The organism is Diaphorobacter sp. LR2014-1 (assembly GCF_002916785.1).
In the GTDB taxonomy this organism is placed as follows: domain Bacteria; phylum Pseudomonadota; class Gammaproteobacteria; order Burkholderiales; family Burkholderiaceae_C; genus Diaphorobacter; species Diaphorobacter nitroreducens.
This window is the reverse complement of the sequence record NZ_MTBE01000008.1, coordinates 57,033-114,703: the sequence shown is the minus strand read 5'-3', so window position 1 is coordinate 114,703 and position 57,671 is coordinate 57,033. Positions and strand designations below refer to the sequence as shown.

The window sequence follows — 57,671 nt, the reverse complement described above, 5'->3', positions numbered from 1 at the left end:
TCTACACACACGAACAACTCTCCTTCTACGTACCAAAACACGTTGTAGACATTCCCAATGAATGCCAACTGTCCTGGTTTACGGGTCTCTCACTGAAGTGCGATCTATCAGCAACCGATATCGTTATCTTTGAAACAAGTCAGATAAAGAAACCGGACACGGAGCACCTTCACCTCTACATCAACAACGGCAACATATCGCCGGGCTGGTTTATCCGCGAGAAAAGCAACGCTTTGAAATTTGTACACGAGAATGACAACCAAATCTCGTTTCCAATGGACAAACTCAAGCGGCCTGATTCACCCCGCGCCTCCTTTCATCGAGTGCTACTCACCCTCAATGGGAACCCATTTCATAGTGTCCCGCCAACGTAAAGTTGGCGGGAACTATGAATCTACATCAGAATGGAACTGAGGCAACATTGTTCAGGTGATCATTAAAATCCCCAACTTTTGCTGTCATCATTATCCGAACACGGTAGCCTTGCATCCGCAGGCGCTTGGCAAGCGCATTGGCAGCAAGTAGCCCGGTGTTTCGAACACCATCTCTTATTTTTGATCTGTCGTTATCAGCAAAAATAATGATCTGACGTATCTCAGTCTTCATATCGTCAGGGACTTCAAAGTTCTGAAGAACAGATGACGAGTGGCATGGCCAAACGGTCATGTCATACAAGACACTTGCGGCAAGGGCAGTTTCAATCCCTTCGCTAAGGCCGAGAACACCATCTCGCGGCATGCCAATACGAAATGCATAGCTGCCGAAACCACAGCCTGGACGGGTTTTCTTCACGTTCTCAACCGGCGCCTTCTGGCCATCTTCCGTCAGGTAGGTTGTGTGCATCTGCACCAACTGTCCTTGCGGCGAATAGCCTCGGAGCACCATTGCGTCGTAGTCGGCAAGGTGCTGCGGCCGATCAGACGAATCAGTTTCCCAGTATTGGGCCTTCGTGTAGTGGATATCCGAAGGAATCTGAGTCAGTCCAGGAACGCGACGATTCAGGTACTTCCATACCGGATCGTTCTCGCGTACTTGTCTGCTCTTACCCCAAAGGAAGGCAGTGGCCCGAAGTGATTTTTCAATCCTCTCGGCGCTGTTTTCTTCCACTCGCTTAGGCGCGGCGAGCGCCTTTTTGACCGCAACCTCGTTGGAAAGAGTTTGCTGGTAGATGTGTTTGAAGAGCTGAGTTGCCGATGTGAATCCGTAGTGTTTGCACATGAATTCATAAGCACTTTCGTACTTCGAAGATGTGCATCCCTTGCAGACCCAACGCCAGCTATCGTTTCCAATGTAGCCAGCTCGGAACCCTTTTACTGCCCCACAGATGGGGCAGTCCTGGTGCTTCTTATTGAACAAACTGGAATCAAATCCATCTGCAATAAGAAGCTTTCCCCAGTCTTTGATGATTAGACGATTAGTCTTTTCATCGTACTCGTAGAACATGGCCTCTCCTATAAAAGATGAGGCCATGCCCATGGGGCATTGCCCCTGTGGGTGATAAAGGTTGGCAGTATGCCAAGACATTAGCTGTGAGCTAATGTGCTAACTCTAACACCTTAGGGCCTCATCTTCAACTGTTTTCGGTTTCTAAAACAACAACATGCTTTAGAAACCGCACTCACCCCGTAGGGTGAATGCAGCTGTTTTGTTATGCAGCCTTCAAGATCTTCTCTTCAAAGATCTTTTCGATTGCATTAGGTAGTTGGGACAAACTTTGAGCGTACGTGGAGTGCTCAATCCAGTTATGGATGTTGTGGGCATCACCAAACCCAATACCCACGACTTCAATCCCTTCTTTCTTTGCCCATCGGATAGCAGCAAGAACCTGGTGGCCATCGTCGGGCTTTCCATCCGTCAGCACAGTAATTACCTTGCGGCGCTCCTTACGCTGTAGGAGAACTTGTGCCTCAGCAATGATTGCCTGTGCCAATGGCGTAGAGCCGCCAGCGCTAATCCTCTCAAGACGCTGCCGGGCGTGTTTATGGTTTTCACCGTACTCCAGCACCATCGTTGTTGCACCCAGACCCGCTGCAGGGAAAGCGGCAACTCTCGTTTTGGTATTGGTTATTCGGCTCAAGCCTATGGCAAAGGACAAGGCTGTTTTGCAGACTTCTTGCAAGCACTTCTTCATGCTTCCCGAGCGATCCACCAGCACCGTCATTGCCATTTCCATCCCTTGGGTTACTTGCCTGGTCTTGAAAACCTTCGTTTCACCCTGAGGGATACGCATTGCGCGGCGCACATCCAGCCTTCCCCCACTTGAGCGATACCCCGTATCACGAACTCGTGTGTTCTGGAAGGTTTTCACGATTGCCGTTACAAGTCGCCCATTGATGTAGGTATCAAGGTCATTTTGAGGTTTGCCCTCAAACTGCCCGTCGTTGACCCCACCAGCCCCATTACCGAAAACAAAAGCCACAGGGTCATCAGACTGACTTGCATCGCCTTCCGGTTGAGCTTCGCCGTCACAAGCTTGTTGAGAATCGGCTTTCATCTCCTCCGCCGCATGTTGCGATGAACGATCTGTCTGCTCTTGACCCTCTTCAGGCTTGTCATCAGGATCAGATCCGCCTGCAGATTGAGACTTTTCTTGCGAAGAGCCGCCTGTCTGCTGCGTCTGGCTACCTTGCTGAGCTTCGGCAGAGCTTTCGTTACCCTGGTCCTGTTGGTTGGCTGTCTTATCGACTGCTCCATCATTCCCTTGGGGGTCTGCTTGCTGTTGCCCCAGGCCTTCCTGTTCATCTGCGCCTTCCGCCTGTCCCGCCTCGCCAGCTTGGGAGGAAGAAACAGATTCGTCAGATCCGTCCATGCTGTCTTCAGCCGGGCCGTTTTGTGGCTTGGTTTCTGGTTTCCCTTTGCCCTGGTCAGAATCGCTACCCTGCTGTTGGTCGTGCTCGTCATCGTCTTCAGGCTCAAAGTTTTTTCCTTGAGCTTCAAACAACGACTCTGCGATCCTCGCAAAGTCTTCTGTGGTGCGTGCAATGCACTCACCACTTACAGCCATTGCCATGATCTGATTGACCTTGGCTTGATGGGCAGGCTCCTGGATGTAGCCATCGAGAATTTCGGCCGCGAGCTTGAACAAGTCACTTTCGCGATGCTCGTTCGCTTGGAGATTTGCAGCGAGAACCGCCGACATGCACAGAGATTGAATGCTGCGCAACTGAGCGTTGCTCACTTCCGCGTCTCGCACCCTCTCCATGTAGGAGGTGAGGTACTGAGCAGTGTGAGGTAGATACTCCTGAAGGGCTGCGACTTCGTAACCCATCTGCATCGCAATGGTTGCGACACGTTGAAGCTCAGAGGTCGGCCAGCAGGATTTACGGCTTCTGTCGAAGGTGTTCCCGACGATGAACGCCAGGCCAATTTCTTCGCTCAGACGAGTTGGCTCGCCAGACAAATGCGGAAGTACCGCCTTGCCTTCTGCCATATGACCAATGATGGTCTTGGGATCGTTGGCTTCGGCCCCCCAAACGAACTCAGGCTTACGCCTGAGTCCGGGGGAAACCATAGCCTCGATCAACGTGTAGTTGATCATGGCCATCACTCCTTAGAACAGGAGCCCCATTGCGGTGGATGCGAGGGGCGAGGGTTGAATAACCGATGCCTTAGGGGCCTCGGATTGATGAACATAGACTTCATCCGGCTTTTGCTTGACCACGATCTCCACAGGGGAAGTCGCGATGTCCTGCAGCTGCTGGGCTTGGTCAGTGTTCGTCGGTTGCACGGTCTCCACGAAGGCCTGGTTGAGCGAGTCAACGCGGTCAGCGAATTCCATGAGACTGGTAGTTGCTGTTTCGGGCTTGACCTCCACAACCTCTGCCTGGACCTCTGCTTGCGCCTGGGTAGACGCTTCGAAGATGCTCCAGGCACTATCAGCACCACTTTGCGAGGCAATTTGGCCCAGGCGTGCTGCTTCTTCCGGGTTGGAAAGAAGACGCGCCATGTTCCAGACGGCCATCAGTGCAGGGCCATCCACGCGGCCCTCGGGGGGCACTTGTTTCATGGTCCAGTCGATGACATCTGCCAGGGAGCCTGCCGCCATGTCCACGAAGGTGAACTGACGAAGACGATCTGCGATCCGCTTTACCGGGCGCAGAGTCTTCTGGGTGATGTAGTCACGCGCATTGCCGTTTTCGTTGACGAGGTATTGGCTCATCAAGATAGACGCTTCACGTGCAGCTTCGCGGTACAACTCACCACGCAGGCCTTGCAGCTTGGTGCGGTAGTCGTTTCCGGCTTCATCCTGCGCTTCGTCCGATGACGGAGGGGCGATTCTGAAGCTGTGAAAGTCGAAGCTCATCTTCCCAAAAACCGCCTGTGCTGTCGGCAGGTTCTGAAGGAGATGCTGATTGCCTGGGTTGCTGCTCACCCAGTCAGTCACCCATTTCTGGATGCTGGCATCGAGTGTGATCAGGAGATCCGCTTTCAGAGTATCGAAGTGCGCTTGAATGCCTTGCAGCTTCTTGAACACATCGTTGAACTCGTCAACGTGAATGGCATAGCCGCCGAAAAGCTTGATGCCATTCGAAGCAAGAAGACGATGTGTTTCGTCTTTGAGCTTATCGAAGGGCTTCAGCTTGTCGGGATCGACTAGCTTGACAGAGCCAAGGGAGGCCAGGCCAGCAGGAGGAAGGTTGATACCCTGAGGATTCAGGGCAGAGAGCTTGTCGGCCTTGATAGCGCGACGACCACTCCAAAGGTGAAACTCGGGAGCGACGACAACGATTTGGCCGTCGATAGTGGTGGAAGCATTTTGGGTCATGGTGACACTCCTAGGAGAAGGGGCACCAAGACCCATCGGGCTTGAATGCCCGTGTGGGTTGAAGGATGGCTATAAAAGCCACAGACTGCGTGTTACGCGATCTGCGAAACATTTTGCCACAGTGACTTGCGAAGTCAATCTCGCAGGCGAAAAAAAAACCCAGGCGCTGGGGCCTGGGGTCTTGTTTAGAAGTCAGTAAATGACTCCGAAGCGTGATTGCTGGGATTGCCCAGTCGCTTCTGGTTTACCTGCCTGGTCAGGAGCACGCGACCGTTGCTGGCGCGGCTCTTGACGAGGAGGTTGCCGAACTAGGGGTTCGGGGTTGCCGTCATCGTAACCATCGTCGTAATGCCCTTCAGGTTGCCTCGACTGGGGGTTGTCGCGGTGCTGATAGTTGCGGTTTTGATTACGCGGAGCAGCTCGGCCGGGGTCTTGCTTATCTTGCCCCTGTTGAGCAGGGGCGCGACGCTTGATCTCCAGGTGGATCAGCTTAAAGACTTTGCGGCTTCGCTTTTGTTGAGTAGCGGAATCGATCCAGCGACTGGTTTCTTGAATGCCAATCGCCGAGACTTCACGTCCAGGCACCAGAGTGTCGGAAAGCTTTTCAGCCTCCTCGCCCCAGGCAATGAACGTTGCATATTCCTGAACCTCTTCAAAAGCTCCCGTTTGCCGGTTCTTGACACTTCGTTTGGCGCACACGTCAAATTCACATTTGACAGTTAGCCCTACTTGGATCAATGGCGGCTGTTCAGGAATGAAGCCTTCAGCAATGACCTTGATGCTCATCTCAGGCTCCTTTCTTCAACACTTCGATGCGGTACAAGTTCTTGTGGCCATTCAGTGTTTTCTCTGTACCCATGAACACGAGTTTAATCGTGTCACCGGCTCGCACGTTGCGCTCTCGCGCTTCGCGTTCCAGTTCAACACCATAGGATGGCTTGATCGTACCGTTGCTATCGATCTTGAGGCAAAAGGACCGATATGTCCCGCTCCTTCCAGAGCGGTCAACCATGCCCATCTCTGCCACAACACCGATTTGGGTTTCCCCTTTCGCTTGGCGGGCGACAGCATCACGCAATTCCGATGCCGCTACTACCGTCTCCACCTTCTTGATCACGGTTTCTTTGGGCGTCTTTTCCAACGTCTCCGCAGTCGCAGCTTGGACCTTTTCAGGCTTAGGCTTTACAGAGCAGAGAGTCAGTAGACGTTCGAGGTCTTCACAGCTCTTGCGCTTTGCAGCAACAAGGTTTGTGTCGTCCTTATCCCATGTCAAGTTGGTCATGTAGTAGCGCGGCTTCTTCGCCCGGAGCAACTCTTTCACCTGGTTGTCGCGGATCTTGAAAACCCGCTTCACGACACCCTCCCGCTTGTACAGGTAGAGAATCATGGTGCCAAGTTCGACATCTTTTGCCGCCATGATTTTCATGGTTGCAACGAAGTCTGAGGGCGTGATTTCCTTCACAGGAGAAGCTACCGTATAAACAGCTTGGCCTGGCTTGAGCTTGGCCGAAAGGTATTCCTCACGGTTCACCTCGGTTGCTCCAACGCCTGCTTTTGCCATCCCTTTGGCTCGCTCGTACTGTGCGACCTTATTTTCGGCGTATCCACCGAACAGTCCGAGAATTGCTTTCAGAATCATTTTTATCCTAAAAAGAAGAATGATGCAGGGTCATGAACCGACGCATCAGCATTCAAGGTGCCTCCCGATTTCATGGCCAAAGCCGATTTCAGAGTAAGCATCTTTTCCTGCGGGATTGATAACCATCGGAACCAACTTTGGATGTCGGCTGATGGAACTACGGCGGGAATGCCGTCACTGGACGAGTGAAGTGCCCACCCATTACGAGTAGCCACCTCTGCCAGAAGAATTGCGAAAACTGGTTCCGCTTTATCCGCAACAACAAACTCTGAGTTCATATCCTGGGTTCGAAGCCAGTCCATGAGAGCCTTTCGTTGCGGTTGTTGAAACGACATGGCCGAGGCCAGTGTTTCGATCTCCTTGACCGCTTGCGCGATATCAGAGGGTTTGCAGTAGACGGTGTATTTCCCGTCGCAAGCATCAAAGTCGGGGTGCCTTGTTTGGAACCCTGACTTCTCAGAAAGAAACGCCACATCGAGTACCGGCTTATAGCCCTGACGAAGAAGGTCACCGATGTGGGTTCCAAGAGCTTCGAGTGCAATGTCTTTGGCGCTCTCCACCCTCCCATCCAACGTGTGGACGATATGGCGGATTGCTCCAAAAACACTCACGCCGCAAGCCCTTTTTCCGTTTTGGTAAACGGTATAGAGCTTGAGCATGTTCAGCCTGCGATCTTGCTGTACTCAGCCTTGACCTCTGCCCACATCTCCGGTGTAAGACCACCGAAGGCGCGTTGCAGGGAAAAGAGCATCGGATCTTCATTGCGTTTCGAGACGCCACGAAACCCCCATGCGAGGACGGCCCAGCGTTTCAGCACACGCGTTGACATCGGTTTGATGACCGTACTGCCATCAACGTGGTAAAGGCTGCGAATGCGGTTGGCCATTTTGACCATCACGTCCGCAACCATTTCCTGCTGATCTGCCGGCATCCCCACCTTGGTCAGGTGCCGCTTCACAACCTGGATCTCCACTTCCGGCTTGAGGTAGTCAACATTCATCTCCATGAAACGGTCATCCGTAGATGCGTCGTGAAGATGCCTGCCGGCCACAGCCAACTTACTTGCCAGACAGTTTTCGGTGAAGAAAACCCGGAAGTTCGGTTGCGGATAGATGGTTTCGCCTGTCTGGGGGACGTACACAGGGTAGCCCTCCATGAGCATGTGCAATGCGAGCATTGCATTGGGCTCAAGCGCATTACCCTCATCGAGCAACACACTCACGCCTTCCATGGCCGCACGCGCCACTACACCATAGAAGAACTTGAAGGTGCCATCGCCTTGCGGGATGAACTGACCAATCAAGTCATCTGCCGTAGTCCGGTCGTTGCAAGACAAGCTATACAACGGCCAGTTGAGGCGGGCGTGCCACTGGCTGACAAGCGACGTTTTCCCGGCTGCAGGATCGCCCTTCAACTTCAGCGCCTTCAGGCCCGAGAGCCAGAAAACGAAGAACTCGCCGAGACGATCTTTGTCGAAGGAATACTCCTCGACCGGGGGAACATTAGCGCCGCCAGATTCGCCAATCATGATCTCAACCTGGTTGAGAGCGGGGATGCCGAAAGACTCCCCCATGCTGATTTTCTTGCTAGGAACAAAAGTCGCCATTTCAGACCTCTTGAATTTCATCGAAACGTTCAATCAAATCCGCGATGCCAGCTTTGCGCATGGCATGCTCAATTCCATACTGGAGTGCTTCTCCGTTGTAGCCAGTTCGAATGCAACAGGCTTGGAATGTGAATGGGATTTGACTCGCGTAAATGCGCTTGACATGAAGCTTCCCGTTGGAAAGACGGGAGACCTTCACTTCGTACACATCAGGTTGGTAAATCCACTGCAATGCCTCAAGTTTCCCTTTGACATTGTGGTGGCCAGTCAACTGTGAGAGGTGCCAGTTAAGCAGCGCCTCGTGGAGAATGTCGTGATCGTGATCATTCCAGTTCTCCGTACCATTCGACTCGGTTTCAGCAGCGCAATCATCTGCGGCAGTCCCTGGAATCTCTTCCAAGTCGCCTTCAACAATCGTTGCCACATCGTTAGCTGATTGGATCAGCGGTTGCTCCAAGACCGCCAAGGCGCTCTGAATACCGTGACCCTCAACAAGACCAGTGATTTCGACCTCCTCCCTTTCGGGTCGAGGCTTAGTTTCGATTGGCGCTTCATCACTCCAAATGGAACTGAATAGATCCATTTGAAGAATCGAGCTTTTACGCTCGAACATGGCTTTTTCCATGATTTGCTCCAAAAAAAAGCCATGCCTCTTGCGAGACATGGCATTGATGGATGAGCAAGAAAGACCTGCCCATATAAAGGTGTGGATAAACCACTTTTTCCGCACAAGGCGAAAACCAAAATTTATCTCAATCTAAACTTTGGTTATCACCCTAGAAAATTAACCAAGCATCCACCCCGAAGGGTGGATGCAGGCTAATTATTGAGCCGCATTGACTGCGGCATCAATCGCAGCTTGGCGCGACTGGACTTTTTGGACAGCGGGGGAAGCGCTGTCATTGGCCATTGCAGAGAAGCCAGTGATAGCAACGAGAACGGCAAACACAATACCCATCAGTTTCATGATGAACTCCAAGTGGAATAGACGAAATTAATTCGCCAAGATTGAGGGAAATGCCCAGAAGAATGGGCCGATGATCCGACTAGGGTCGGAAGTGAGCGCGCAATTGAGCGCAAACTTTTGAAGCGAAGCGCAAGCGGATGCTTGGCATATAAGGGCGTGGACAGGCCACGGATTTCGCGCTGGGCGAAAATTCAAAAGCTCAAAGTGACTTTGAGAGCGCTTGAATTTTGACCCGGAGGGCAGAAGATGGCAAGGGATAGCAAGTCCATGTGCTGCTACCCCTTGCATCTGTTTGTGCAAGGTTGTTTGCGCTTTTGGCGCGGCCCGATGCCGTCACATCGGGTTTTGGCTGTAGGGGCTGAGATATTTAAGCCTGTCTCTGCCGCAGGACCGCAGAGTTTTAACCGTGCGATGCGACCATCATAGCATAGCTTTCCCGCGCCACAAGGGCTATCTCTTGCCAAAAAGAGGCTGTGAGTTGGCAATCAGAATAGACAGAGGTATGAGCGCAATACAGACCCAAACCGGGACTATGGCGGGATTGATGTTCAAAGGTGCGGAGAGATAGAACAACGGGGCAAACAACATCGGCATAACGAACCACAGCATCAACGAGAAGGTTGCTGGCCGAATGCTCCCGAAGTTGTAGGACTTGATGACTCGCTGCGTGTAGCCGTCATAGACAGCAGCAGCGATTACTGGCACCAGCAAGGCGAACCAGCTCAGGACAATCAGCAATCGAATGCAAACCACATAGAACGATTGAATGAAACCCGTGAAAACGCTGTTCATCGCCTTGAAGAGCAAACCACCTGATCCGGACTGCGGGCCGAAGAGGTCAAACTTCTCCTGTTCCTTTTTTGAGTAGACCCCCTTCTCGGCCACGCGAACTGCAAGGTTGACGGGGGTATCCTTGAAGAGCACATCAGCCTGGCCAAGCAACATAGTTGTCCACCTTGGTCCAAGAGCGTTCTCTGTAATCCGCAGCTCTTCTTGGATGAACTCATTCATTGTGTCGCCACGTCTCAAGAACGGATTCACGCAAAGACTCACGAGGAAGAGGATCAGCCAAAAACGTATGTGTGTCTGAATAGACATAGCTTCCTCTCAGATCCTTCTTTGAAGCGCCATGCCCAAGGCAACGTCATCAAGCGCCACCGCCATCAACCGAATCTTGAAACCCAGCCGGCGAGATACTCCACGATATTCACTCGCGGTGCGGACGAAGCAGTGACGCTGTAGCTTGCGGGCCCAATCATCGAAGGTCTGGTAACGGAGATCCCACCGGGTCAACTCGCCCGACGAATCCAAGCCAATGAGGTCGAATTCAGCAATTTTTGAGACACGCTCACAAAGTTCATTGGCAAGCAGTGATTGGATCTGACTTGTGCTGCCCCCAACTTCACGTTGGTAAGCAATGGCAGCGCTGACAGCCGAGTCCATGGCCTCAACGAGAATTGGGCTATTACCACTTATTCCTAACGTCGATCCAATGGCATTGTTCACGGCAATGCATGCACCTTGAAATATCGGGTATGCGTTCAGGTGATTGTTTAGATCACCTGCCGACTTACTGCGTGAAAGAAGGGACTCAATTCGAACCGATGGTCGGTAAGTGCATTCTTCAATAAGTTGGAGATCACCAATTTTTGCACGCAGCACTTGATGGCCTCCAAATTCAATAATGTTACTCGTCACTACAGTCACCTCAACCCATTGTCACCACTGGGATTCTCCCCTTATAAGCCATAGTGCGATTCACAAGTGCCAGGTATTGCAGATCCGGCAACCCTTGAAGAATCTCCACTGAAACCTTGGGAACTTCTTTATCACTGATAGAGCGCGTGCCCGATGCTGAATACTCAAGACCAGTATCCTCAGTCTTGCTGCCGGTGCCCTTGTTTTCAGCCATTACCGATATTGATGTTTTACCGAATTTCTCGGCAATCATCTCTGCCGTTTCTAGATCTTGGATGGCACCAACAATCAGATTATTCATGTTCCCCATAAATCGTTTGGCAGATGCCTGATCATTACCGAAGGCCACAACCAAGTCGGAGAATGTTTGACCCAGCGCCCAGATGAATATGTTTGCGCCACGTCCTTTATTCGCCTGCTGCACCAGTGGCTCGCACATCACGTCGCCCCACTCATCTACCAGCAGGTGCACTCGGCGGCGTTCGCCGCCGTCCTCTCCCTCCATGCCGTAGTTGAAGATCTCAGCCGCAACAGATGCCATATCGGCAATAGTCATTGCGGCAAGTGCCTTCCCCACAGATGGGTCAGCCAAAGCGTCGGTTCCGATGTAGAGGACATGTCCGCCGCTGATGATGCGCTTCATGTCCATGATCGGGCGCTTGTCCTCAGCATCCTCATAGTCAGGCGAGAGCAGGCCCTTCAAATCATCCGTCGTCAGCTTTGTGAGCATCGGCAAGATGCTTGTGATCATCTTTCCGAACCATTCCTGGGATGTCATGACGATAGAAAGGAGACCATTGATGTCATCGCTCTTCATCGGCAAGCCGGCCTTTACCGCCTCAGCCTTGGTTTCTGGAACCTCGGCGTAATAGACCTTGATCATTGCCGTCAGCTCAGGAATGCTGGTTTCGATGTCACCTTTCTTTGGTCTCCCGCCCGCAGCCCCTCCAGAATTCATGGCCTGCTCCACCCTGTCTATCAACTGGGGGGCCTCTTCTGTGAAAAACTTCTTCAAGACTTTGTAGGCGATTCGCTCTGTAGCGGATCGGCTTTCCATGGAGTTTTTCAAGGTGACCAGGTTCACGCGCATGCCGATGTACTTCATGGCACTTGTGATCCGGTGGACCGCATTCCAGCAGAAGCCAGTGAAAGAATCGTCATTGGTGCTGCCAAGAACAAGTGAAATTCGGGATGCAACCTGTGAAACCCGATCCCAGTTTTTGAGCAGATCCAGGCGAATGGATTCCGAAGCAAAAGCGGGGTGCAGCATCATGAACTTCTCAGGCTGGCCGATGTGTTCACAAGCCAGACGGCAGATCTCGCGCAGTTCCGCGTCCCCTTTGGGGTCGATAACGATCACCGTGTCACCCTTGGCGATCAGCTGGGTCAAGATAAGTGCTGCCAACCTTGTCTTGATTGCACCAGTGGTCGCGATGATTGCGCAGTGCCCTTTGAGGGCATCCATGGGAGAAAGAACATCCTTCTCATTGGCCTTGGGTTCCAGGCCATGCACCCATTGCAGGCCCCGCATATCGGCGGGTTTGTGCTTCATGCCAAGCAACTTAGTGACCCAAGGCTCCGGGTAAATCTTCTCGGTATCGTGCTTGCTCAGCTCGTACGCGATAGCCGTGTGGCGAGGCTCCCATCTCCAGCCCCGGCCAAGCCAAAGATTGTTGCCAATGGCGGGCATAGACGCGAGCAGATTCCGCACAGGAAGGATCTCAACGCTTGACCCAACAAGAGCAAGTTTCCGCTCTACAAGCTCGCGGCCCTTGTACCCCCGCCACAAGCCCATACCGAGGCACAAGACAACCAGTGACACGCCGGCTGTGTACCCAATATTGAAGATTGCACCAATAGCCAGACACCAAAACGAGGAAATGATCCACGCTGCCGCTGCTTTCGCTTCGTATATTGGGCGGAGGTAAGTTCTATATTCGATGCTCATTTATCTGTCAGGCCCAGTTTGTCCGTTAGGATTCGCGCGAGTAAATAGTATTTGTCTTTGACCGTGCTATTCGGCGATACTGGTAGTTCATGCATCTTTTTCCCTCTTGCCTTAGGGTCCGCATGCAAATAACCTGCATCGCCAAGTTTTGAAAGAAAACTTGCCGGATTGAGCGTAATCCCATCAAAGGAGTCCCAAGGGACTGCAATATATTTTTCGGAATAAAGAAGCCTATCTTTATAGGCGTCTGTTTTGAGCTTATCAATTAGTTTTACGAGCTGGCCGGATACAAGACCATCGTTAATCGACTTGATTACTGCATGCGGGAGAATATCCTTGTAGGTCTGCTGGGGTGGATTCGCCTTCTTGGATGCCTCTTCTTGAGTAGCAGCCTTGGTCACTACCAGCTGAGATTCACCTGGCTCGCTATTGGACGGCTGTGCAGCTTCTTCTTGATCAATCGAAGGTGCATCCACAGACATTCCAATAGTCGCCGCCAGCGGATCGGCTGCTGGCGGTGGGGGGGCCAGGACTTCATCACTACTTGCCTTGGGCGCGGAGGCCGTGACCTCGGACTGAGTTGGCGCAGACTGTTCAGCATGGACTGGTGCGCCCTTGGTTTCAGTGCTCCCCTGCTTTGCGGCCTTGGAATCTGTTTGAACCTTTGATGTCTCGGCAGGACTTGCCTTTGCGTACTCTCGCGGGTCGTAATCAGGGATAACGATATTGGGCTTCAGAAGTTTTAGGGCGCTTGTAATGACACCATCAGCATCTGTAATGTCATTGAATGCTCCACCCAATTGATCGATCTTGATGAGATCTTCATCGGCCATCATCGTCATCAGGGCTTCAGGGCTCTCTGGTGTTTGCGCAATGCCTTTTGATGCGAGCTGGCGCAGGATGTCCTGGGCGGCTGTCGGCCATTGCAGGTAGATTCCGGTTGAATCGACGTGCAAAGGTGACCGATTGATCGACCAGGCGCCCTCCCTCAAAAGACTGCGAAGTGCGTCAATGATGTAAGGCGCAAGATGTTGGCCGTACTTCACCCGGCCATAGTTACTTGGCATGCGCGCTTGTTCTAGCGTCAGTGCCTTCTTCCACATGGAAGCGATCACATCGTAAGCAATCGAGTTGAACTCTTTTCGAATGCCGGCTGAAACTTCGATGAGAGCGGTCATCATCTGCGGGGAGCCTTGCTCCAGCCACTCAATGGCCTTATCCCCAAGTATGTTCACCGCGAGAGCGCTCCCATTGACGCTCGGACCAGGCTCCAGAGTTCCACGGGGCCATGTGAGAAACACCTGGGAAACCTGGGCTTCCTTGCTCCAAAACCCCAAGCCCTGCTTGCGCGCTGGCCAAATTGAGCCATTGCCCTGAACGCGAATAGATTCGATGGTTTTGCCTACTGGCCAGAGAAGTCCAGCTGCAAAGCAGATGTAGCGCCAACGGGTTTCAAGCTTGTGCCGGTCCTCAACGCCCAACATGCCGGTGAAGATGCGGCCATCTGCAGCTTGGAAGCTCAGAAACGCCAGATCCAGCGCGGCTCGAAACAGCCCACCAGGCCCGCCATATTCTCGATCCTGTGTTGCAGGAAGGTTGAGGATGTAGCTGGCAAGGTTTTGAATGGGAACGATGTATCGGTCCTCGAAGGCTTTGTGTGGAATGGCAGCATTGATGCGCACTCTTGCAATGAGATCCGCTTGGCCTTCCATCAGTTCTTCCACCGATGCCAACGGCAAGCCGCCATCGACAGGGGGATATTGGACTTGACTCACCACCCTTGGTGACTCAATCACCGCCCCAGAGTTGGGCTGAGTCGATCCGGCTGCTGCGGATGCCTTAGACGAGAAGAGCCTACGGAAGAATGACATACGCCATTCTTGCTTCCCTTCTATTTTTTTCATTGCCGCATAACTGCCGCTAACGGTCGTATGCGCAATTTTTCTGTGCAATTAATAGCTCTGACTGGTAAACTTTGCACACAAGCAGATGCTTGCCCTCGCTCTTGCGAGCCTTTCTCACCCAGTTGGGGCCACCCCAATTGGAGTGGCTCCTTTTTTTTTGGAGCCACAATGATCCCTCTTGAATCCAATGACCTTCTTGGTCTTGTCGAGAAGTTCGCTGCTCGCGGCGTCCTCGAAGCCATCAGTCAAAATCGGATTTCCTTGGAGCTTGCGCAGCTACTGGCTGTGCTTTCCAAAGAAAAGCAGACTGAGGCCATCCACGCAATCCAGACGCTTGACTACGCCGTCGGTATAGACGAGCTGCGCGCCAGCATTGAGTCCAAAGCACTGCGACTTGAAGACCTTCCGGCATCTCAGAAAAGGGAAGCGGCCTGCAAAAGCTGCATCCACAACTCTTTGCTGTCATCGAAGGTTTTTCCGATTCACATTGCCCCAGGGCTTTGCACAAACGGCGATTGCAACCTCATCAAGCATTGCGAAAGTGGCGCCGTCAACGGCAACAGGAAAATTGAAAAGAACCTGTCTCCCGCGAGGACCAAATCCTTTGACGACACTCGCGAGAAGCTGTGGCGCAACGGCCTGAAGCGGTTCGTACTGGAGGCAGATCGTGGCCTTAACCGCGTCCTACTCCTGTGCATGCTTGCTGGCGGCTGGAAGACAACAAGTGACTTTGGCGAGTCAGTCTTCAAGTGCAAAGTCAGCCCTGCAAAAGCGCTGGAGATGGCAAACGCGATGGAAGACCCCGCAGTGCTTACAGAAGGCCTGCAGGAGATTGCGGTCAATCTAGTTGACGAGGCACCACTTGAACAGGTGCGTGAACTGCTGAAGGCTCTGCAAGTCCCTTTGGGACGGTATTTCCCCATGCAGAAGACGTTTCTCGAACAACTTGATCAGGCCGGCATAAGCCGCATCGCGAAGGAGCTGGGAGTCGTGGAGGGCGAAGAAATCAAACAGGCTGGGGAAACCGGGCTCAAAGAGTATGCATTGGCCGTGGCCAATTCGATACCCGATGAGTGCTTGATTGATTATTTCCCTCCTGAGTTTCGGCCTTAATGATCATGAGGATGTGCCTAGGCGCATCCTCATGTATCATGGATAGAACTTCGTCCTAGTGGCGAGATTGTGACCGTGTGTCACCCCTTAATCGCGTAGGCTCTGTCTGCGCTCGTTCCTGAGAATGTTGTCCCTGACAGCATTCGCATGAGCTTCATTTTTTGATTTGATATCACGTGTCATGGGCGACCTGGCACGTGTTTCAAATTAGTACGCTGCAAAGCGTGCTCTCTACTGTGGCGCCCGCAGGCTAAAGGATTCCGAGATGGTGTTCTTTAGCCTGCGGGTGCCACTGGCATCTTGGTGTCATGTGTGCACTCTGCGGGAGATCTTCACTTCCAAGGAGCGGCATCATGGAATTTCTTATTTTTTCTCTGTGTGTTTTCGCCGGCACACTGATCAGCACTCCGATTCTGCGCGTAATACGCAAATGAGGAAGCTGTCACACCGGCAACGCACGAATTCAAAAAAAAGGGGAGCAGGTAATACTGCTCCCCTTTTTCTTTGGGCCGATGGCCAGGCTCTGATCTCAGCTAGACGGATGGATTTACAGATCGTGCAGGCGTTATTCGAAAAAATCATCGTTGGCCTCTGCTTGGGCCATGAGCGGCGACGGCACGATGGGTGGTTCGATTTGAACGTCTTCAAACCTGAACCCCGCCTCCTTCATGAAGATCGGCATCTTGCCCGAGAAGGCTATATTCAACTGGGCACGTGCACGGGTCATGCCCACGAACATCACTCGTCTTTCAGCTGGTCCTGTGGTTAGAGTGCTGTCATCGTCACGTTCGTCAGCTCCAATGATGTAGACGTTATCCCACTCCAGGCCTTTACTACCATGCATCGTTAGCAGCCGGATCTGTCCCTCCTCGAACTCCTCCTTTTTCTTCGTCCTGAGGAGCCTAATCCTGCTTTTCAGGTGCCCAGAAATGCGCAACAAGGCACTCTCCACATGCTCCAGCCCCGACTTCAGCCGAGTGACTTTGGGGTGGTCGTCACCATTCCTTTTTGCGTTGGCACCAAGCGTTGAGTACCAGGTCGGGAAAATGGCAACCGACTCTCGAATGATCAACTCGTAAGCATCATGGCTCGCGCCGGGCCTGTAGATCGATGATGCCTCCTTTGCCTCCTGGCGCCACTTTCCAAAAGCACGCGACATTTCCTCAAGGACAAAAACTTCAGCATTCGAAGCTCCGGGAATATCTGGCACATGTCCACGCCTAAATGCCAGTTGGGTCGTTTGTAGCTGTGACAGCAGACCGTTCACAGTTCCCCGGTCAAACCCGAGTAGCCCCATCGTTTGGGACAACATGTCAGCCCCCCCAGACATCCAGAAGGTCATCATTGCCGTGTAGGCAGATATGTCCTCTCGGTCCCATAGCGATGATCCCTGGCGGTGGTAGGGAAGACCGTACTCTTTGCACGCAGCCTCGGCCGCATCAAGATTTATGTTGGTTCTGGAAAGGATGGCGCATGAGTATGGCGGAGCAAGGTTTTCCGCAATGTGACCACAAGCCCATTTGGCCTGCTCCACGATGGTCCCAAAAGATGAGACCTTGACATACCCCCCTGCCCCCTTTACTGCCACCTGATTTTTTTCTATTCGATCCGGGTTGTTGAACCTGATCAACTGAGTTGCGTGGCGGACGATTTCTTCATGGCTCCGGAAGTTCTCAGCGAGGCGGACAACCTCTGCAGATGTCTCATCCCGGAACTTGATCATCCCCTTGTATCCGGCAGCTGAGCGCCAGTCATAGATGGTCTGGTCATCATCCCCAACCAGCGTTGTTGTGCAGCCGTTTTGAGCCTGTGTGATGGCTATTTGAATCTGGAGTTCATCGCAGTCTTGGCCCTCATCGACAAGCATGTGAGTGAAAGGCAGAAGCTCCATGTTCCCATCGCGCATTTGGATGGCCACTGTCCGCTTGATCGTTGCAAGGTCCATCATTCCACCCGAGCGCAACCAGTCGTAGTAGGCTTCAATCAGCTCAAGGGTGGTAGGTGATTTTTCTTTGATCTCCTTAATCAGCGCTTCACGATCAATCACTGCCTGGTATGCATCAAACCACGGAGCGTGGTTTTCGAACTTCCCGATACCAAGCTCTGCGCAGAGCTGCCAGATTCTCGGTGCCTGTGCCTGAGGACTGAGGAGCTTCATGCGCCCGTTGGTCATGAGCTTCATGTGCCAAAGGGTGAGTGAATCGAAGGTGCTGATTCTCAGGCGGTCCTCAGATGGTGGTGGCAGGCCTCCCGCCTGGAACCTTTTGTCCAACCGCTGACGCATCTCCGCGCTGGCTTCGCGAGTGAATGTGGTCATCAGCATTTTGCTGGCGGGATTCTGGAGTATCGACATCACCTTCTCGATGCTCGTGCTCGTCTTTCCAGAACCAGGCCCCGCGAACATCACAAGATTACCTTGCCAGTCAACCGCTGCTTGTTGTGAACGCGTGAGTGCCATAGAAATTAGCAAAAGACCCGACTCGCCGAGCCGGGTCTTTAAGTAGTTGAGTAAAAGTCAGCTGAGGTTGCGCTGAACTAAGCGGCAGCAACTTCAGGCTCAGGCGCGGTGGAGCTGGTAGCCTGTTCCTTCGACGCAGAGAGCCCGGCCATGACTTTCACGGGGTCAGCGTTGTCCGGGATCTCGATCCCCCGGCGATCCGCCTCAAGCTGGGCTTCTGCGTGAGCCTCGGCGTCCTTTTGGGCTTGAATTGTCTGCTGCAGCTCGACATCATCCGATTGCTCTGCATGGATGCGTTGGGCCTCCTTACGCATCTTGATCGACTCGTTGCGAATGGTGCCGCTGAAGGAGCGCACAGCGGCCTTGGTCTGAACCTCCTCCTTTTTGCGCTCCTCGGCCGACATGAGGCCATTCAGCGAACACGTACCCGTCAGCTGCAGCACCTCGTCCTGCAATTGCAGGATCTTGAGGAACTGCATCATGTGACTGTGGATGATGGGCACCAGGTACTTGCGGCTGTGCAGATAGCCGGCATCGACATCGTGGCCGTTGTTGGAGACCACTTCGCGCAGGCGATCACGCTTGCCCGTGAGCAGCTTCTGAATGGCATCCAGCTTGGTCGCGGAGACCTGGCTGTAGTTGGTCAGGATTTCCTCGTTGAAACCGCGCCGGCGACGGTAGACGGTTTCAGCGAACAGGTTGCGCGAGAGCACCTTGTAGTTTTGGCGGTACTCCTGCCAAACAGGGGGTGAGTAGAACTCAACTTCGCGAAAGGCCACCGGATCGGTAAAGCGATCCATGTAGTCGTTGCCGAAAACTTCGCTGAAGGCTTTACGGTGGCGATCCTCAAAGAGGATAGAACTCTCTGCGCTCATGTGACACTCCTAGGTCGTACTTTGGGAAATTTGTTTATCCCATCCATGCCCACTTCTGGACACAGCACCAAACGACCTATACGGGGAGCGTTCCCAGCTTGATACGCAGTTATTTTTTTGTTGGACGATTTTCGGCGCGCACGACCTTGCGGCCGAAGAGCTTTGCCATGCCTTCTGTATGCGTGGCTTGAACCCCGGCAAGTGTCATGTCGTCCGTTGGCCATGCGTTCGACATGGCCAGCACCAGATCGTGCCCCCCCCGCCATTCATCACGAAGAAAGATAAATGGCAAGAACTCCTCATAGCAGATGAGGACACGTGCGACGGTTCCGCCATCGAGGTAGAGCCTGTTATCTCTTGCCCAATCAATGGTGAATCGATCTTTTTTCCAGGGCGCCCACATTGACAGAAGCGCCGGGTTGCTCTGGTTGACGATCTGCTCCTCCCCCTTCGGGTTCAGATACAGCGCCTGATTGAGCCGAGTGCCATCGTCCAGTGTGACTTCACGCCCGATCACCACCCCAATCTTGGAAACCTCAACGGAGGCCATGAGCATCCGATTGTTGAACCTGAAACTGCTGTCATAGGCTCCAAGCGTGGTTTCGGGGAAGAGCAATATCAGCCCATCTTCATCTAGTCCACGCCCTACACCCTTGATGATCTCCCCTACCTTCAGGTATCGGTCAACGGTCTCTCTGTCGCTAGAAGGTGGTGCGCCAAGATGTGTAGCAACCGCATGGACCGGCCCAGCGCCTCGCATCTCCGCGCGTTGTTGGGTGAAGGAAACCACCAGAAGGGCAGGAATAAGGACAGCGAGAACCCTCATGCGCTCAACCTTCGGCATCCAAGCGAAATGGCCCGTAATGGCCAGCGCGATGATGATGCCAACCCAACCCATACCTTCGAGCGCGTAACCCCAGCCGTAAAGCGGATGGCCACCCTGCAGCACGGCGAAGAAGGGGAGCAGCGACACCAGAAAACCCGCAAGAACACTCGCAACACGTGTCCATGGCCTGTCGGCTTGAGCCCACCATGAAAGCGCCCAAGGCAGCGCACCAACAATGCCCAGGACAGTCCAACCTAGCAGCCCCATCCATATGGTGTCAAACCAGCCGCCAATGAAGACAACCGCTCCACGCAATACGGCGAGGTGGTAGCCAGCAGCAAAGAAATAGACAGCAAGGCGACCGCTCAACAAAGTGAGACACATAGGCATTGCCAGCGCGAGTAAGGCTGTGCGTCCTTCACCCCAGGCCAACCAACCCAGGCAAGCGCCTAGGGCGAATACAAGGCCTAAGCGCGCAGCCCTGTGTTCACGTTGGCGACTTTGCAGGAACATGCGCCACCACGAGTGAGCGCCGGCAAAATTCAAGGATGGTGTGTTGATCAAGATGTGGATCGTTATCTGAAAGGGCTTTCATGCACAAAGAGAGCACCTGGTAGGTATCCGCAAGATGCATGCGCAATGCATTGTTGCGCTGGCCCTGTCTGAGGCTTATGAGCAATGATGCGCCCTGATCCATTACGCGCAAGTTTTTGTTTTTCTCAGGCCCGTGTGCCAAGAACTCAACAAGGGTGTTTGGCCCGCCGTATCCCGCCATCATGGCGGTGAAAACAGGCAACTCGCGGCGGGTCAACTGGAAGGTCAGCTTGTCGGCCCAGTCGTAGGTTTGGGGGCCTGTGCAAGTTGCAGCCTCAACGGCGACAGTGGCCAGTGAGGACTTCAGGCAATCCGTTTCGAATGTGAAAGCCGACTTAGAGCCAAACAGCTTTGCCTGAAGCTGTGCGGCCCTCCGGTCCTGTTGCGTTGGTCGATCTTGGCTCACTATTTTCAGTTCTAGTCTCGGCGCCCAAAAGAGCCACGCAAGATGCCACCTGCGTGAACTTTGTATGCATCAGCCTTGAGTGAGCCGTACATCTTGCCGGTTGCTCCAAGCTGCACTACCCCCTCAACAACTCCGCTCTCGCACTCCACAACACCGAGGACGTACAAATCGCCGCGCACGTTCAAGCGCCCACTGATGCGACCAGACTCCATCACGATCAGAGGTCCATTGGTGACGGTGTAAGAGCCACCCTTCAGCTCCCCCTCGACCAATAGGCCCGTTGAGCACTTGTAGTCCCCATTGATGGAGCTTCCTTCAGGGATTCGACTTTTGATGTTCTCGTTTCGGAAGTTGATTTCGATGTTGTTTTCCATCTTTAGTCCATTCTCAGCTGACCAGCCGATGTGTTCGCCGTCCCGCCTGCAGGATTGACGCTTGTAAGCACGGCGCCATTTGGTAGTCGATCTCCCACCCCAACCATGACTGGGAGTTTCGTGCGGGGATTTGTCACGATGACAGCGTTTCGTGTGATGTCCAGAACCTCGACTCGCTGAGTTTGCGCAGGCACTTCCTGTCGCGCGATACCTCCTACTTGGCGCTCGCGAATAGGCTTAGCAAACCCCTCATCGTTGGCCTCGCTGAGTTTTCTCTGTCTCGTCTGTTCAGGCTGCTCAAGGGGGCGATCAAGAGGGGCTTCAGCCTTTGGTTCCTGTTCTTTACGGCTGGCAGGCTTGGGTTTGGCAGGTTTGACGGGCTTGGCGGGTTCTGGTTTAGCCTTCGGCACGTCACTCATCTTCGGCAGTTGGACCGAGGGAGGTGCAACCGGCTGCTCTTGGGCCGCTGGACCCGCTTCAACAAGTGACTTGCCTTGAGTTTGTGGTTCAGCAATGGCGGCCACCGGCTTCACCGGAGAAGCCAGAGGAGCATTAGGTTTTGCAGCTGGCTCCTTCTTCTCCTCGCCGGCAGAGACATCGAGAACGGTGATTGGAGATGCTGCATTCACTTCGGGCTTCAGCACTTTTTGCTGTGCCGGCCGAGTGTTGTTGTTGGCCAAGTCGGCCTGCACAGGTGGTGGAACTATTACTGCGTGTGCGGGCACAGCATATGGCGACGGCATTGCAGGGATAGCAGGAGCCGATGGAGCAGCCACAGAGGCCGAAGTGTCACCAATGGCGCCAGAGGCGGGGGTTGCAGCAGCCAAGACCGCAGCTGGAACCAATGTGGCGTCTTCGGGTGGTGGGTTTTCTCGAATGGGCGCAGCAGTGCTTTGTACGAGGGGTGCGCCACCAGGCGGCTCTGGAGCAACTTGACCTGTTGGTGCCGCCCGCCCATTCAACAAGTTCGCATTGCTCATGGCCAAGGGTATCGAAAAACCCAACCTATCGGAACTGAAGTAACCGAGGCTCAATGCGGCGACAAGAAGGGCCACACTTCCAATGGCCTTGTTCCGCGAGAAGGCGTCCACTGTACGAATCAGCGGATGAAGTAGCTTGCCTTTGCGTGTTGAGAGTGGGTATCCCATGCTAAGGATGGCCCCCTCCCCAACTATCAACCTATTCAGATCCATGCTCGCTAGGAGGTCGCCTCAGCTCTTGAGGCCGCCTGTTTGTAGATCAACCTTGCGATGTGGTTGTCGCCATCAGTGCCAAACGGGAAAAGGACCGCTTCACTGCGCTTCACATCACTGGTTTTGGATTGCTCTTTCACCCTGCTAATTTCGAAGGGTGGCTCACATGAATCGGGCAGCGCATCAGCAAGAGATACCTCAAATGCTTGTGCCCAGTTCTCAGCAATCTCATCGCCAAGCTCATCCATGCGCTCTGCAGTCTCGCCGTCATTGCCCGCATCATCAACAGCATTGGTGCGTAAGAGCGTCAAGGTGGTAAAGGCCTCGAACTTCGAACCACGTGTTGATTTTTGCCAAGCCTGCAGATTGAAGATCTGGCGCGTGAGGTTGCCGTACCGGGCCTTTGCGTACCGCAAGGCCGCGAGGATCGCGGAGTAGGCGTTTTCTGAGTTGGTGCGCACCTCAAGCGCCTGGCCATTCACAAGCACATCCGCTCGCGCTTGGAAAGAACACTTAACGCCATGCAGCTGGACCAGCTTGCACAGTTTGGGGCCCTTGCAAACCCGTGCCTGGCGCTCGCCGCTGGCCGCATTCAAGAGCACCGCTTTCTGGCCATTGCCTGTACAAACCGGCATCCCCTCAACGCCATCCGCCCAGCCTTCATACCGTGCGCGAATGTTGTGTTCAGGACGCTCGAAGTGGAATTGAACGGGCACCCACTCCAAAGTCCCCTGCCCCGTTTCATTCTTGATCGTCTCATGCAAAGGATGTCGCTCAAAGCCATGCGAATCATCGAGGCAATCTGGGGCTACCGGGGAGTGAACGTGGGAGACGATTTCAATCTCTCCCTTGGACGAATCATCCACCTTAATGAAACCAACAGGAGGTGCTGCATTTACGGGCTTGAGATGTTGCATAGCGATTCCTTTGCCTCTATGAGACCACAGAATATGTTCCTGTCAAATTCCAACAGCCGACGCCTACCGATTAATGCAGCATCATTTTTTTGCGCCTTTTCATTTCCAATGGGATCGCACATTCACCATCCAGCCACTGGCAGATTTCAGCAATACGAGCTTCCGCAATCTGAGTTGTTTTCATACTCCATTCGATTGACTCAATAGGGCTGTCTTCATTCGCTTGGATGTACAGTTTGAATCCGTAGCATCCCGCCTTCTCCAAGGCAAGTCCTACAGCAACAAATACGTGGGTTTCATGAATCACAGTGAGCCATCGCTTGATGCCCATGTACAGGCCCTCACTCAACTCCATGGGTGTCATGCACTGGACGTTATCAGCTTGCACAGCTTTTGCTCCAATATTGAACTGCAACGCACTCTGAAAAAGCTGGCAAAACTTGAATGCATTGTTGGACGCCGCTGTATTAACAACAGGTTTTGAGTTAAACCCGCTTGCCGTGCCAATGGCGAAGCACAGCTCTGGAAGTCCCGGCCCGGTTTCATTCTTTTGATATTTGAACTTCAATGACGGGTTTTTTGATTTACCTGCAAATACCTTGCAGGCTTCATAAACCTCGCAAGGGTTCATACCCGTGATGGCTGAATGGGACACAAGCCCCGAGAGATGTCGGATTTCGGCGCCAATCGAAAACAAAGACGAAAGTGCGGGGAGGAAACTAGGACAAGCAAAGGGCACAATGGCGCCGTTTGTGCCTGGTAGAACTTCTGAAGCGCCTACTTTGATGATGATGGGAGCGACCCAGAATAATGAGTGCTTAAATGAATTGACTGCTTCATTTGCGCTCACGAAGTTGGTCGAGTTTGCGCGAATCACCTCACTCGCGCGCTCAGGTGAGAATGCTGATTCAAATAGTTTGGAAACGCTCTCTTCGTCGTTGTTCTTTATTGCATTGACAAGTTGAATTGAATTCCAAGTGGTTTCATTGATTTCGTACTCGTGCATAGGCTCACATTTCTTCAATCTGTCAAACCATACATGAGTTTCGACTTGGCGCAAGTATGTAGTTCAAGGTTGCACGATTGAAATTGCGGCGTAATCTACACGCATGACGAACGCAACAAATCCCCACTTCGAATGTTCGCGAAAGGCGAACAGCAACAGTGAGTACCATTCGGACAAGGACATTCTGAGTAGCACTATGCTCAAAGACGCCTTGGTCAGTCCCCTTGCGTTTATTCATACACTCACCTCACATACCTCGCCCACGCAGGACATGTGCTTCGGCAGTCTCATGCACGCGCTCATCATGGAGCCGCACACGGTCAACGATCTTGTTGCGGTAAGCCCCTCACCTCTCAGCAATAACAGCGAGTCACGCTCCTTTCGGGCAGCTAATCGTGATCGGTTCTGTCTCTGGATTGGCGACCTGGCGAAGGCCCAGCTGCTGGCCGATAAAACCTTGAACGAGAAGTTCAAGGGGCGCCCCTTCTTCAAGTACGTTGAAGAGTCATTATGCGAGCAGAGCATCTATTACACCGATCCGACGACCGGCCTCAAGTGCCGCGTTCGCCCTGATATGGAGCATCCGGATTTCACCTTTGACCTGAAGACGACCCGTTTCTATGGCCCACGTGAATTCCAACTCGACGCGATTCGCAAGCATTACGACTTGTCGGCCTACATGTACTCGTATGCCCGCGTACTCGCTGAAACGCAGGCATGCGGCGAAGTGGTCCAGCCCAAACCCTTTGTGATTGTCCCCATTTTCAAGACCGAGCCCTATGGCGTCTTCTTTCGCACCTGCAGTGATGAATTCATCATCAACGGGGGCAAGAAGTACCAGTCGGCGTTGCAGACGATTGCAGCATGCCGCTCTGCCGACTTCTGGCCATCAACATCTGGCGAAATCGAACTCGGTATTGATCACTGGCAGCAGTTCGACTCGAAGAATGCCCCGTGGCTTACCGCCCTGCAATGAGCATTCCGTTTCCCCTTGTTTGCAGCCGTCCGTTGCCTACGATGAACCTGCTTGATGACCTCCACCAGACGGGGTTCGATACTGCTTGAGATTTCACACATCTCAATTGGGGGAAGCACCTCAAACCGTCGCTCAATATCCGTGTTATCAAATATCGCCTCGGTTTGGTCACGGTAAAGTGCATTCAATGCCTCAATGTGCATAGGCAACCCTACCGATTCCATACATCCAGCAATCTCGCGATGATCTTTTGCATCCCAAGAATGAATGGGAGTCGCATTCAGATCCGTTCCTGGAAATACATCAGCAAAAAAACTCTGGCAATGACAGTTAAAGCCTGTCATCACAGTAACCGTGCGAGCACCACTCACCTCATAGACGTAATGAGACATACCGACTCCTGAACTCAAGATTTGTTGATGGCGCGCGAGTACTTTTTGAACCCAAAGCTAGTGCAAGACCTAACACTTGTTTGTGGTCGGCGCCGAGGAAATTAACGAACTGGTCTTGGTTGGAGGGCGATATGCCCTGTGCCGTAATGGCGGTGTGATGCAAGCAAAAAAGAATGCCTTTTTAGAGGGTGGTCCCTCTAAGAAGGCCCCTCCCGACCGAGGTCGGGGGGGAGAGCCAGCTTTTTTGCTTTGCGTGCCTGGAGGGCGTGACGTTCTCGGACTAACTAGATCCCATTAGGGAATAAGAAGTCGGAAAGATTTTTTGGTGCGTCTGCAGCGGGTGTGGCAGTGGACTTGGCTTCCACATGCTTTTGCTGACGGCGCTTGCGTTTGACCTGCTCTTGGCGGGCCTTGATGGTATTGATCGGCGCTTCGATGCGCACGACCTCATCGTATTGAGCTGTCATGTGACTCCTGTTTAAAAAAAGGAGCCACTGCGCGAGGCAAGGGCCCCGCTGGGTTGAGTAAGGGTTGGACTAGCCAACGAATAACGCTGAACGTTATTTGTGAATTATAGACAGACGAAATCTGTAACGTCAACGACCGAAAAGGTCTGGCTGCAAGGCTTGTTTTTTGCCCTTGGCACTTTCTACATCTGCAGCAGAGGTGGTGCTTTCTGCCCCGCCCTCCCCTTCTTGGCCACCAAGTTGTTGATCAGTGAAATTGCCGATGCTGGCAACTACAACGATAACGCCCCGCTGCCTTAGATCATTGCAGAGCTGGTCGTGAGTTTTCTTGTCCTTGTCGTCAAAGACGATTACATGGTCAACGGACTGCGCGAACAAGCCCAAGTCTTCGCCGATCAACCGCTTGCCGGGCGAACCCACATAGGTGATGGGCATTCGCTCTGCAAGAGCCCAATCATGAGCGGTCCAGGCGCTGTGCCGGCCGAGCCAGTGGACTAAGTGCCACTTCTTGCCGTACCTGCGTTGGACATGACGGAGCCGCTTGCTCACCTCTGCATCAAGTGCATTCGCGTGACCGAGGAACGCTATGCGGGGCGCCGCCAGCATAGACATTGCAGACTGATGCAACGGCGCGGCAACCATCTTCGAGAAATGGCACATCTCCAGTTGCTCGACAATGTACTGCGCAACCTCTTTATGACCAAACATTGGCTCATTCGCTAGGTAGTAGAAGCAGATTCCCTGCTCAACTACAGAGCTGCGCACCATCCCCCAATCGTCACGCCAATGATCTTTGTTCGCCCTTGATCTACGCATTGCACTCTGTGCTGATGGTGTCAGGAGAATTTCATCTTGTCGGGAAGGCTCAAGCTTTGCTGCCTCAACCCAGTGAACGAGGCTTGCGTAGTGCTGCCTCATTCTTTGGCCATCTTTCATCACCATGGGCCCAATGAAACTCTGATCAATGTGAAAGTGACTTGTTGCGCTGGTTGACATGCTGATGTTTCTTGCCTATGGTACTGTCGGGCCTTTGTTTAGCAAATAATGCGGTCGCCTGCTGAACGTCAGACCGGGCTACCGCCACCACTAACCTCGCCAGTACCTGATGTTTCCCACATCGGTATGGATGAAGTTTTTCGCCCTGTAGTAACCAACCCCGCCACCACCAAGCCATTTAGCGAATTCATTCTGCACTTCAATGTTGATTCCTTCGATGTACCCATCGTGGGCGTTCCCAAGAAGGTGCTGACTGTTTTTTGCAGCACCTTCGAGCTTCGAGTTCGTCTCGGGGAAGCGCGCCCCACTTGTGCTGATGTAAGGGCGTTCAATGCCGTTGAATTTCAACCATCCACATTGGGCGTAGATGACATCAAGAAGCACGGGGTTCATGTACATGGCCTTGCCTGCAGCTCTATCACGCAGGAACCAGCAAATCTTCTCGTACTCTGACACGATCAGTTGGCCATCTGCCCAGTAGACGGCACGAATCTCATCGTCCGTTTTGGCCCTTTTTAGCCAAACCCACCGTGGTTGATTCCAGAAATTTGGTGTCATCACGGTGCCTGCCGTGCTAGACCTTGCAAATGCCTCTGGCGCGAAGGCTGCTGCAATCAGCAGTGCTCTGCGACTTAGTTTCATTTCAGGTGCCACTTGAAGCATGATGGCCGACAAGGCAAGGCCTTGGCGAACCATTCACACAAACTACCCTCGATATAGCCTTAGACCCTAGCGATAACGCCAAGCGGCACAGCATCGCTGGATGCTGGAGCATCGTCCTTGGCAACCGGGGCGACTGCAGTGGGACGAATGACCGGGAGCGAACGCTCAGCTGCTGGCACAAAGGGCGATGCAAGGACTTTGGAGGCACCTGCAGTGGTGGAAATGACAGACCCAGAGGGAGCCTCATCCTCAGCAATCGGCTCAAGAGTGAACAGTTCAGCCTTGACCTTTGCGCCACGATGCATATCCAGGTCCGCATAGTGGATCTGCCCTTCGATGGAGGCGCAGGGCAGAACCTCCAGCAGGCGGCGAGCGTGCACAGTACCCGTGAACGAACCCTCAATCAGCACCACATCGGCCTCAAGAGTTGTTTCGTTAACCACCGCATCACGGGCAATACGCACCACACCGCCCGCTGGAAAGGTAATGCTGCCCTGATACTGGCCCTCGATGCAGATTCCGCCATTGGCCTTCTTGCCAACGTACTTGCCATGCATCTCCATATCGGCGCCGATAACGCTGGTGATGTTTTTGATTTGCTCCTCGGTAACGGAGCGGGGCGACGCGAGTTCATTGGCGGGGGAGGTAATGATGTTGCGTGCTGTCTGGTTCATTTTCGATTCCTCAAGATTAAAAGTTAGACACGGAAGGGAAGAGTTGTGAAGGGAAGGGGGGAGGGGAGGGGGATGCGTTTAAATTCGCAATGAATCTCCTTTGCTAGTGCGTCCTCGGTAGTATTCAACCGGCTTGAATACCACCTCATCTAGTTCTCCGTCGCAAGCGAGCGTTTCGTACTCAACTTCGCCTCGTACTTTTGCGCTTCGACCGACAGTCACAGATTGGGCCTCAATTGACCCGGTGAACTTGCCATCCATCGCCAAGTTTGTTGTGACCAGTACACCATTCAAAGCAGCCGATTCATTGACATGAAGAGTTGCGCCACGCCTCGTTTGACGGAATTCACCGTTGCACTCGCCGGAAATCACAAGTTTCTGGCCCCTGTGAACCACAACCCCTTGAAATGCTGCGTCGTCTGCAATATGGCTGTCACCAGCAGCCGCTTTGTGCGGCTCTACAGATCTAGCCGTTATCGACTCGAAACCTGGCCGCGCCACCGAAAGAAGGGTTGATCTTCTGGGCCTAATCCAACGAAAAAGTCGCGCAAGAAAGCTCAAACGCCGCACCTCAGCACCCCTAGCTCGCTGCTCGCGCATTTGCAGCTGGTAGCACACCAAGCGGCTCGGGCTTGTGCCAGAACCAAACATTGCAACCTCGGGCCGATGCGATTTGTGTTCGTTCTTTTACCCAAGCGTCAATGCGATGCACGGGGAATCCGCCGCCAGTCAAATGCAGTTCTGTCTTTCGAGTTGGGGTGTCAGTGAGGACAAAGTTCGCGCATTGCTTATGGGATTGTGCGAAGGAGAGGGGTCTTTCAAACGAACGACCCTCTTCAAGCAACTTTGACAAGAGGAGATCTTCAGCCTCGAAGTTCGACGGGATGAAACGAGCACCTACCCGCATGAGAACGCAATCCCTTGCAGTCAGCCGCCCCTCCTCATCCGGGGAAATTTCAAGCAAGGCAATCACGGACGACTTACTCTGTTGCTGGATCTGCAGTTGATTCCAGCCACGACGAGAAAGCCTGGACAACCGTTCAAACAACTCTGTTGTCACGAAAATTTTTGAGTAGTGGTGCTGAAGACGCATCAGAACACCACGACTGCAGGGCTCAATCGAAGCAACCACCCCCAACAGGTAGCCAGACGAATGCGAGTCACGCTTAGCAACTACGGCATCCTTTGCAACCATCAAAAACTCAGTGAATGCCGCCCAATCATCATTGATAGCTTGCTTCTTCTCTTGCGAGAAAACAGGGGGTATGTATAGCCGCGATGCGATGCGAGCACCACCACATTCGTACGCTGCAGCAGCACGCAAAAGCAGAGACCTAGCAAGACCCCAATCACGACGCCACCCAGATTGCCATTTATTCAGGCCGGCGCATGCCCAAAGGGAATGCATTACATCCCAGAGGTCAACAGACTTACCAGCCGGTTCTTCAGCAGGAACCCCTACGGCCTGCCCCCGACCATCAACAACCGACCCCGGATACACACCACGATTACCAGGCATCGAACCCGAATAGAACGGGCAGTCCGTAGCGTGCACCCCGCCTTGATCCGGCCATGCAGCAAGGTGCAATGACTTGCCTCTTTTTTTGATCGACAGCCGCAGGCCAACATCCGAGCAAAGACATACAGCATCACCAGACTCGCGCGCACCAGCCAGCAACGACTGATAGTTGCCAGGCCGAAAGCGAGCATCAACAGCGCTGACTTCAACGCCATTAATTCGTATGTACCCGTCGCGCTTCGTGTGAGGTTGCATGCATAACTCCCGTTCTTCTGATTCCAGCGAACAGGGATATAGTGCGACAAAAGACTGTTTGCGCAACCAGGGGCATGCGACCCATACGGTCCTTCGGTAACCATTTTTGACTCGATTGCGCCCGCCGCCCCCACGAACCAGTCTCCACACCACCCGATGGCGGCGAACAACCACACCCAAAACCACCCCAGAAGAGCGAAATCTTAGGGCCTAAGATTCTCCAAGCCAACGGTGTTTTATTGCGTGATGTACGTGTTTTCTGATCGTTTCTTCTGCTGTTGCGCGGTCTGAGCTTCTTTTGTTCTGTTTGTGCCTATTGATTAGGCAGAAAGCGACGAAATTAAAGACCCACAAGAACCGACCAGAAAAGAAGGCGACACGACTTATAAGCAACAGTGCTTTATATAACGTGTTTCGCGGCTTATACTGCGCGGACAGTCATATTTGATCCACTGAAAGGCGCGGCATGGTTTCGTTCAATGATCTGAAGCAGCTATCCACAAGGTCCAAGGCGGTAGTTGCAACTGCCAGGCGAACGATGCTCGCCCCTGATACCTCAAAGATTCAGCCGTTCTTCTCTATTACGGACGTGGAATTGCACTCCGGAATTCCTGCAAGCAGGATTCGGACAGTTCTTCGACACCAGAAAGTTGACGGCCAACCGCTCCCCTCTGGCAGGACAAAAGAAGCAATCGGCCCGCAAGCAGACAGCCTAGTTGGGCGCGGCTCGAAGCTTTTCTATACCGCAGACGAGTACAGCACGATCATGCGGGCGCTCAATCCCGAGCGTTATCGCCCTAAAGGTGTTAACGCGGTGGTCATCTCTGTTTGCAACTACAAGGGTGGCGTCACCAAATCGACCTCTGCCGTGAGCCTTGCTCAGGCGCTATCCAGTCTCGGCCATGGGCGCATCCTCGCCATCGACTTGGACCCGCAAGGTAGCCTGACCAACCTTTTTGGCTACTCCCAGACCCTGGACATTGAGTCCAACATGACCACTTTGCCAATCTTGATGGGCCATGAAACGTCCCTGAAGAGCAAAGTCCTGAAGACCTACTGGCCGGGCGCGGATCTGATCCCTTCTGATCCTGCCCTTCAGTCAGTGGAAAGCAATTTCATGCGAGACATTCAGGAAAATGGTCTCCAAGCAATGCTGCGTCTTCGCAAGTCACTTGTTGAGTTGAAGACTGAGTACGACTTCATCATCATCGACACACCTCCGAGTCTCAACAACCTGACGACACATGCCCTGCTCAACACAGACGGGGTGATCATGCCGCTGCCTCCATCCAATCTAGACCTTTGCAGCGCATCGATGTTCTGGGATTTGTTTATCGAGACGTGCGCCCGTTTTGGTGCCGAGGATCATCCTGACGACGCCATTTTTTCTTTCATCAAGGTCTTCTCGCCGAAGGTTGAGCGAACCCGCTCATGCCAGCAGGTTCTGCATTGGATAAAAGAGACATACGCTCGATATCTGTCCGGCGTCCAGGTGCCCAAATCGGCTGCAGTTGCGAGTGCGGCCGATTCTTTCAGCACAGTTTTCGACACCCCTCCCAAAGGTGCCACCTACAAGCGCTCTATCAGTCACGACCTTGTACGAGATGCCTACATTGATCTCGCCAAAGAAGTTGAAGTTGAGGCGATGTCCATCTGGTATCCAAGCAACCAAGTTAAAGCTGCATAACTATTGAATCCGTAGGAAGGAAGAACCATGTCTTTTTTGGACAAGATCGAGAAGAAACAGTACGGCAAACTCGATTCCAGCGATGTGCAGCAGCAAATGGAAGCCATTGAAGCAATGCCTTCTAAGGGCCCGAGAACATCGGTTGGCCGCATCCTCGCTGAATCCGAGAAGTACCACGTAGGAGCGCCCCAAAAGCTCTCCCCTCTACAGGTACGCCGTGGTGTCATGGCAAACCGTTTGCCAGACTTCTTCTCTAGTCCTGAATTTTTGGATCTGAAGCGTCGTATCCAAGAAAGCGGCGGCAACAATCAACCGGCGATGGTTGTTGATACCGGAGAGGTAGACGAAAAGGGTGAGCACATCTACGAGATCATCTATGGCCACTGCCGCCATGAAGCTTGCCTGCAGCTGAGCCACGAGATGATCAACGGGCAGCAGAAGATGTACCCGTTCCTTGCTCAGATCATGCACAAAGACACGCCATTGACTGTGCGGGCAGCATTGACGCACTCAGAGAACGCTGGCCGTACGAGCACGACTGGTTGGGAAAATGCGAAATGGTATGCGCAGTTGATCCAGACGAAGGTCTATTCAACATGCCGTGCACTGGCCTACAGCATCGGCGAGAACGAGAATGCAGTGAGCCGGTATGTCCGGATCGTTGATAGCGTCGATCCTCGCATCATGGAACTGGTCAATGACGAACGCAACCTCTCCCTCACCTCGCTGGAGAAATTGTCGAAGCTCAAGCAGAAGGATGAGGCACTGTATGAAAGCCGGATTCAAGAGCTGCTCAAACCAGGCACCAAGTTGAATTGCGACGTTCTTTTCAAAGCACTCCTCGCACCAGTTGCCGTGATTCCCGAGGCCGGCGCTGATGAGTCGATTGTCGGAAAGGACGGCTCTACGCTTGGGACGCTGAGGCGCAAGCAGCGGGGGGCAGGTTTCACGCTCGTCTCTACCGTCAACCTCAAACCCGAAGGCTGGGCAAAACTCCGCGAGTTGATCGACCGCTACAGCATGAAAGGGGAGAGCGGTCAGGCTTAATTTCTCATCGGCATAACGACCAAGCAAAACTGTCGTACATCGAATAAGCAGCCATTCATCCTGCATATCCAAAGTACAGGATTCTCGAAAAGACGCACCAAGGCACCTAATCGGGCCATGGTGCGTTTCTTTTTCCGGGGTATGCCTTGGTATTGGCGGACTGTTTTTAGGGCCTCCTAGGCGATTCTGAGGCCTCGTTTTTGAGCGACTGCTGATGCATACGAGCGCAATGGTGCGGAATGAATCGATCCAGGACGATGTGCACTTTGATCATGAAAACAGCACCTGAATGAAATCCGAGATCCACGAGAGTACACAGGGAGCAACTCAGGCCCAAGAATCGGAAACTCGGTTGCTTTATCAGAAAAGTGCCGAGCTTCACGGAGACATGCAAATTCAACTTGATGCATCACGCATCAAAAAACTCACATCCACCCTCAAGAAGAGCCTGGTATTGCTGGAACATGTTCCGGACAGCCTACGCATGGAAATGCGACAACTGCATGCGAAGCTCGAAGACTACAGAAGTGACTTGTTGAGCATTGTCGATTGGGCCTCTGATGTGTATGTCCAGGCCCAGCGAGAAAAAACAAACTCTACGCGGGTGCAACTGGAGCGGTTCGGCTTCGAGAGATGGGGAGGGGACTCTGCACTACGAGACGCAGAGTTGGCGGTGCTCAAGGAGTTGCAGACCAGTTCAGGGATGCAAGCTATGGGCGAGTGGTTCCATGGGCATGGACTATTACTTGACATACCGGCCACTAATTTCTCCAGCCCGTTTAGCGCCTTCAAAGTCTTCAGCGCTGGAGAGGAAGTGCTGAACGCTAGTTATTGCCTCCTTCAAGCCCAGGGCACCACCGGGCAGAGAATAAAGGGATACAACAATGCTTGGTATCGGATTGGATTTTTAGAATACGACAACTACCTAAACCACCAGCTGGCATGTCAAAGATCATCGCTTAAGCTAATACAGCATATAGCTCAGCTACGATGAAAATTCATTCACGCATTGACTGCCGCTCCGAAACACCATATCGATTTGCTCGTAAGGTGTTGCTCTTCATACTGAGAGCCAGGGTTTATAACGAGGATCAATTTTCAGCAAAGCTGAAACAGGGTAGGGCGGTTGTTTGTTGTAACCATGTTAGCTATCTGGATGGAATCATCATTTGCCTCGCCAGCCCACGACCGATGATATTCCCTGTCGATACGGATTATTCAGTAAAGTCTTTTGGAGCCAAACTCATCTTACGTGCATTCGAGGTCATGGGCTTTGGCGAGGTAGTGCCAATGGACACAAAGAACCCCCTCACTTTGAGGCATCTGAAAAAACGAATCGATGGTGGCGATTCGGTTTTATTGTTCCCCGAGGGAAGAATTAGTACCCACGGACAGATTCAAACTGAGCAACCGGGCTTATCATGGCTTATCAAGCACTGCAACCCGCAAGTGATTCATATGCGATTGGAAGGTATTGAGCAAAGTGCGCTATTCTCCAAGTCAGGCCTGCACCCTCTACCAATAACAAAGATCAGGTTTTGCACCGACAGCTATCGGAAATAAAAAAACGCCAAGAGTTTCCACTTGGCGTTTTTTTTTAAGCTTGAAGAGCCAGAATTTCAGTTCTGGTGATCGGTTCAGACGCACGCGCCTTCTTGATGAGCCGAACAAGACGACGGCCTTGTTCAACATCAAGAACATCATTTTTCATCCAGGCGAACTTGGTAGTCACTTCGCTCGAACTGAAGTTCCGCCGAATTAATCCAGCAATGATCTCTTTGATTGCGACCAAATCCCAGTTTTCTGGGATATTGTTTTCAATCTCGATTGCATGCTCGTATTGCTCTTGAGAGGTTTCACTGAACTGGACAGCCACTTCTTTGTATTGTCCAAATTCGTGGTCAAAGGTCACTGAGGTAAACAACAGCCCCTTTTCGCCGAACTGGCGAGCCAGTTGACCTGCGTATGCATAGGTCTCAATCGCCTCATCCTGGTGAAAGAATTCTGCACCGACTTGTGCACAATCTTCCATGCATGGGGTAGAGCCCAAAAAAAATTGATCCATTGTGGACCTCCTGAAGAAAGGTCCACCCCGCATGAGGGGACCATGCGGTTGATGAAAGGGCAGGACAGGCCTGCAACATGCCAGGTGGCAATGTTGGCGCCATTCTAGGCAGGAATACACCACATTGCAATGGTGGTTGTGTCAAAGAGGCGTCTGGGGAGTCGATGACCTCCTACGACCCATCGATAGGCATCACCCGCCGTAGGTGGTCAAGACATCAGGCTTTATTGCTACCTATCGGAACTGTAGGTTGCGCGAGAGTGTCTCTACGATTTCCTTGTCAGTAATCTCTCCATAGAGTCGCTTCGCGTACCAATCCTGGAATGCAGCAATCACTCCTGGCTTATTCTTTCCATCGGAAATATGTAAAGATTTTGTTTTTATTCCCTCGTTATATTCATTGTAGAGGTCCAGTAATTCAGCTTTGTTAATCTCTGCTAGAATAATTTTTACATTATTTTTTCTATCCATCTCAACCATTTGCCGCAAGCGCATTTTCCCTTGATCTTTATTGTCTGCGTTCTCCGTCAAGGATGCAGCAGGGGCAGCAAAAAGGGCTCTATGCCGTTTTGTGTGGAACTTGACAACCTCAAAGACACCGATGCACCCATCCATCAGCCTGCGGCAATGCTGGTTGCAGCGGATTGAGCGGCAAATGCTTGAGCCTGGACATGCGCAAGTACGCGATGGCAATGAAGTTTCTGGCGGTTCTGAATCCCCTGGCAGCTCGCTTGGCCTGCTGCAGCAAGCCGTTCATGGCCTCCACATAGGCGTTGCTGCGACTGTCCAGCATCCCGCGCACGACCGCCTCGAATCGTTCGCTCAAGGTCTTGGCCAGTTTTCTGAACGGCTCCAGGCGGCTGCGCCGCGCCCAGCTCAGCCAGCCCTTCAATTCCTTGCTGGCATGCTCCCTGTCGTTGCCCGCCGCTGCACTGGCGTAGACCGCGCGCAGTGCCATCTTCAGGCGCCACGCCCGCGCACTCTTGAGCGTGGAGCGCTGCAGCCAGTGCATCGCGCTGGTTTGCTTTGCACTCCAGTCCCCGGGGTTGCGGCGCATGCCCCAGGCCAAACTCTTGAGCAGCTTGCGGTCGTTGTCGCCCAAGGCCTCCTTGATCGCCTGGGGCTGGGTGCTCATCTCTTGACGCCGCACCCCATCCATCGCCTCGTTGGCCATGGCAATGACATGGAAGCGGTCGTAGCTGATCTGGGCATCGGGCAACGCCAGTGCTACGCCCTTGGCGTAGGCCGCACTCATGTCCTGGCAGACATGTTCGATCTGGGCTGGATCGCCTGCGTGCGCCTTGAGGTCGGCAGCGAAGTCCATCACGCTTTGGTGATCACGCCCCTCGCAGGCAAACAACAGTCGCTTGGCATCGAGGTCGTGCACCACGGTGATGTAGTTCTGTCCCTTGCGCAGGCTGGTCTCGTCGATCCCCACCGTGCGCACCGTGCTCATGTCGTCCAGGGCGCGGGCCTGATTGACGTAGTACTCGATACGCCGCCACAGCGCCTTGTCCGCACAGCGCAGCAGTGCAGCCGCCTGGCGTACGGGCAACGTCTGGCACAACGACAAGGCCAGGGCTTCAAACAAGGCAGTAAAGCCGCTGCCTTCGCGTGCCCAGGGCACGTCCATCTGCGTCGTCTTGCCACAGGCCGTGCAGGTAATGCGCGGTACCTGGGCGTGCAACCAGGCCTCGTACTGAAAGAAGTCCAGGTGCCGCCATTGGCGCTTGAGCCGGTCATGCACGCCTTGCCCAGCAGCCTGGCAATGGGGGCACGTCAGGCGATTGGCCTTGCAGGTGAGCTCGAAGTCGATACGCCGACGTGCGGTGTCCAGTTCCACTTTCTCAACGCTCCACGGCTCCTGCAAACCCAGTGCGCTGGTGAACAGCGCCTCAATGCCAACACCCATCTTGCAATCCTCCTTGGCAAAGAACACCGCTCCGTGGATTTGTGGACAACTCGGATTGCCGAGTTGCCCACAAGCCCCACCGGGCTCCACTGCGATGGATTCTCGCTGTCAAATTCCACACGAAACGACGAAGAACCATCGATTGGCGCATGCCAGCGCGCACGCATCGGCCAGAGCTGGCCGCGTAGGGCTGCCGTTGCGGGTCATTCCCGATCGCCTGCCATGCGGGTGGGCGGCACAATCGAGGCCGTGTCCAGAGCTACCCCATCACAGCCGAGCCGCGAAGAATTGCTGCGCATCATCGAGGCGCGCGATAGCGAGGTGGCACTGCTCAAGCTGATGGTCGACAAGCTCAAGTTGCAACTGCTGCGTCGCGTGCGCGCCGAGTTCGGCAGCTCCAGTGAACAGTGGGCGGCACAAATGCCTTTGATCGATGGCGGCGATGTAGCCATGACCTCCCGATCCAAGCTCGCATCGACACAGTCGCCAGCCAATGACGCGCAGATCGACCGCCGCCTTCCGGCGCATCTGCCGCGCGACGTCCAGGAACACCTGCCCCAGGTTAGCAACAGTCAGCACGACAGTGCGGGTCAGCCCTGCGGCTGCACGGCCTGCGGTGCCCGGCTGCGCAAGATCGGGCAAGACGTCTCCGAGCAGCTGGAGTACGTGCCCGCGCACTTCAAGGTGATCCGGCATGTACGGCCCAAGCTGGTCTGTGTGGCTTGCCAGACGATCTTCCAGGCCAGCGCACCGGTCCGCCCGATTGCGCGTGGTGTGGCCGGCGCCGGCCTGCTGGCCCATGTGCTGGTCTCCAAGTATTGCGACCACTTGCCCTTGTACCGTCAAAGCGGCATCTATGCCCGCAGCGGTGTTGAGCTGAACCGCTCCACGCTGGCCGGCTGGGTCGAGCAGGCCGATCAGTTGCTGGACCCGCTGGTGGCGGCGCTGGGGCGCTACACCTTGGCGGCGGCCAAGATCCACGCAGACGACACGCCGGTACCGGTGCTTGAGCCCGGACGGGGCAAGACCAAGACCGGGCGCTTGTGGGTGTACGTCAGAGACGACCGCCCGATCGGATCGAGCGATCCACCTGCAGCCTGGTACCAGTACACGCCGGACCGAAAGGGCGAACACTCACAGCGGCACCTGCGGCAATACCGGGGCATCCTTCAGGCTGACGCCTATGGCGGTTGGGGCAAGCTCTACGGATCAGGTCAGATCACCGAGGCCGCTTGCTGGGCCCATGCGCGCAGGCCCTGGTGGGATCTGTACCTCAGCAGCGGCCGCGACGAGACCTCCATCGCGGCGCAGGCCCTGCGGCGCATCGCCCAGCTGTATGCGATCGAGCGTGAGATCCGAGGGCAGCCACCAGAAGTGCGTCGAGTCCAACGCCAAGCGCGGGCGAGCCCGCTGCTGCAGGAGATGCACGCCTGGCTGAGCCAACTGCTGGGGCGGGTGTCGGCCAAATCGGCATTGGCACAAGCCATCGGCTACAGCCTCACTCGCTGGCAGGCCCTGACGCGCTATTGCGATGACGGCCGTATCGAGATGGACAACAACGCTGCCGAGCGGGCGCTGCGTGGGGTGGCCTTGGGACGGGGCAACTACCTGTTCATGGGCTCGGACGCTGGCGGCGGGCGCGCCGCCGCGATCTACAGCCTGGTGCAGACCGCCAAGCTCAATGGCCTGGATCCCGAGGCCTACCTGCGCGAGGTGCTCAGCCGTATTGCCGAGCACCCCATCAACCGCATCGACGAGCTGTTGCCCTGGAACCTGATGCAGTCAGGGGCCAACCGGGCACAGCAGCGCCGGGCAGCATGAGTGCACCTGGTCTCGACCCGCGGGTGCTGGATGCCCTGCAGAACGCCAGCAGCCTGGAGCTGTTCCAGCTGAGCACGCTGATCGAGCGACTGCTGGCCGATCCGCGGCGCATCATTGCCGTGCGCAAGGACATGCACCTGGGCCAGACAGTGCGCTTTGTGGACTGGCGCGATGGCAGCCTGCGCCAGGGCAAGGTCGTGGCCATGCGCGAGACACAGGTCACCTTGCAGGACTTGCAGGAACGCAAGGAATGGAAGCTGCCCTACGCCGCGATCGAACCGCCGCAGCCCGATCCTGCGGCGCATCCTCAAGCGGTGGCGCCTGAGCCGCCCGCTGCACCGCGACCAACGCGCAACGACTTCCGATGTGGAGAGAAGGTTGCCTTCGAGGACAAGTACCTGCAGACTGTGGTGGGCACCATCGTGCGCATCAACAGCCGCACTGCCACCATCGACCCCGGCGACGGCACCCACTGGCGCGTCGGCTTCGCCCTGCTGCGCCACGTCGTAGACGTTTGACTGCCTCCCGTCCTCCTCGTCAAGAGGGTGTTGAGGCGACGCTTACGAAGAAGGGATAGGTGGCCACGGCCATGCCCCAGTGCAATGCGGCAACCGGCACGTCAGCATGCGCCTTAAAAATTGCCGCACCGCGATCTGCGTAGTCCACCAATTCGGCGCGCGGCTCCAGCCACAGACGGTTCAACACGGCTTTGTTGCACAAACCAGCCCCATTGCACTGGTAACCTCGGCGCATGAATGAACCCCAAGGGCCTAATAAGACCCGCTACAAGACCACCAACTGGGCTGCGTACAACGCCGCACTCAAGGTCAGAGGGGCGCTGACGATCTGGCTGGACAAAGACATGCAGTGGTACGCACCTGCCAGTGGCAAACGAGGTCGCCAGCAGACGTTCACGGATGCGGCCATCCAGTTTTGCCTGAGCATCAAGTGCCTGTTTGGCTTGGCACTGCGCCAGAGCCTGGGACTGATTCAGAGCCTGCTGCGTCTGGCGGGGCTGAATTGGCGGGTTCCCGATTTCAGCACCATCAGTCGCCGTCAGAGGACGCTGCAGGTGCAGCTTCCTTACCAGCGCAGCGCCACAGCGCTGGATTTGCTGGTGGACAGTACGGGCATCAAGTTCCTGGGTGAAGGGGAATGGAAACGCAAGAAGCACGGAGCCGAATATCGGCGGCAATGGCGCAAGGTGCACCTGGGCATTGATGCCCACACGCTGGAGATTCGGGCCATTGAAGTCACAGACAACAGCGTGGGCGATGCCCCCATGCTGCCCGAACTGTTGGCCCAGATACCGCTCGATGAGCCGGTGGCAAGTGTCGGTGGGGATGGAGCCTACGACACAAAGGGGTGCCACGCGGCGATAGCGCAAAGAGGTGCGCAGGCGGTGATTCCCCCGCGCAAGAATGCAAGGCCTTGGAGACAAACGCTGGAGGGAGCGGGCGGGCGCAACGAAGCCCTGCGAGCTTGCCGTCAAAGGCCGACTGTTATTGCGATTTAAAAAATATAGCAAGCATGCGTAGACTGTTTTGCGGGAGTGTCAGAGATTGAGTACTTCAGTTCATATGCCGGTTGCCATTGTTGGCATGGCGTTTCGTTTTCCGGGTGACTTGGCGGATGAAGCCAGTCTGTGGTCTGCCCTCAAAGAGGGGCGGGATCTTGTGACGCAAGTCCCTGCCGAGAGGTGGGCTGTGCCAGAGCTTCAACATCCACGCAGGGCGGAACCCGGTCGAAGTGTCACTTTTTCTGCAGGGGTGTTATCGCGCATCGAAGAATTCGACGCTGGTTTTTTTGGCATTTCACCCCGTGAGGCTGCTTGGCTGGATCCTCAGCAACGGCTTCTCATGGAGTTGGCCTGGGAGGCCATGGAGAACTCGGGCATTGTCCCTTCCTCCTTGGCGGGGTCGGACTGCGCAGTCTATGTAGGCATTTCTGGGCTGGACTACGGTACGCGCGGTCTGGACGATATGTCCAGCATGACAGCGTATTCCATGACAGGGAACACGCTCAGCATTGCTGCCAACCGCCTTTCCTATGTATTTGATTTGCATGGGCCGTCGCTTGCAGTGGATACCGCTTGTTCGTCCTCGCTGGTGGCATTGCACCATGCCTGCAACAGTTTGCGTCATGGCGAATCCTCGGTGGCTCTGGTTGGTGGGGTCAATCTGCTGTTGCACCCCTATCCATTTGTAGGGTTCACCAAGGCGTCTATGCTTTCGGCGGGGGGGCGCTGCAAGCCCTTTGATGCGGCTGGTGATGGATATGTGCGCGCGGAGGGGGGCGCAGTCCTGGTGCTCAAGCCATTGGACAGGGCGCTGGCTGATGGGGACACGATTCAGGCGGTCATTCGTGCTTCAGGCGTCAATGCGGATGGGGCAAGAAAGACCGGCATTACCATTCCTAGCAGTGCGGGCCAGACGGAACTGATGCGCGAAGTGCTTTCTCGCAGCGGACTGGAGGCGGCGGATATCGACTTCATTGAAGCCCATGGCACAGGAACAGCTGTCGGAGATCCTGTCGAGGCACATGCGATTGGGCAAGTCTATGGGGTGGCGCGGTCCAATCCCCTCCCCATAGGCTCTGTCAAAGCCAACTTGGGGCACCTGGAGGCTGCTTCAGGCATGGCAGGACTGGTCAAGACAGTGTTGGCCCTGAAGAACAGGGCTTTGCCGCCTGCATTGCACCTTGCAAACCCTAATCCGAACATCCATTTTTCTGAACTGAACCTGGGGTTGGTTCGACACTACACGGCGCTTGAAAGATTACCTGGCAGGCCACTGGTTGCTGGCGTCAATTCGTTTGGCTTTGGCGGCGCCAATGCACACGTTCTGTTGCAAGAGCCAGAATCCGCCCCTGCGTCGGGCAGCACACTTCAGCCGCCTTCCAATGAGTGCTTGCCCCTGGTGCTGTCGGCACGTTCTGAGCCGGCATTGCGTGCACTTGCCGGCCGATACGCGGCAGCCTTGCGTGATCTTCCCACCGCTTTTTTGTACGACTTTGCCTACTCGGCGGCCTTTCGGCGCGAGCGACTTGAGAAACGAATTGCCTTGCATGTAAGCGACAGTCAAAAAGCCGCAGACATGCTTCAGGGTTTTGCCGAAGGGGCAAGCGTTCCTGGGCTGGCCCAGGAAGACGGGTTGGCCTCTGGCGGCGACTGCGTCGCTTTTGTGTATTCGGGAAATGGTGCCCAATGGGTTGGAATGGGACATGCGCTATTGCATGAATCGCCGCGCTTTGCCGCTCTCCTACGCCAGCTTGATCTGGCCATGCAACCATTGACGGGTTTTTCGTTGATCGAGGAACTGCAGGCAGCGCCGGAGCAGTCCAGGATGGCAGACACCACCGTGGGCCAACCGTTGTTGTTTGCCCTCCAGGTGGCCGTTACCACCTTACTAAAAGAGTCGGGGGTTAAACCGGCCGTATCTTTTGGGCATAGCGTGGGTGAGATAGCGGCAGCCTGGGCTTGTGGCGCCCTGAGTCTGAAGCAGTCAATAGAGGTTATCTGTGCCCGCAGCCAGGCCCAGGGAATGACCAGAGGGCAGGGGCGCATGGCTGCAGTTGGCCTGTCTGCTGCAAATGTGCAGCAGGTGCTCGACGATCTTGGTGGCGTGCTCGATATAGAAATTGCAGGCATTAATAGTCCGGGCAATGTCACCCTCTCGGGCAGTCTGGAAGATCTCTGCCAGCTCCAAAAAAGGGTAGTAGATCAAGGCGTTTTCTTTCGAATGCTGGATCTGGACTACGCTTTTCATAGTCACTACATGGATCCCATCGAAGAGCAGCTTGTCCAGCGGCTGGCGGGTATTGAGCCCACTTCTGCGGCAGAGGGTATGTTCGTATCTACCGTTACCGGCAACAAGCTGGACGGCAAGGCGCTGGATGCCCACTACTGGTGGCGTAATGTGCGCGAGCCGGTGCAGTTCGCGCAGGCGGTAGATGCAGCTGCTCAGGCAGGTTGTAGGGTTTTTGTCGAGATAGGCCCCCACGCCATTCTCCAGCGCTACATCACAGAGTCCTTGGCGCCAACCCAGGCACAGGGGCGTGTGCTCCCCACGCTCAAGCGGGGGGACGATGGAGCACTCAGGTTGAGAGATGTAGTGCTTCGGCTCCATCTGCTGGGGGCGCGAGATGACCTCAAGACACTCTTTGGCTATCCTGGAAAGCCGGTCCAGCTACCCAACTATCCATGGCAACGAGAGCGCCACTGGCATCCGCGCACCACGGAGGGCTTGCTGGGTTTTGAACAGCGGCGGGTTCACCCGTTGTTGGGATGGCGTCTGCCTGGCGCCGAGCTTTCGTGGGAAAACACCCTGGATCCAGCCACTCTGCCTTGGTTGGCAGATCACCAGGTTGGAGGTGTTGTGGTCTATCCCGGTGCCGCATATGCGGAGATGGCGCTGGCTGCAGCACATCAATGGTTCGGTAATGTGCATGCTGTAGTGGAGCAACTGGACATCGTTGCCCCCCTTGTATTTGACGAGGAGCATGGCCGTACGTTACGCATGACCATTCATGCGCGGGATGGCAGCTTTCATATCAAGAGTCGCCAACGCCTTAGCCAAGATGAATGGACAACGCATGCGGCCGGCCGACTGCTGCAGCCTACGCATCGCTTGCCTGTTTCTCGCATTGAAGCGGTTAAGGCGCCAGAACGCCAAGTGGATTGCTCGCAACATTACCAGTTGGCTGCTCTATTGGGACTGGCTTACGGCCCCAGTTTTCAAGGGCTGGTGAGTGCCCAGATGAGTCGGCATACCCTGCAGGCAAAACTGCAGTTGCCAGAGCATTTGACGCTGGACGGTTACTTATTGCATCCGGCGCTGCTGGATGTGTGCTTTCAAACACTGGTTGATTTTTTTGCTGAAGCCATACAGGCGGGTCAAGGCGTGGCGCTGTTGCCCGTCAAGGTGGGGCGTCTGGAACTGTTGGCTCCAGGCCCGGTGAGCTATTTGCGAGCCTGTTTGCAGCGTGGCGGCACCAGATCGGTGCTTGCCGACTTTGAGCTTTTCAGCGCTGAAGGCCGCCTGGTAGCTATTGCAAGCGGCTGTCGCTTCCGTGCCGCGCACATCAAGGGATCGGTAGACAACAAGGTGACGCGTTGGGGTGTCACACCATGGCTTACCCCACACCCGATGGAAGCAGCGACCTCACCGGTGCCTCCGCTCAGCCAGCTGGCAGAGCAGGCCAAAGTGATCCTGGAGCCCTATGCTCAGCAGCGGTCACTCTGGTTTAAAGAGACTCTGCCGCTGCTGGAGGCCTTAACCCTATCTTTCGGATATGAGGCCTGTCGCTCCTTGTCCGATCAAGAACGCTTGCACCAGCTTGTTGATACGCCACTGGGCCGCTGGTTGGCACAATTGCTGGAAGAAGAGGGGTTGTTGCAACAAGGGCAGAGCGGCTGGAGCCTTGCACTCGACGCTGAGTTGCCCGTATCGCAGGAGCTATGGCAAATGCTGATGCGTGACGCACCGGCCTGTTTGCCACAACTCACCTTGTTGGCGCGTGCTGGCTCCCAATGGCCAGCGCTGTTGCGAGGCGAAATGCAAGGCGCAGCATTGGCGCAAGAAATCGAACACTCGCCTATTGCTGAGCAGCTTTTTCACATAGACCCGGCTTATCTCGGTATGCGGCTTGCGCTGGAGCGGATGCTTCAGGAACTGGCGCAGGGCTGGCCCAAACAATGTCGGCTGCGGGTGTTGGAAATCTCGGTGGGCGTCACAGAGTTGCCCAAGGTATTGCTTGGCACAGTCTCACCGGATCGCCTCGACTATGTGCTTGCGCTCCCTGACGATGCCCTTCAGGCGCGTCATCAGGCGGAATACCAAGGTTGGTCCAACATGTATGTGGCCACTTACAGTGCGGCGGACATGGCTTTGGCTGAGGAGTCGCCGAGCCCAGACTTGTTTGACGTGATCGTTTTGCGGCACTGCTTGCACAGGGCCAGTAGCCCCCGGGCTGTGCTCGCAAAACTGCAAGGCAAACTCGCACCTGGCGGTCTGTTGCTGATTGCCGAGCGGTACTCCGACTGGAGCGCTTGTCTGACGGAAGGTTGTGACCCTGCGTGGTGGCGTGTGGCTGGGAGTCATTCGGACAAACCAGAGTCGCCACTGTTGCCTCCTTCTGCATGGCAGCAATTGTTGGGCCATCTGGGTTGGCAAGACTGTGTTGTCTTTCAGGAAAACGCTGCGCAAGAATTGGCAGAAGGTGCGTATCTTGTCCTGGCACAACAACCAGCGGCGCCGCACCTACTGTCCGAACAGCAGCAGGCATCCTGGCTGCTGCTCGTTGACAGCGCAAGTGCCGACTGGGCGGAAATGCTGGCCGCCCAATTGCTTGCCGTGGGTCAGTCTGTCACGGTCACCACCGAGCTCAATGCTGAGCAGAAGGCAGACCATGTGGTACACCTTCAGGGTTGGAGCGACAGTGTTTGCGATGCCCACCTCACCCTCACCCGATTGCTGCACACTGTTCAACACTTATCGGGCCATGGAGGCCAAACGAGCCGGTTGTGGGTGCTGACCCGTGGGGGTGTATTAGCGCAGCAAGACGATTCGCCTGTGGTGCCCAGCCCGGCTCAAGCTGCGGTATGGGGCATGGGTCGTGTCGTGATGAACGAGTGTCCGCAACTCTCCTGCACACTCATCGACTTGGCGGCAGATCTGGCGGAACTGCGTGAACGGGTGGTTAGCGAACTGTTGCGCCCTGACGGAGCCAACGAAATCATCCTGACTACACAGGCACGCCATACGCCCATGCTTCAAGAGCATGCTTCCGTCAGTGCTCCGGCAGGGACAGAGCCCAGGCTCACGGAACGTTTCCGCTTGGACTTTCAAGTGCCTGGTCAGCTGCGCAACCTGCTGTGGCTATCGCTGCCTGAACGCGAGATTGGCGCGCGAGAGGTGGAGGTGGAGACGCAAGCCACGGGTCTCAACTTTCGTGACGTGATGTACACCATGGGGTTGCTGCCTGACGAGGCTGTCGAAAACGGTTTTGCAGGCGCCAGCCTTGGGCTAGAGTTCTCTGGTCTGGTTACCAGAGTAGGGGCGCAGGTAAGGCATTTGCAGCCCGGAGATTCCGTCATGGGTTTTGGGTCGGCATGCTTTGCGAGCCATGTGATAACGCAAGCGGATGCCGTAGCGATCTTGCCCGCAGGGTGGTCATTCGAGGCCGCAGCAACTGTGCCGACCGTATTTCTTACCGTGTACTACGCGCTCAAACAACTGGCGGATCTTCAGCCCGGGGAACGCGTATTGATCCATGGCGCAGCTGGCGGTGTTGGCATCGCAGCCATTCAGTTGGCCAAGCATCTGGGCGCTGAGGTATTTGCCACTGCGGGTAGCGCAGAAAAGCGCAGCTTCGTGCAGTTGCTGGGTGCAGACCATGTCTTTGATTCGCGCAGCCTGCAATTTGCAGACGACATCTTGGAGTTAACTTCCAGGCAGGGTGTCGACGTTGTGCTCAACTCGCTCGCGGGCGAGGCCATGCGGCGCAGTTTGGCTGTGCTCAGGCCCTTCGGACGTTTTCTAGAACTGGGTAAACGGGACTTTTTTGAGAACACCCCAGTGGGGCTGCGCCCCTTCAAAGACAACATCAGCTACTTTGGGATTGATGCCGATCAACTCCTCAATGGGCGTCCTCAACTCGCGACAAACCTATTCCAGCAGGTGATGGAACTTTTTCATGCCCAGGTGCTGGTGCCGTTGCCATACCGTTCCTATGCGGCGGAGCATGTCGTTGATGCTTTCCGGGCCATGCAACAGGCCCGGCACATTGGGAAGATCGTGGTCACCATGGGTGGCAAGCGCCCTGATGTCCAGGCCCTTGGCAAGCCGCCAGTGCAAGTTCATCTTGGTTCTGGCACGTGGTTGGTCACCGGTGGTTTGTCCGGCTTTGGGCTTGCGTCGGCGCGTTGGCTGGCACAACGTGGTGTTGAGAGCCTGGTACTGGTAAGTCGGCGCGGTCTGCAAACTCCTGGGATAGACGAAGCAGTTAAGGCCTTGCAGGCCCAAGGCGTGCAGGTAGTGATCAAGGCTTGCGATATTGAGGACCCGCAAGCGGTTGCGCATCTGATCCAGAGCCTGGCTGATATTTGCCCGCCCATTCGGGGCGTGTTGCACGCCGCAGCACAGTTTGACGACCGATTACTCGCCCAGCTTGATGGTGACAGCATTGCCCGCGTAGTGGGTGCCAAGCTCGTGGGGGCATGGAACCTGCACCGAGAAACTCAGCATCTGCCGCTCACCCACTTCGTGCTCTATGCATCTATCACCACTGCCATTGGCAACCCTGGCCAGGCCAACTATGTGGCAGCCAATGCTGGGCTTGAAGGTTTGGCCGCGTTGCGGCGTCATATGGGCTTGCCCGCAACTTGCATAGCCTGGGGGCCAGTGGGTGACGCTGGCTATCTTGCACGCAATGAAGCCGTGAAAGACAGCTTGGCCCAACGCCTGGGGAGGCCTCCCATGTCTGCTCAACAGGCGCTGGATCAATTGGATGACATGTTGCAGCACAACGCTCCAGTCGTTATGGCTGCCAATTTCGATTGGTCAGCATTGGCACGCCTGTTGCCTTCATCGTCTGGCAGTCGTTTTACCGTTCTCAATCGTCACAGAAATGACAACGTTACCGGTCAAGACGCTACCGACTTCAGGGCGCAATTGGCAGGCAAGAGCGCTACAGAGACAGCAGCTCTGGTGCAAGCGCTGGTCACGCAACAAGTAGCCCAAACACTGTGTATTGCTCCCGAAAAAATTGCCCCTCAGGTCTCTTTGCACGAACTTGGCATGGACTCACTCATGGCGGTGGAGTTGGCACTGGGCTTGGAGCAGCGGTTTGGTATCCAGTTGCCTGCCATGATGCTCAATGACGCGCCCACAGTGCAAACGGTGGCCTCGCGCATCATCGACAAGCTTATTGGCGCCACCGACTCCAGCGCTGTTGACACAGAGCAAGCGCTGGTAGCCGATCTTGTGCAACAACACGGCGGTGGCATGACCCAAGAGCAAATACAAGAACTAACCATAGACGCGCAGGCATTGTCAGAAAACGGCGCACAACTGATCGAATGAGTAACAACAGCTTGGCGCAAAAAGCCAAAGACCAACTTATCCACCGCATTCTCGGAAAAAAAGGCACGGTGCATGGTGCTGCGGATGCCGTCAGCGCCTCGTTAGCAGCGCAAGCGGACCCGCATCCCCATGTGCCTGACGCATATACCCGGTTTGACCGCTTGCCTGGTTACCAAAAAATGCTGGTACCCAAAGCGGCAGCCAATCGTTTTGGTTTGACCAACCCCTTTTTCTGGGTGCATGAGGGAACAGCTGGTGCCACCACACGTATCAATGGGCGCGACTGCATCAACTTTTCCAGCTATAACTACCTGGGGCTTAACGGCCACCCTGCGGTGAGCCTGGCTGCTAAAGAGGCCATAGACCGCTATGGCACTACCGTATCTGCTAGTCGGTTGGTCGCAGGTGAGCGGCCCATACAGCGAGAACTTGAAGCTGCGTTGGCTGACTTGTACGGGGTAGAGGATTGCATTGTTTTCGTCAGTGGCCACGCCACCAATGTCAGCACCATTGGGTGCCTCTTTGGGCCCAAAGATCTGGTCATCCACGACAGCCTCATTCATAACAGCGTGCTGGAAGGCATCAAGCTCTCGGGCGCCGCGCGCCGATCCTTTCCGCACAATGACTTAGTGGCACTGGAAGCCATGCTTACCGACATCCGAGGGCAGTTTGAGCGCGTACTGATTGCCGTAGAAGGCCACTACAGCATGGATGGTGACACGCCAGATCTCACTCGTCTCGTAGCCATCAAACGCCGCCACAAAGCCTTCTTGATGGTGGATGAGGCGCACTCCCTCGGTGTTTTGGGTGCCACCGGCAAGGGGCTGCATGAACATATGGGTATGAGTGGTAAAGACGTGGATATCTGGATGGGAACCCTGTCAAAAACCCTGGCTGGTTGCGGCGGCTACATTGCTGGCGAAAGAGCTTTGGTCGAGCACCTGAAATATGCAGCCCCAGGCTTTGTCTACAGTGTAGGCATAGCCCCTGCATTGGCCGCCGCGTCTCTGGCTGCTCTGCAGATCATGCTAAAAGAGCCTCAACGTGTGAATCAGCTCCGTGAGAATACCCGGTTTTTCTTACAGCAAGCAAAAAAAAATGGCCTTCCCACAGGAAATTCAGAGGGCTATGCCATAGTGCCAATCATGAATGGCAGTTCCCTCAAAGCCGCAAAACTATCTGGGCAGCTGCTGGATGCTGGCATCAATGTTCAGCCAATTTTGTATCCTGCAGTAGAAGAAAAATCCGCAAGACTCCGATTTTTTATTAACTCGGAGCATAAGATTGAACATATTAACGCCGCTGTTCAAGTTTTAAGTCGTTTAATATAGAGCTTGTAAATTTTGAATCGGATGATTTGCAAACAATTTGAATATGATGATCTTAAATAAAAAAAACCGCTTATTTTTATTGGTAGTGATATTGCCAACGATATTGGCAATTATGTACTATGGTTTTATGGCGGCAGATGTATACATTAGTGAGTCGCGTTTCGTGGTGCGCAGTCCAGAGAGGCAGACCGCATCTCCCTTGGGGGTGTTGCTCAAGGGAACTGGATTTAGCCGATCATTGGATGATAGCTATACTATTCAAGATTACATTCTCTCACGCGATGCACTCACTGCGTTAGATGAAGAATACAATTTGCGCGCCTCATTCGGTCAAGGGGATTTCTTAAGTAGTTTCCCGGGGCTTGATTTTGATAAAAGCTTTGAGAACATGCATCGCTACTATCAAAAAGTAGTAAATGTTCAGTTTGACTCTGTAACAGCAATTGGCGCCTTGACAGTACGATCTTTTAATGCAGAGGATGCGCAAAAAATCAATGCATATCTGCTTGATAGAGCAGAGAAATTGGTAAATCAATTGAATGAGCGTGCGCGTCAAGATTTGATTGAATTTGCTGAAAAAGAAGTCGGCAAGGCTGAAGAAAGCGCAAAAAAAGCCTCGCTGGCATTAGCTGGCTACCGTAATCAAAAAGGTGTTATTGACCCCGAAAGGCAAACGGCTATTCCACTGCAGCAAATAGCAAAATTGCAAGATGAATTGATTGCCACGAAAGGTATGCTTTCGCAATTGCAAATAAATACAAAAGATAATCCTCAGATACCAATGCTTCAAAGGCGGATTAAAATCTTGCAAGAAGAAATTGAAAGCGAAAGTGAAAAAATTACCGGTGGTAGCAAATCTTTGGCCAGCAAGGCAGCAGAGTTTCAACGTTTGGCATTAGACAAAGAATTTGCGGATAAACAGCTTGCCAGCACCATGATGTCGTTGGAGCAGGCGCGTAATGAAGCACAGCGCCAGCAGCTCTATCTGGAGCGCATTGCACAGCCCAACTTGCCAGATTCTGCTTTGGAGCCCAGGCGTCTGCGTGCTATCGGAGCTGTATTCATTCTGGGGCTGATCGCATGGGGCGTGCTGACCATGTTGATTGCAGGCATCAAAGAGCACCAGGACTGAGTCAATGCGGCCTAACCACTCAGAGATTGCTCCACCAGAGACGGCCCTGTTGCGATCACTCGCTATCCAGTTGCGAGTGGTGCATGCACTATTCTTGCGCGAAGTGATTACCCGCTATGGCCGCCACGGTATTGGTGTGCTGTGGATTGTGGCTGAACCCATGCTTTTTACTTTGGGTGTGGCTGCTCTTTGGTATTTTGTAAAGGCAAATGCATATTCAAATATACCAATCGTTGCATTTGCCATAACTGGCTATTCTTCAGTTCTGATATGGCGAAATGCGGCTAACCGTTGTGCTAAAGCAATCGAACCCAATTTATCGCTGATGTATCACAGAAACGTCAAAGTCATTGATGTTTTTATTTCTAGGGTATTGTTGGAATGGGTTGGTGCTACGGCATCGATGGTATTGCTTACCTTATTTTTTGTCAGTGTTGGTGCTATGCAATGGCCGCATGATCCATGGCCGATTATTGCCGGATGGTTCTTGCTGGCATGGTTTTCTCTTGCCTTGGGGTTTGTTATTGGGGCTGTTTCAGAGCGGTCGGAGCTTATTGAAAGGACTTGGCATGTGGTTACATATTTGCTATTTCCGCTTTCAGGAGCCATGTTTATGGTTCACTGGCTTCCGCCTGCTGCTCAGAGTGTGGTGTTAAAAATCCCAATGGTGCATGGTGTTGAATTGATTCGGCAAGGATATTTTGGTGGTGTGGTTAGAACCTATGGTGACATAAGTTATTTTGCGGTGTGCAACTTATTTATTACGCTTATTGGACTGGCGTTGGTTCGAGATGCGGGAAGAAGGGTGCAGCCAGAATAATGATAATTTTGCATCGTATTACAAAATCGCATCAAACCCGTTCTGGAATTCATCATGTGCTCAATGGCCTAGATCTGACCATAGAACCAGGTGAAAAAATTGGAATTCTTGGTAGAAATGGCGCGGGCAAATCTACCCTGATCCGGATATTGGGAGGGGCTGAAAGTCCGACGACAGGTTGGATACACCGGGGGATGAGTATCTCTTGGCCGTTAGCATTCAGTGGCGGGTTTCAGGGGAGTTTGACGGGTCTTGATAATTTAAAATTTATATCGCGAGTCTATGGTGTTGACTATAGATTAAAGACTGATTATGTTTTAAATTTTTCAGAGCTGGGGAAGTTTTTCTATGAGCCAGTCAAAACCTATTCGGCAGGGATGCGCGCAAGACTGGCATTTGCACTTTCCATGGCTATCGAGTTTGACTGTTATCTGATTGATGAAACGCTTTCTGTAGGCGATAGTCGATTTCACAAAAAATGTGAGCATGAGCTTTTTGAGAGGCGTAAAGAACGGGCTATGGTTCTGGTCTCGCATCAAGCGGAAACTGTACGCGCGCACTGCAGTACTATTTATGTGTTGGAGAATGGTTTCATAAACAAATTTACCGACACTGAACAAGCCTATGAATACTACAATGAACAGCAAAATAAAAATCCTGCTTGATTTGAAGCCAGCGCTGGATGGTTATGCGGGAATACCACAAGAAACACGATTGTTGTTTCGGGGTCTGCGTTCTTTGGAGCGGTATGACGTAGAGGGTCTGATTCAGCATGGTGGTAGAAAATTAAGACCCGGCGTCAAGCCTCGCAAAAATGAAAGTGTATCCCGTAGAATAAATAAAGTATCTCGGGTCATCGTTTCCCTGTACGAAAAACCGTATAGAAATATCTACGAGGCTGTTTTGGATGCAGTAGATAGCTATGCACAGCGTAGCATTTTGCGCGCCAGAGCGGTATTTGGCCATACGCTCAAGCCAAGTATTTTTGAGTCCGCCCATTTCGACGATTTTGTTTGGCGAACATTTTTTGCCAAAACACTTGATGCCTCAGATAAAAAGCTGGTAACCGCCACAAATTTTAGAATTTTGGATGTGCCGCGAACCATGATGCACAAGGTTGGTATAGCGGGCATGAAGTACTCTTCCAGCCCTGCCTACATTAAGGTGGGCACTGGAGGGTATGATTTTTTTCTTGCGCAAACCCCATTTCCTGGGCGAGTTTCTGATAATACAAAATTGCTTGTGCGTTATCACGATGCAGTGCCGGTACTGATGCCGCACACTATCAACGATAAGGCTTTTCATCAGGCATCGCATTTTCAGGCTCTGCAGAGTAACGTTCGCTCTGGTGCCTGGTTTGTTTGCGTGTCTGAGGCGACTCGTAAAGACCTGCTGAAGATATTTCCCGAGGCGGAGCCGCGCTCTGCTGTAATACACAATATTGTTTCTTCTGATTACTTCAATGAGGAGTCGCCGAAGGGCTTGGTGCACCAAATTATCAGAAATCGCCTAAGCTCTGTTGAAGCGTTTGCATCGAGCGTGAAGCAAATAAATGTTGACCTCGAAAGTCAAATTAATGATGATTTTCAATATTTGCTCATGGTTTCGACGCTTGAGCCACGGAAAAATCATCTATTGCTGCTCAATACTTGGGAGCGGCTTAAATACACCACCATGCCCAAGCTCAAGCTTGTAGTGGTTGGTGGTACTGGTTGGGACAGTGGCCCTATCTTGCAGGCGTTTCGTCCTTGGGCAGAGCGCGGAGAGTTGTTTTATTTGAACGATGTTCATGCAGCAGAGCTGCGAATACTTTACAAACATGCGCGCGCTACCATTTGCCCATCTCTCGCAGAAGGGTTTGATTATTCTGGAGTGGAAGCCATGCGCAGTGGTGGGATTGTAATTGCTTCAGACATACCTGTGCACCGTGAGGTGTATGGAGGGGCCGCTGAATATTTCAATCCCTATTCTACGGAAGATGCGACGCTTGTAATGCAGCGTGTACTATCTGATGAAGGTGTAGCGATACGGAAGAATTTGCGCAATGCCTCTGTTGACGTTGGTGAAAGATATTTGCCAGAAAACATACTCCCGCAATGGGAGGCGTTGCTTGAGCACATTGGTGCGCAAAAATAACCGCCCCATATCAAAAAAATCTCAACATGAAAACGATCATCACCTGTGGACACCAGTATTCTGGTTATGAGTATGTGTTTGATATGCTCCTGGCGGCGGGGCTTCAGCCGCCCAAGCCCTCACGGCGGGAGGGTATCGAGATCGGCGTGTTTCACCAAAAAATACTTGCAGCCCACGACGTAGCTTCAAATATGCTTGCGCCGCAGCAGGCCTTGGAGCCCGGCAAAATGTGGCAAGAACTAGCTATAGATTTTTTCTTGGGGAATATGGAGAGCCCGCAATGGGGCTGGGCAGATGCGCGTAGTGCCTGGTTGTTTGATTTTTGGAAGGGCATGGATAAGCAAGTCTATTTTGTCCTTGTCTATGCATCGCCAGAATATATGCTGGATGAAATGGTTCATTCTGGCAGATATTCTGCTGAAGAGGTGATGCTCCACCTGCATTCGTACCAAACCTTCAACGCCCATATGCTGCATTTTTATGCACGCAATCCAGAGCGCTGTGTGTTGGTAGAGTTGAAAAGCCTGAAAGAACAACCAGGAAAGTTTATTGAAACTTTGCAAGCGCAGTGGCGGTTGGCACTTCGCTCGTCTGATACGGGCGCTTCATCGAGCCCGGCTGTTTCTGTGGCGACCGGTGCAGTTGCCCGCATGATTGCGCGCCAGTTGTTGCAACAGCATCCCCAATTGCATGCCATGTACGCAGAGCTGCAAAGTGCTGCTTCTTTGTCATCAGCCTGCCACGACGACGATGGTGAAGAGCCATTGGGGGCCAGCGTGCTGACAGACTACATGGCATTGCATCAGCGGCAAGCGAATGCCGCAACAGCACTTGCACAGCAAGCGACAGCAGAGCAACTCAAGGCAGACCTGCTAGAACTGCAGCGCAAGTTGGAGGGGGCACAGACCCAAGTGAGTGCCCTCTCTGCAGAGTTGGAGCGAGAGCGGGCCAAAGTTCCGGCGCGAAATGACAGCCAGCGTGAAGAGCTTGAGCAAGAAAACGAGCTGTTGCTACTGCAACTGCACCAAGTGCAAGAAGAGTTGGAAAACTACTTCTTGAAGCATCAGCAAGTTGCGCAAGAGCTCAAGGAGATCACTCGGCAACAGGAGGAAGAAAAAAACCAGGTCCCCTTGGCCCACGCCTACTGGACACGCCTCCACCCTGCCGAAGTGCTGATTGACCTGCGCGAGCCAATCCGTGGCAGCAACTGGTACGAGCCTGAGCTGGACGGAAGCTGGGCCGGCCCTGGCCAAACCAGCGCCATCCATATGCCAGCGCTGCGCAAAGGTAAGTACGACATGCTGATCGATGTGGTGGACGCCATGGATGCCACCATCATCGAAGGCTTGAATGCCAGCCTTGCAGGCCATCCGTTAGAGCTGAAGAAAGAAATTCACGATCGGTCTGCGGTGCTGCGCGCAAAAGTTGACACCAACCAACTGCCGCCACAACACGAGTGGACGCTGCAAATCGAGTTTCCGGCTGTCATATCCCCCGCGAGTCATGGCTCTGACGACACCCGCCAACTGGCGGTGCGCGTCAAAACCATCAAGTTCAAGGCGGTGAACTGACCCATGCCCGATATGCACCAAACCCTCCAGACACTGCACATGCTGCTGCCCGCACAAGGGCTGCTGCACATAGGCGCAGGTCTGCCCAACCCAGGAGCCTGGTATGAGCAATGGGGCTTGCCCACGATCGATTGGATTGACACCAACGAGCAGCGCCACCACCTGCTGGCCAAACATGCCCTGCACCAAGTGGGGGAAGGGCACCGGCAAAGCCACCATGCCTTGCTGGGCGCAGACTGCGCGCAGGCGCAGTATTACGTGCTGTCTAATCCGCAAGAAAGCGGCCTGATAGACGCCGCAGCACTGACCGCCTTGTGGCCCAACCTCACCACCAGCAGTGCAGTCGTATTGCAGCAGTCCTCGCTGGATACATTTGCCGTCCAAAACCTACCGCACCACGCCAAGGTCAACTGGCTTTACATTGATTGCCTGCCCGCACTGCGCATTGTGCAAGGCGCCAACAAGCAATTGCAGCACACCGATGTCATCGTTGCCCGCACCGTTGTGGCGCCGCTGGCAGCCACGCACCCGCTGAACGGCCTAGGCGCAACGCTCGGTGAGCTGTCGGCCCACCTCCAGCCGCTGGGTTACCGCCTGTTAACCACCTACGAAGAGCGCAACCCCGCTTTGGCCACCGCCATTTACGTGCGCGACTATGTTCAGGCTTTGCACTCCACCCGCGCCGAGCTACAAGCCCAGCTTCAGCAAGTGCAAGCTGCCCATGTCGAAATGCTGCAAAAACAAGAGCAGCTAGCGCAAGCCCACAAGGCGTTAGAGGCCGATTTGGTCAAAACCACCCAGGGACGCGACGCAGAAGCCCAAGCCAAGGCCGAGCTTCAAACCCAGCTTCGGCAAGCGCAAGCTACCCATGCCGAAATGCTGCAAAAACAAGAGCAGCTAGCGCAAGCCCACAAGGCGTTAGAGGCCGATTTGGTCAAAACCACCCAGGGACGCGACACAGAAGCCCAAGCCAAGGCCGAGCTTCAAACCCAGCTTCGGCAAGCGCAAGCTACCCATGCCGAAATGCTGCAAAAACAAGAGCAGCTAGCGCAAGCCCACAAGGCGTTAGAGGCCGATTTGGTCAAAACCACCCAGGGACGCGACGCAGAAGCCCAAGCCAAGGCCGAGCTTCAAACCCAGCTTCGGCAAGCGCAAGCTACCCATGCCGAAATGCTGCAAAAACAAGAGCAGCTAGCGCAAGCCCACAAGGCGTTAGAGGCCGATTTGGTCAAAACCACCAAGGGGCGCGATGCCGAAGCCCAAGCCAAGGCCGAGCTACAAACCCAGCTTCAGCAAGTGCAAGCTGCCCATGCCGAACTGCTCCAAAAACAAGAGCAGCTAGCACAAACCCACAAAGCGCTAGAGGTCAGTCTTGTAAAGAAAACTAACGAAGCAACACAGCTCGAACATCGCTTTCAAAAACTCCAAGCCGAACACCAGGAAACCACCCACCGCCAGCAATTGATGGACGAAGAGCTGCTCAAAGCCGAAACCCAGATAGAACTCATCAAAGACCTGCTGCTGCGCGAACAGGCCGAGCTATCCGCCACCCCGCAAGCCCCCGCACCATGACAGCCACGGCGTCAAACACCCTCCACCCCGTCATCCTGTGCGGCGGCTCTGGCACCCGGCTGTGGCCGCTGTCGCGCAACAGTTACCCCAAGCAACTGCTGCCGCTCACAGGCCAGCACACCCTGCTGCAATACACCGCCCAGCGCGCCGCAGCACTGCACAACAGCATCGGCGAGCCAGTGGCAGCGCCCATCGTCATTACCAACGAAGACCACCGCTTCTTGGTTCGGCAGCAACTGCACGCCATAGGCCACACCCCGGCCACTACCTACCTGGAACCCACGGGCCGCAACACCGCCCCGGCCATCGCTTTGGCAGCACTGCACCTGGTCCACGGCACGGCCCACACACCTGCCAACCCCGCCGCACTGATGTTGGTGCTGCCCGCAGACCACGCCATCAGCAACCAAGACGCCTTTGCCACTGCCGTGGCCACCGCCGCGCAAGCCGCCGCAGCAGGGCATCTGGTCACCTTTGGTATTGCGCCCACAGGGCCGGAAACTGGCTATGGCTACATTCAGGCCGGTGCCCCCCTGGCTGCAACCCCTGGTGCCCACGCCGTGGCCCGCTTTGTAGAAAAGCCCGACCGCGCCACCGCCCAAGGCTTCATCGACGAAGGCGGCTACTGCTGGAACAGCGGTATGTTCCTTTTCACCGCAGGGCGCTACCTGCAAGAGCTGCAACAGCATCGCCCCGACATCCTGCAAGCCGCCACCGCCGCCTGGCAAGGCCGCACGCAAGATGCCGACTTTTGCCGGCCCGACGCAGCCGCCTTTGCCGCTTGCCCGGCAGAATCGATTGACTACGCCGTCATGCAGCCCACCCGCCACGCCGCCGTGGTGCCCGTCAGCATGGGCTGGAGCGACGTGGGCTCGTGGGACAGTCTGTGGCACATTTCCCCCAAAGACGACCACGGCAACGCCCTGCAGGGTGATGTGTTTGCCCACGGCACGCGCAACAGCTACGTGCGCGCCGAAAGCCGGCTGGTGGCCGTGGTGGGCCTGAGCGACGTAGTGGTGGTAGAAACGCCCGACGCCGTGCTGGTGATGCACAAAGACAAGGCGCAAGACATCAAACAAGCCATCACCCACTTTGCCCGACACCAGCGCAAAGAACAGGTGGAGCACCGCCGCGTGCACCGCCCCTGGGGCTGGTATGAGGGCATCGACGCGGGCGAGCGCTTTCAGGTCAAACGCATCATGGTGGAGCCGGGCGCCAAACTGTCGCTGCAAATGCACCATCACCGTGCCGAGCACTGGGTGG

At 54.3% G+C, this 57,671-nt stretch carries 49 protein-coding genes and 1 pseudogene (2 of these 50 cut by a window edge); 19 read left to right on the top strand and 31 right to left on the bottom strand.

Going from position 1 to position 57,671, the window contains the following annotated elements; genetic code table 11:
* Nucleotides 1-374, top strand: the 3' portion of a protein-coding gene (locus BV908_RS22155) for a hypothetical protein (RefSeq protein WP_146052240.1). It extends 283 nt beyond the left edge of the window; only the last 374 of its 657 coding nucleotides appear in the window; its start codon lies off the left edge, out of view; the stop codon is at nt 372-374.
* Between the two features lie 25 nt (nt 375-399).
* Here BV908_RS22155 and BV908_RS08980 read toward each other — a convergent pair whose 3' ends face one another.
* From BV908_RS08980 to BV908_RS08925, 13 genes are all read right to left on the bottom strand, one after another.
* Complete coding sequence (locus BV908_RS08980) at nt 400-1,443, bottom strand: toprim domain-containing protein (protein WP_172751376.1); 1,044 nt, start codon at nt 1,441-1,443, stop codon at nt 400-402.
* Between the two features lie 205 nt (nt 1,444-1,648).
* On the bottom strand, nt 1,649-3,538 hold the full coding sequence (locus BV908_RS08975; protein ID WP_172751375.1) for a vWA domain-containing protein: 1,890 nt from the start codon (nt 3,536-3,538) through the stop codon (nt 1,649-1,651).
* A 12-nt stretch (nt 3,539-3,550) separates the two neighbouring features.
* On the bottom strand, nt 3,551-4,765 hold the full coding sequence (locus BV908_RS08970) for a DUF3150 domain-containing protein (RefSeq protein WP_172751374.1): 1,215 nt from the start codon (nt 4,763-4,765) through the stop codon (nt 3,551-3,553).
* A gap of 192 nt (nt 4,766-4,957) precedes the next feature.
* The gene (locus tag BV908_RS22150; protein WP_146052239.1) at nt 4,958-5,551 is read right to left on the bottom strand and encodes a single-stranded DNA-binding protein; all 594 of its coding nucleotides are present in this window, start codon (nt 5,549-5,551) and stop codon (nt 4,958-4,960) included.
* A 1-nt stretch (nt 5,552) separates the two neighbouring features.
* On the bottom strand, nt 5,553-6,404 hold the full coding sequence (locus BV908_RS08960) for a hypothetical protein (RefSeq protein ID WP_103737901.1): 852 nt from the start codon (nt 6,402-6,404) through the stop codon (nt 5,553-5,555).
* A gap of 2 nt (nt 6,405-6,406) precedes the next feature.
* Entirely contained in the window at nt 6,407-7,063 is a 657-nt protein-coding gene (locus BV908_RS08955; protein WP_103737900.1) for a hypothetical protein, read from the bottom strand.
* Nucleotides 7,064-7,065: 2 nt separating this feature from the next.
* On the bottom strand, nt 7,066-8,031 hold the full coding sequence (locus BV908_RS08950) for an AAA family ATPase (protein WP_103737899.1): 966 nt from the start codon (nt 8,029-8,031) through the stop codon (nt 7,066-7,068).
* The gene (locus tag BV908_RS08945; RefSeq protein ID WP_146052238.1) at nt 8,012-8,635 is read right to left on the bottom strand and encodes a hypothetical protein; all 624 of its coding nucleotides are present in this window, start codon (nt 8,633-8,635) and stop codon (nt 8,012-8,014) included. Before BV908_RS08945 ends, BV908_RS08950 begins: the two co-directional genes overlap by 20 nt.
* A gap of 198 nt (nt 8,636-8,833) precedes the next feature.
* Nucleotides 8,834-8,977 (bottom strand): hypothetical protein, encoded by a 144-nt coding sequence (locus BV908_RS22425; protein ID WP_172751373.1) that lies wholly within the window; start codon nt 8,975-8,977, stop codon nt 8,834-8,836.
* 450 nt (nt 8,978-9,427) lie between these two features.
* On the bottom strand, nt 9,428-9,988 hold the full coding sequence (locus BV908_RS08940) for a DUF4400 domain-containing protein (protein ID WP_172751372.1): 561 nt from the start codon (nt 9,986-9,988) through the stop codon (nt 9,428-9,430).
* 96 nt (nt 9,989-10,084) lie between these two features.
* The gene (locus tag BV908_RS22145) at nt 10,085-10,675 is read right to left on the bottom strand and encodes a hypothetical protein (RefSeq protein WP_146052237.1); all 591 of its coding nucleotides are present in this window, start codon (nt 10,673-10,675) and stop codon (nt 10,085-10,087) included.
* A 10-nt stretch (nt 10,676-10,685) separates the two neighbouring features.
* Nucleotides 10,686-12,623 carry a conjugative transfer system coupling protein TraD gene (gene traD / locus BV908_RS08930; protein WP_103737895.1) on the bottom strand — a complete coding sequence of 646 codons (1,938 nt, stop codon included), beginning with the start codon at nt 12,621-12,623 and terminating at the stop codon, nt 10,686-10,688.
* Complete coding sequence (locus BV908_RS08925) at nt 12,620-14,494, bottom strand: TraI domain-containing protein (RefSeq protein WP_172751371.1); 1,875 nt, start codon at nt 14,492-14,494, stop codon at nt 12,620-12,622. The genes traD and BV908_RS08925 overlap by 4 nt, the downstream gene beginning before the upstream one ends.
* Before the next feature lie 201 nt (nt 14,495-14,695).
* Between BV908_RS08925 and BV908_RS08920 the strand changes: the two genes are divergently transcribed.
* Complete coding sequence (locus tag BV908_RS08920) at nt 14,696-15,640, top strand: hypothetical protein (RefSeq protein ID WP_103737893.1); 945 nt, start codon at nt 14,696-14,698, stop codon at nt 15,638-15,640.
* Between the two features lie 565 nt (nt 15,641-16,205).
* On the opposite strand, the gene BV908_RS08915 is transcribed toward BV908_RS08920, so the two are convergent.
* The 8 genes from BV908_RS08915 to BV908_RS22135 all read right to left on the bottom strand — a co-directional run bounded on the left by BV908_RS08915 (nt 16,206) and on the right by BV908_RS22135 (nt 24,289).
* Nucleotides 16,206-18,098, bottom strand: coding sequence for an ATP-dependent helicase (locus tag BV908_RS08915; RefSeq protein ID WP_103737892.1), 1,893 nt, complete (start codon nt 18,096-18,098; stop codon nt 16,206-16,208).
* Between the two features lie 77 nt (nt 18,099-18,175).
* Complete coding sequence (locus BV908_RS08910; protein WP_103737891.1) at nt 18,176-18,973, bottom strand: hypothetical protein; 798 nt, start codon at nt 18,971-18,973, stop codon at nt 18,176-18,178.
* Nucleotides 18,974-19,082: 109 nt separating this feature from the next.
* On the bottom strand, nt 19,083-20,312 hold the full coding sequence (locus tag BV908_RS08905) for a hypothetical protein (protein WP_172751370.1): 1,230 nt from the start codon (nt 20,310-20,312) through the stop codon (nt 19,083-19,085).
* A complete protein-coding gene (locus BV908_RS08900) occupies nt 20,287-20,799 on the bottom strand; it encodes a hypothetical protein (protein WP_103737889.1) in 513 nt (170 codons plus the stop codon). The genes BV908_RS08905 and BV908_RS08900 overlap by 26 nt, the downstream gene beginning before the upstream one ends.
* 11 nt (nt 20,800-20,810) lie before the next feature.
* Entirely contained in the window at nt 20,811-21,173 is a 363-nt protein-coding gene (locus BV908_RS08895; RefSeq protein WP_103737888.1) for a polymer-forming cytoskeletal protein, read from the bottom strand.
* 2 nt (nt 21,174-21,175) lie between these two features.
* A complete protein-coding gene (locus BV908_RS22140) occupies nt 21,176-21,853 on the bottom strand; it encodes a hypothetical protein (protein ID WP_146052235.1) in 678 nt (225 codons plus the stop codon).
* 518 nt (nt 21,854-22,371) lie between these two features.
* Nucleotides 22,372-23,283 carry a hypothetical protein gene (locus tag BV908_RS08885; RefSeq protein WP_146052234.1) on the bottom strand — a complete coding sequence of 304 codons (912 nt, stop codon included), beginning with the start codon at nt 23,281-23,283 and terminating at the stop codon, nt 22,372-22,374.
* Nucleotides 23,284-23,353: 70 nt separating this feature from the next.
* Entirely contained in the window at nt 23,354-24,289 is a 936-nt protein-coding gene (locus BV908_RS22135) for a hypothetical protein (RefSeq protein WP_146052233.1), read from the bottom strand.
* 196 nt (nt 24,290-24,485) lie between these two features.
* Between BV908_RS22135 and BV908_RS08875 the strand changes: the two genes are divergently transcribed.
* A complete protein-coding gene (locus BV908_RS08875; protein WP_172751369.1) occupies nt 24,486-25,265 on the top strand; it encodes a PD-(D/E)XK nuclease-like domain-containing protein in 780 nt (259 codons plus the stop codon).
* On the opposite strand, the gene BV908_RS22130 is transcribed toward BV908_RS08875, so the two are convergent.
* The 6 genes from BV908_RS22130 to BV908_RS08850 form a co-directional block, all read right to left on the bottom strand.
* Complete coding sequence (locus BV908_RS22130; RefSeq protein WP_146052232.1) at nt 25,211-25,657, bottom strand: hypothetical protein; 447 nt, start codon at nt 25,655-25,657, stop codon at nt 25,211-25,213. The two genes, BV908_RS08875 and BV908_RS22130, sit on opposite strands and share 55 nt — an antisense overlap.
* Nucleotides 25,658-25,941: 284 nt before the next feature.
* A complete protein-coding gene (locus BV908_RS22125) occupies nt 25,942-26,124 on the bottom strand; it encodes a hypothetical protein (RefSeq protein WP_146052231.1) in 183 nt (60 codons plus the stop codon).
* A gap of 129 nt (nt 26,125-26,253) precedes the next feature.
* Nucleotides 26,254-27,066, bottom strand: coding sequence for a hypothetical protein (locus tag BV908_RS08870; protein ID WP_146052230.1), 813 nt, complete (start codon nt 27,064-27,066; stop codon nt 26,254-26,256).
* Nucleotides 27,067-27,210: 144 nt separating this feature from the next.
* Nucleotides 27,211-27,795, bottom strand: a complete 585-nt coding sequence (locus BV908_RS08865; RefSeq protein ID WP_172751368.1) for a DUF882 domain-containing protein — start codon at nt 27,793-27,795, stop codon at nt 27,211-27,213.
* Nucleotides 27,796-27,842: 47 nt separating this feature from the next.
* The gene (locus BV908_RS08860) at nt 27,843-28,457 is read right to left on the bottom strand and encodes a polymer-forming cytoskeletal protein (protein WP_103737881.1); all 615 of its coding nucleotides are present in this window, start codon (nt 28,455-28,457) and stop codon (nt 27,843-27,845) included.
* Between the two features lie 580 nt (nt 28,458-29,037).
* Complete coding sequence (locus tag BV908_RS08850; protein WP_103737879.1) at nt 29,038-30,231, bottom strand: DUF1173 family protein; 1,194 nt, start codon at nt 30,229-30,231, stop codon at nt 29,038-29,040.
* 466 nt (nt 30,232-30,697) lie between these two features.
* On the opposite strand from BV908_RS08850, the gene BV908_RS08845 reads away from it, so the two are divergent.
* The 4 genes from BV908_RS08845 (at nt 30,698) to BV908_RS08830 (ending at nt 34,528) form a co-directional block, all read left to right on the top strand.
* Nucleotides 30,698-31,918: a ParA family protein gene (locus BV908_RS08845; protein ID WP_103737878.1), complete on the top strand. Its 1,221-nt coding sequence runs from the start codon at nt 30,698-30,700 to the stop codon at nt 31,916-31,918.
* Between the two features lie 27 nt (nt 31,919-31,945).
* Nucleotides 31,946-32,965, top strand: coding sequence for a ParB N-terminal domain-containing protein (locus tag BV908_RS08840; protein WP_103737877.1), 1,020 nt, complete (start codon nt 31,946-31,948; stop codon nt 32,963-32,965).
* A 289-nt stretch (nt 32,966-33,254) separates the two neighbouring features.
* Entirely contained in the window at nt 33,255-33,959 is a 705-nt protein-coding gene (locus tag BV908_RS08835) for a hypothetical protein (protein ID WP_103737876.1), read from the top strand.
* Nucleotides 33,956-34,528, top strand: a complete 573-nt coding sequence (locus BV908_RS08830) for a lysophospholipid acyltransferase family protein (protein ID WP_103737875.1) — start codon at nt 33,956-33,958, stop codon at nt 34,526-34,528. The genes BV908_RS08835 and BV908_RS08830 overlap by 4 nt, the downstream gene beginning before the upstream one ends.
* A gap of 34 nt (nt 34,529-34,562) precedes the next feature.
* On the opposite strand, the gene BV908_RS08825 is transcribed toward BV908_RS08830, so the two are convergent.
* From BV908_RS08825 to BV908_RS08820, 3 genes are all read right to left on the bottom strand, one after another.
* A complete protein-coding gene (locus BV908_RS08825) occupies nt 34,563-35,030 on the bottom strand; it encodes a hypothetical protein (RefSeq protein ID WP_146052229.1) in 468 nt (155 codons plus the stop codon).
* Between the two features lie 234 nt (nt 35,031-35,264).
* A complete protein-coding gene (locus tag BV908_RS22120) occupies nt 35,265-35,561 on the bottom strand; it encodes a hypothetical protein (protein WP_146052228.1) in 297 nt (98 codons plus the stop codon).
* A 58-nt stretch (nt 35,562-35,619) separates the two neighbouring features.
* Nucleotides 35,620-36,942 carry an ISL3 family transposase gene (locus BV908_RS08820; RefSeq protein WP_103737935.1) on the bottom strand — a complete coding sequence of 441 codons (1,323 nt, stop codon included), beginning with the start codon at nt 36,940-36,942 and terminating at the stop codon, nt 35,620-35,622.
* 249 nt (nt 36,943-37,191) lie between these two features.
* Between BV908_RS08820 and BV908_RS08815 the strand changes: the two genes are divergently transcribed.
* Both BV908_RS08815 and BV908_RS08810 read left to right on the top strand, forming a co-directional pair.
* Nucleotides 37,192-38,763, top strand: a complete 1,572-nt coding sequence (locus tag BV908_RS08815) for an IS66 family transposase (protein ID WP_103737934.1) — start codon at nt 37,192-37,194, stop codon at nt 38,761-38,763.
* On the top strand, nt 38,760-39,281 hold the full coding sequence (locus BV908_RS08810; RefSeq protein ID WP_103737873.1) for a hypothetical protein: 522 nt from the start codon (nt 38,760-38,762) through the stop codon (nt 39,279-39,281). Before BV908_RS08815 ends, BV908_RS08810 begins: the two co-directional genes overlap by 4 nt.
* 19 nt (nt 39,282-39,300) lie before the next feature.
* On the opposite strand, the gene BV908_RS08805 is transcribed toward BV908_RS08810, so the two are convergent.
* Nucleotides 39,301-39,468, bottom strand: a complete 168-nt coding sequence (locus BV908_RS08805) for a hypothetical protein (RefSeq protein WP_172751362.1) — start codon at nt 39,466-39,468, stop codon at nt 39,301-39,303.
* Between the two features lie 46 nt (nt 39,469-39,514).
* Between BV908_RS08805 and BV908_RS08800 the strand changes: the two are divergent.
* The 10 genes and pseudogenes from BV908_RS08800 to BV908_RS08755 all read left to right on the top strand — a co-directional run.
* A pseudogene (locus BV908_RS08800) lies at nt 39,515-40,255 on the top strand (IS5-like element ISAte1 family transposase); the annotation flags it as partial.
* A gap of 88 nt (nt 40,256-40,343) precedes the next feature.
* Nucleotides 40,344-47,846: a type I polyketide synthase gene (locus BV908_RS08795; protein WP_103737871.1), complete on the top strand. Its 7,503-nt coding sequence runs from the start codon at nt 40,344-40,346 to the stop codon at nt 47,844-47,846.
* Nucleotides 47,843-49,177 (top strand): aminotransferase class I/II-fold pyridoxal phosphate-dependent enzyme, encoded by a 1,335-nt coding sequence (locus tag BV908_RS08790; RefSeq protein WP_103737870.1) that lies wholly within the window; start codon nt 47,843-47,845, stop codon nt 49,175-49,177. Before BV908_RS08795 ends, BV908_RS08790 begins: the two co-directional genes overlap by 4 nt.
* Before the next feature lie 43 nt (nt 49,178-49,220).
* The gene (locus tag BV908_RS08785) at nt 49,221-50,309 is read left to right on the top strand and encodes a hypothetical protein (protein WP_103737869.1); all 1,089 of its coding nucleotides are present in this window, start codon (nt 49,221-49,223) and stop codon (nt 50,307-50,309) included.
* Nucleotides 50,310-50,313: 4 nt separating this feature from the next.
* Nucleotides 50,314-51,129 (top strand): ABC transporter permease, encoded by an 816-nt coding sequence (locus BV908_RS08780; RefSeq protein WP_103737868.1) that lies wholly within the window; start codon nt 50,314-50,316, stop codon nt 51,127-51,129.
* Nucleotides 51,129-51,794 (top strand): ATP-binding cassette domain-containing protein, encoded by a 666-nt coding sequence (locus BV908_RS08775; RefSeq protein ID WP_103737867.1) that lies wholly within the window; start codon nt 51,129-51,131, stop codon nt 51,792-51,794. The genes BV908_RS08780 and BV908_RS08775 overlap by 1 nt, the downstream gene beginning before the upstream one ends.
* Nucleotides 51,754-53,265: a glycosyltransferase family 1 protein gene (locus BV908_RS08770; protein ID WP_103737866.1), complete on the top strand. Its 1,512-nt coding sequence runs from the start codon at nt 51,754-51,756 to the stop codon at nt 53,263-53,265. Before BV908_RS08775 ends, BV908_RS08770 begins: the two co-directional genes overlap by 41 nt.
* Nucleotides 53,266-53,291: 26 nt before the next feature.
* Entirely contained in the window at nt 53,292-54,836 is a 1,545-nt protein-coding gene (locus BV908_RS08765) for a hypothetical protein (RefSeq protein ID WP_103737865.1), read from the top strand.
* 3 nt (nt 54,837-54,839) lie between these two features.
* Complete coding sequence (locus BV908_RS08760) at nt 54,840-56,408, top strand: hypothetical protein (protein WP_103737864.1); 1,569 nt, start codon at nt 54,840-54,842, stop codon at nt 56,406-56,408.
* Nucleotides 56,405-57,671, top strand: the 5' portion of a protein-coding gene (locus BV908_RS08755) for a mannose-1-phosphate guanylyltransferase/mannose-6-phosphate isomerase (protein ID WP_103737863.1). It continues 206 nt past the right edge of the window; 1,267 of the gene's 1,473 nt are visible here — the first part of the coding sequence; it begins with the start codon at nt 56,405-56,407; its stop codon lies off the right edge, out of view. The genes BV908_RS08760 and BV908_RS08755 overlap by 4 nt, the downstream gene beginning before the upstream one ends.

Excerpts from the sequence above, each read along its gene's own strand:
- BV908_RS08765 (WP_103737865.1), top strand. The coding sequence starts at position 53,292 with ATGAAAACGATCATCACCTGTGGACACCAGTATTCTGGTTATGAGTAT.
- BV908_RS08960 (WP_103737901.1), bottom strand. The coding sequence starts at position 6,404 with ATGATTCTGAAAGCAATTCTCGGACTGTTCGGTGGATACGCCGAAAAT.
- BV908_RS08920 (WP_103737893.1), top strand. The coding sequence starts at position 14,696 with ATGATCCCTCTTGAATCCAATGACCTTCTTGGTCTTGTCGAGAAGTTC.
- BV908_RS08845 (WP_103737878.1), top strand. The coding sequence starts at position 30,698 with ATGGTTTCGTTCAATGATCTGAAGCAGCTATCCACAAGGTCCAAGGCG.
- BV908_RS08940 (WP_172751372.1), bottom strand. The coding sequence starts at position 9,988 with ATGAATGAGTTCATCCAAGAAGAGCTGCGGATTACAGAGAACGCTCTT.
- BV908_RS08835 (WP_103737876.1), top strand. The coding sequence starts at position 33,255 with ATGAAATCCGAGATCCACGAGAGTACACAGGGAGCAACTCAGGCCCAA.
- BV908_RS08760 (WP_103737864.1), top strand. The coding sequence starts at position 54,840 with ATGCCCGATATGCACCAAACCCTCCAGACACTGCACATGCTGCTGCCC.
- BV908_RS08770 (WP_103737866.1), top strand. The coding sequence starts at position 51,754 with ATGAATACTACAATGAACAGCAAAATAAAAATCCTGCTTGATTTGAAG.
- BV908_RS08925 (WP_172751371.1), bottom strand. The coding sequence starts at position 14,494 with ATGTCATTCTTCCGTAGGCTCTTCTCGTCTAAGGCATCCGCAGCAGCC.
- BV908_RS08895 (WP_103737888.1), bottom strand. The coding sequence starts at position 21,173 with ATGGAAAACAACATCGAAATCAACTTCCGAAACGAGAACATCAAAAGT.
- BV908_RS08875 (WP_172751369.1), top strand. The coding sequence starts at position 24,486 with ATGCTCAAAGACGCCTTGGTCAGTCCCCTTGCGTTTATTCATACACTC.
- BV908_RS08780 (WP_103737868.1), top strand. The coding sequence starts at position 50,314 with ATGCGGCCTAACCACTCAGAGATTGCTCCACCAGAGACGGCCCTGTTG.
- BV908_RS08915 (WP_103737892.1), bottom strand. The coding sequence starts at position 18,098 with ATGGCACTCACGCGTTCACAACAAGCAGCGGTTGACTGGCAAGGTAAT.
- BV908_RS08790 (WP_103737870.1), top strand. The coding sequence starts at position 47,843 with ATGAGTAACAACAGCTTGGCGCAAAAAGCCAAAGACCAACTTATCCAC.
- traD (WP_103737895.1), bottom strand. The coding sequence starts at position 12,623 with ATGAGCATCGAATATAGAACTTACCTCCGCCCAATATACGAAGCGAAA.
- BV908_RS08950 (WP_103737899.1), bottom strand. The coding sequence starts at position 8,031 with ATGAAATTCAAGAGGTCTGAAATGGCGACTTTTGTTCCTAGCAAGAAA.
- BV908_RS22125 (WP_146052231.1), bottom strand. The coding sequence starts at position 26,124 with ATGACAGCTCAATACGATGAGGTCGTGCGCATCGAAGCGCCGATCAAT.
- BV908_RS08885 (WP_146052234.1), bottom strand. The coding sequence starts at position 23,283 with ATGCAACATCTCAAGCCCGTAAATGCAGCACCTCCTGTTGGTTTCATT.
- BV908_RS22425 (WP_172751373.1), bottom strand. The coding sequence starts at position 8,977 with ATGAAACTGATGGGTATTGTGTTTGCCGTTCTCGTTGCTATCACTGGC.
- BV908_RS08795 (WP_103737871.1), top strand. The coding sequence starts at position 40,344 with ATGCCGGTTGCCATTGTTGGCATGGCGTTTCGTTTTCCGGGTGACTTG.
- BV908_RS22150 (WP_146052239.1), bottom strand. The coding sequence starts at position 5,551 with ATGAGCATCAAGGTCATTGCTGAAGGCTTCATTCCTGAACAGCCGCCA.
- BV908_RS08860 (WP_103737881.1), bottom strand. The coding sequence starts at position 28,457 with ATGAACCAGACAGCACGCAACATCATTACCTCCCCCGCCAATGAACTC.
- BV908_RS08910 (WP_103737891.1), bottom strand. The coding sequence starts at position 18,973 with ATGAGCGCAGAGAGTTCTATCCTCTTTGAGGATCGCCACCGTAAAGCC.
- BV908_RS22135 (WP_146052233.1), bottom strand. The coding sequence starts at position 24,289 with ATGCACGAGTACGAAATCAATGAAACCACTTGGAATTCAATTCAACTT.
- BV908_RS08980 (WP_172751376.1), bottom strand. The coding sequence starts at position 1,443 with ATGTTCTACGAGTACGATGAAAAGACTAATCGTCTAATCATCAAAGAC.
- BV908_RS08820 (WP_103737935.1), bottom strand. The coding sequence starts at position 36,942 with ATGGGTGTTGGCATTGAGGCGCTGTTCACCAGCGCACTGGGTTTGCAG.
- BV908_RS08785 (WP_103737869.1), top strand. The coding sequence starts at position 49,221 with ATGATGATCTTAAATAAAAAAAACCGCTTATTTTTATTGGTAGTGATA.
- BV908_RS08905 (WP_172751370.1), bottom strand. The coding sequence starts at position 20,312 with ATGTTCCTGCAAAGTCGCCAACGTGAACACAGGGCTGCGCGCTTAGGC.
- BV908_RS22130 (WP_146052232.1), bottom strand. The coding sequence starts at position 25,657 with ATGTCTCATTACGTCTATGAGGTGAGTGGTGCTCGCACGGTTACTGTG.
- BV908_RS08830 (WP_103737875.1), top strand. The coding sequence starts at position 33,956 with ATGAAAATTCATTCACGCATTGACTGCCGCTCCGAAACACCATATCGA.
- BV908_RS08975 (WP_172751375.1), bottom strand. The coding sequence starts at position 3,538 with ATGATCAACTACACGTTGATCGAGGCTATGGTTTCCCCCGGACTCAGG.
- BV908_RS08825 (WP_146052229.1), bottom strand. The coding sequence starts at position 35,030 with ATGGATCAATTTTTTTTGGGCTCTACCCCATGCATGGAAGATTGTGCA.
- BV908_RS08810 (WP_103737873.1), top strand. The coding sequence starts at position 38,760 with ATGAGTGCACCTGGTCTCGACCCGCGGGTGCTGGATGCCCTGCAGAAC.
- BV908_RS08955 (WP_103737900.1), bottom strand. The coding sequence starts at position 7,063 with ATGCTCAAGCTCTATACCGTTTACCAAAACGGAAAAAGGGCTTGCGGC.
- BV908_RS08840 (WP_103737877.1), top strand. The coding sequence starts at position 31,946 with ATGTCTTTTTTGGACAAGATCGAGAAGAAACAGTACGGCAAACTCGAT.
- BV908_RS08850 (WP_103737879.1), bottom strand. The coding sequence starts at position 30,231 with ATGCAACCTCACACGAAGCGCGACGGGTACATACGAATTAATGGCGTT.
- BV908_RS08870 (WP_146052230.1), bottom strand. The coding sequence starts at position 27,066 with ATGGTGATGAAAGATGGCCAAAGAATGAGGCAGCACTACGCAAGCCTC.
- BV908_RS08945 (WP_146052238.1), bottom strand. The coding sequence starts at position 8,635 with ATGGAAAAAGCCATGTTCGAGCGTAAAAGCTCGATTCTTCAAATGGAT.
- BV908_RS08970 (WP_172751374.1), bottom strand. The coding sequence starts at position 4,765 with ATGACCCAAAATGCTTCCACCACTATCGACGGCCAAATCGTTGTCGTC.
- BV908_RS08775 (WP_103737867.1), top strand. The coding sequence starts at position 51,129 with ATGATAATTTTGCATCGTATTACAAAATCGCATCAAACCCGTTCTGGA.